Origin of the sequence: Acetivibrio cellulolyticus CD2 (assembly GCF_000179595.2) — a bacterium.
Taxonomy (GTDB): Bacteria; Bacillota; Clostridia; order Acetivibrionales; family Acetivibrionaceae; genus Acetivibrio; species Acetivibrio cellulolyticus.
This window is the reverse complement of record NZ_JH556658.1, coordinates 107,961-165,631: the sequence shown is the minus strand read 5'-3', so window position 1 is coordinate 165,631 and position 57,671 is coordinate 107,961. Positions and strand designations below refer to the sequence as shown.

52 protein-coding genes and 2 tRNA genes (1 of these 54 only partly in view) are annotated in these 57,671 nt (G+C 32.7%); 5 read left to right on the top strand and 49 right to left on the bottom strand.

Annotated features, from left to right (window positions below; all coding sequences use genetic code 11):
- The 7 genes from ACECE_RS0216620 to ACECE_RS0216590 all read right to left on the bottom strand — a co-directional run.
- Positions 1 to 4,627 carry the 5' portion of a DEAD/DEAH box helicase gene (locus tag ACECE_RS0216620; RefSeq protein ID WP_010249291.1) on the bottom strand. The gene continues 1,703 nt to the left of window position 1, outside the view, so 4,627 of the gene's 6,330 nt are visible here — the first part of the coding sequence; its start codon is at positions 4,625 to 4,627; its stop codon lies beyond the left edge, outside the window.
- Between the two features lie 93 nt (positions 4,628 to 4,720).
- Entirely contained in the window at positions 4,721 to 7,783 is a 3,063-nt protein-coding gene (locus ACECE_RS0216615; protein ID WP_010249290.1) for a reverse transcriptase domain-containing protein, read from the bottom strand.
- Between the two features lie 62 nt (positions 7,784 to 7,845).
- Positions 7,846 to 12,558 (bottom strand): Eco57I restriction-modification methylase domain-containing protein, encoded by a 4,713-nt coding sequence (locus ACECE_RS0216610; protein WP_010249289.1) that lies wholly within the window; start codon positions 12,556 to 12,558, stop codon positions 7,846 to 7,848.
- Between the two features lie 4 nt (positions 12,559 to 12,562).
- Positions 12,563 to 15,361, bottom strand: coding sequence for a DEAD/DEAH box helicase (locus ACECE_RS0216605; protein ID WP_040428652.1), 2,799 nt, complete (start codon positions 15,359 to 15,361; stop codon positions 12,563 to 12,565).
- Between the two features lie 452 nt (positions 15,362 to 15,813).
- Positions 15,814 to 17,013 (bottom strand): MFS transporter, encoded by a 1,200-nt coding sequence (locus ACECE_RS0216600; RefSeq protein ID WP_010249287.1) that lies wholly within the window; start codon positions 17,011 to 17,013, stop codon positions 15,814 to 15,816.
- A 99-nt stretch (positions 17,014 to 17,112) separates the two neighbouring features.
- Complete coding sequence (locus tag ACECE_RS0216595) at positions 17,113 to 18,882, bottom strand: hypothetical protein (RefSeq protein WP_010249286.1); 1,770 nt, start codon at positions 18,880 to 18,882, stop codon at positions 17,113 to 17,115.
- Between the two features lie 457 nt (positions 18,883 to 19,339).
- Positions 19,340 to 20,533: a glycoside hydrolase family 5 protein gene (locus ACECE_RS0216590; protein WP_010249285.1), complete on the bottom strand. Its 1,194-nt coding sequence runs from the start codon at positions 20,531 to 20,533 to the stop codon at positions 19,340 to 19,342.
- Positions 20,534 to 20,758: 225 nt separating this feature from the next.
- On the opposite strand from ACECE_RS0216590, the gene ACECE_RS0216585 reads away from it, so the two are divergent.
- Together ACECE_RS0216585 and ACECE_RS0216580 are read left to right on the top strand one after the other, a co-directional pair.
- Positions 20,759 to 20,959: a hypothetical protein gene (locus tag ACECE_RS0216585; RefSeq protein ID WP_010249284.1), complete on the top strand. Its 201-nt coding sequence runs from the start codon at positions 20,759 to 20,761 to the stop codon at positions 20,957 to 20,959.
- Positions 20,960 to 20,971: 12 nt separating this feature from the next.
- Positions 20,972 to 21,259 carry a spore coat protein gene (locus tag ACECE_RS0216580; protein ID WP_010249282.1) on the top strand — a complete coding sequence of 96 codons (288 nt, stop codon included), beginning with the start codon at positions 20,972 to 20,974 and terminating at the stop codon, positions 21,257 to 21,259.
- 231 nt (positions 21,260 to 21,490) lie between these two features.
- On the opposite strand, the gene ACECE_RS30275 is transcribed toward ACECE_RS0216580, so the two are convergent.
- The 12 genes from ACECE_RS30275 to ACECE_RS0216515 form a co-directional block, all read right to left on the bottom strand.
- Positions 21,491 to 22,366: a LysM peptidoglycan-binding domain-containing protein gene (locus ACECE_RS30275; RefSeq protein ID WP_010249281.1), complete on the bottom strand. Its 876-nt coding sequence runs from the start codon at positions 22,364 to 22,366 to the stop codon at positions 21,491 to 21,493.
- A 338-nt stretch (positions 22,367 to 22,704) separates the two neighbouring features.
- Positions 22,705 to 24,741 (bottom strand): methyl-accepting chemotaxis protein, encoded by a 2,037-nt coding sequence (locus ACECE_RS0216570; RefSeq protein ID WP_010249279.1) that lies wholly within the window; start codon positions 24,739 to 24,741, stop codon positions 22,705 to 22,707.
- A 588-nt stretch (positions 24,742 to 25,329) separates the two neighbouring features.
- The gene (locus ACECE_RS0216565; RefSeq protein WP_026073879.1) at positions 25,330 to 25,749 is read right to left on the bottom strand and encodes a hypothetical protein; all 420 of its coding nucleotides are present in this window, start codon (positions 25,747 to 25,749) and stop codon (positions 25,330 to 25,332) included.
- A gap of 224 nt (positions 25,750 to 25,973) precedes the next feature.
- Positions 25,974 to 26,402, bottom strand: coding sequence for an HD domain-containing protein (locus ACECE_RS0216560; protein WP_010249275.1), 429 nt, complete (start codon positions 26,400 to 26,402; stop codon positions 25,974 to 25,976).
- A gap of 53 nt (positions 26,403 to 26,455) precedes the next feature.
- Entirely contained in the window at positions 26,456 to 26,662 is a 207-nt protein-coding gene (locus ACECE_RS0216555; protein ID WP_010249273.1) for a hypothetical protein, read from the bottom strand.
- A 2-nt stretch (positions 26,663 to 26,664) separates the two neighbouring features.
- Positions 26,665 to 28,320: a hypothetical protein gene (locus tag ACECE_RS0216550; RefSeq protein WP_010249271.1), complete on the bottom strand. Its 1,656-nt coding sequence runs from the start codon at positions 28,318 to 28,320 to the stop codon at positions 26,665 to 26,667.
- A 15-nt stretch (positions 28,321 to 28,335) separates the two neighbouring features.
- Positions 28,336 to 29,133: a YfjL-like protein gene (locus ACECE_RS0216545; protein WP_010249269.1), complete on the bottom strand. Its 798-nt coding sequence runs from the start codon at positions 29,131 to 29,133 to the stop codon at positions 28,336 to 28,338.
- A complete protein-coding gene (locus tag ACECE_RS0216540; RefSeq protein ID WP_010249266.1) occupies positions 29,130 to 29,687 on the bottom strand; it encodes a zf-HC2 domain-containing protein in 558 nt (185 codons plus the stop codon). Before ACECE_RS0216540 ends, ACECE_RS0216545 begins: the two co-directional genes overlap by 4 nt.
- Positions 29,684 to 30,172, bottom strand: coding sequence for an RNA polymerase sigma factor (locus ACECE_RS0216535; protein WP_010249264.1), 489 nt, complete (start codon positions 30,170 to 30,172; stop codon positions 29,684 to 29,686). Before ACECE_RS0216535 ends, ACECE_RS0216540 begins: the two co-directional genes overlap by 4 nt.
- 124 nt (positions 30,173 to 30,296) lie before the next feature.
- Entirely contained in the window at positions 30,297 to 31,400 is a 1,104-nt protein-coding gene (locus ACECE_RS0216530; RefSeq protein WP_010249262.1) for a GNAT family N-acetyltransferase, read from the bottom strand.
- Positions 31,401 to 32,857: 1,457 nt separating this feature from the next.
- Positions 32,858 to 33,082, bottom strand: coding sequence for a hypothetical protein (locus tag ACECE_RS0216520; RefSeq protein ID WP_162862566.1), 225 nt, complete (start codon positions 33,080 to 33,082; stop codon positions 32,858 to 32,860).
- Between the two features lie 328 nt (positions 33,083 to 33,410).
- Positions 33,411 to 33,818, bottom strand: coding sequence for a hypothetical protein (locus tag ACECE_RS0216515; protein WP_010249248.1), 408 nt, complete (start codon positions 33,816 to 33,818; stop codon positions 33,411 to 33,413).
- 144 nt (positions 33,819 to 33,962) lie between these two features.
- Here ACECE_RS0216515 and ACECE_RS0216510 point away from each other — a divergent pair, with 144 nt between their 5' ends.
- Complete coding sequence (locus tag ACECE_RS0216510; RefSeq protein WP_010249246.1) at positions 33,963 to 34,568, top strand: hypothetical protein; 606 nt, start codon at positions 33,963 to 33,965, stop codon at positions 34,566 to 34,568.
- A gap of 249 nt (positions 34,569 to 34,817) precedes the next feature.
- On the opposite strand, the gene ACECE_RS0216505 is transcribed toward ACECE_RS0216510, so the two are convergent.
- Positions 34,818 to 34,904, bottom strand: a tRNA-Leu gene (locus ACECE_RS0216505).
- A 163-nt stretch (positions 34,905 to 35,067) separates the two neighbouring features.
- On the opposite strand from ACECE_RS0216505, the gene ACECE_RS0216500 reads away from it, so the two are divergent.
- A tRNA-Lys gene (locus tag ACECE_RS0216500) sits at positions 35,068 to 35,143 on the top strand.
- A gap of 202 nt (positions 35,144 to 35,345) precedes the next feature.
- Here the strand turns inward: ACECE_RS0216500 and ACECE_RS0216495 are convergent.
- The 29 genes from ACECE_RS0216495 to ACECE_RS0216355 all read right to left on the bottom strand — a co-directional run bounded on the left by ACECE_RS0216495 (position 35,346) and on the right by ACECE_RS0216355 (position 57,155).
- Entirely contained in the window at positions 35,346 to 36,479 is a 1,134-nt protein-coding gene (locus tag ACECE_RS0216495; protein WP_010249244.1) for a tyrosine-type recombinase/integrase, read from the bottom strand.
- 5 nt (positions 36,480 to 36,484) lie between these two features.
- Positions 36,485 to 36,706: a helix-turn-helix domain-containing protein gene (locus ACECE_RS0216490; RefSeq protein WP_010249242.1), complete on the bottom strand. Its 222-nt coding sequence runs from the start codon at positions 36,704 to 36,706 to the stop codon at positions 36,485 to 36,487.
- A gap of 99 nt (positions 36,707 to 36,805) precedes the next feature.
- The gene (locus ACECE_RS0216485; protein WP_010249240.1) at positions 36,806 to 36,997 is read right to left on the bottom strand and encodes a hypothetical protein; all 192 of its coding nucleotides are present in this window, start codon (positions 36,995 to 36,997) and stop codon (positions 36,806 to 36,808) included.
- Positions 36,998 to 37,001: 4 nt separating this feature from the next.
- The gene (locus ACECE_RS0216480) at positions 37,002 to 37,307 is read right to left on the bottom strand and encodes a hypothetical protein (protein WP_010249238.1); all 306 of its coding nucleotides are present in this window, start codon (positions 37,305 to 37,307) and stop codon (positions 37,002 to 37,004) included.
- Positions 37,308 to 37,385: 78 nt separating this feature from the next.
- Complete coding sequence (locus tag ACECE_RS0216475; RefSeq protein ID WP_010249237.1) at positions 37,386 to 37,919, bottom strand: hypothetical protein; 534 nt, start codon at positions 37,917 to 37,919, stop codon at positions 37,386 to 37,388.
- Positions 37,920 to 38,259: 340 nt separating this feature from the next.
- The gene (locus ACECE_RS0216470) at positions 38,260 to 38,901 is read right to left on the bottom strand and encodes a hypothetical protein (protein ID WP_010249236.1); all 642 of its coding nucleotides are present in this window, start codon (positions 38,899 to 38,901) and stop codon (positions 38,260 to 38,262) included.
- Between the two features lie 223 nt (positions 38,902 to 39,124).
- The gene (locus ACECE_RS0216465; protein ID WP_010249235.1) at positions 39,125 to 39,910 is read right to left on the bottom strand and encodes an N-acetylmuramoyl-L-alanine amidase family protein; all 786 of its coding nucleotides are present in this window, start codon (positions 39,908 to 39,910) and stop codon (positions 39,125 to 39,127) included.
- A 20-nt stretch (positions 39,911 to 39,930) separates the two neighbouring features.
- Positions 39,931 to 40,392, bottom strand: coding sequence for a hypothetical protein (locus ACECE_RS0216460; protein WP_010249234.1), 462 nt, complete (start codon positions 40,390 to 40,392; stop codon positions 39,931 to 39,933).
- Positions 40,393 to 40,394: 2 nt separating this feature from the next.
- Positions 40,395 to 40,859, bottom strand: coding sequence for a hypothetical protein (locus ACECE_RS0216455; RefSeq protein WP_010249233.1), 465 nt, complete (start codon positions 40,857 to 40,859; stop codon positions 40,395 to 40,397).
- Positions 40,860 to 40,868: 9 nt separating this feature from the next.
- Entirely contained in the window at positions 40,869 to 42,323 is a 1,455-nt protein-coding gene (locus tag ACECE_RS0216450; protein WP_010249232.1) for a hypothetical protein, read from the bottom strand.
- A gap of 1 nt (position 42,324) precedes the next feature.
- Positions 42,325 to 44,289: a tape measure protein gene (locus ACECE_RS0216445; RefSeq protein ID WP_010249231.1), complete on the bottom strand. Its 1,965-nt coding sequence runs from the start codon at positions 44,287 to 44,289 to the stop codon at positions 42,325 to 42,327.
- A gap of 2 nt (positions 44,290 to 44,291) precedes the next feature.
- Positions 44,292 to 44,588: a hypothetical protein gene (locus tag ACECE_RS0216440; RefSeq protein WP_010249230.1), complete on the bottom strand. Its 297-nt coding sequence runs from the start codon at positions 44,586 to 44,588 to the stop codon at positions 44,292 to 44,294.
- A gap of 23 nt (positions 44,589 to 44,611) precedes the next feature.
- Complete coding sequence (locus tag ACECE_RS0216435; protein ID WP_010249228.1) at positions 44,612 to 44,968, bottom strand: hypothetical protein; 357 nt, start codon at positions 44,966 to 44,968, stop codon at positions 44,612 to 44,614.
- A gap of 92 nt (positions 44,969 to 45,060) precedes the next feature.
- The gene (locus ACECE_RS0216430; protein WP_010249226.1) at positions 45,061 to 45,600 is read right to left on the bottom strand and encodes a hypothetical protein; all 540 of its coding nucleotides are present in this window, start codon (positions 45,598 to 45,600) and stop codon (positions 45,061 to 45,063) included.
- 18 nt (positions 45,601 to 45,618) lie between these two features.
- Positions 45,619 to 46,008, bottom strand: coding sequence for a hypothetical protein (locus tag ACECE_RS0216425; protein WP_010249225.1), 390 nt, complete (start codon positions 46,006 to 46,008; stop codon positions 45,619 to 45,621).
- 11 nt (positions 46,009 to 46,019) lie between these two features.
- Positions 46,020 to 46,352 (bottom strand): HK97-gp10 family putative phage morphogenesis protein, encoded by a 333-nt coding sequence (locus ACECE_RS27835; RefSeq protein WP_010249223.1) that lies wholly within the window; start codon positions 46,350 to 46,352, stop codon positions 46,020 to 46,022.
- The gene (locus ACECE_RS0216415; RefSeq protein WP_010249221.1) at positions 46,349 to 46,657 is read right to left on the bottom strand and encodes a hypothetical protein; all 309 of its coding nucleotides are present in this window, start codon (positions 46,655 to 46,657) and stop codon (positions 46,349 to 46,351) included. The genes ACECE_RS27835 and ACECE_RS0216415 overlap by 4 nt, the downstream gene beginning before the upstream one ends.
- Positions 46,647 to 46,964 carry a phage head-tail connector protein gene (locus ACECE_RS0216410; RefSeq protein WP_010249219.1) on the bottom strand — a complete coding sequence of 106 codons (318 nt, stop codon included), beginning with the start codon at positions 46,962 to 46,964 and terminating at the stop codon, positions 46,647 to 46,649. Before ACECE_RS0216410 ends, ACECE_RS0216415 begins: the two co-directional genes overlap by 11 nt.
- Positions 46,965 to 47,054: 90 nt before the next feature.
- Positions 47,055 to 48,146: a sugar-transfer associated ATP-grasp domain-containing protein gene (locus tag ACECE_RS0216405; RefSeq protein WP_010249218.1), complete on the bottom strand. Its 1,092-nt coding sequence runs from the start codon at positions 48,144 to 48,146 to the stop codon at positions 47,055 to 47,057.
- Between the two features lie 70 nt (positions 48,147 to 48,216).
- Positions 48,217 to 49,581 carry a hypothetical protein gene (locus ACECE_RS0216400; protein WP_010249216.1) on the bottom strand — a complete coding sequence of 455 codons (1,365 nt, stop codon included), beginning with the start codon at positions 49,579 to 49,581 and terminating at the stop codon, positions 48,217 to 48,219.
- 14 nt (positions 49,582 to 49,595) lie between these two features.
- Positions 49,596 to 51,071, bottom strand: coding sequence for a hypothetical protein (locus ACECE_RS0216395; RefSeq protein WP_010249215.1), 1,476 nt, complete (start codon positions 51,069 to 51,071; stop codon positions 49,596 to 49,598).
- 21 nt (positions 51,072 to 51,092) lie between these two features.
- Positions 51,093 to 51,368 carry a hypothetical protein gene (locus ACECE_RS0216390; RefSeq protein ID WP_010249213.1) on the bottom strand — a complete coding sequence of 92 codons (276 nt, stop codon included), beginning with the start codon at positions 51,366 to 51,368 and terminating at the stop codon, positions 51,093 to 51,095.
- Entirely contained in the window at positions 51,355 to 51,570 is a 216-nt protein-coding gene (locus ACECE_RS0216385) for a Rho termination factor N-terminal domain-containing protein (protein WP_010249211.1), read from the bottom strand. The genes ACECE_RS0216390 and ACECE_RS0216385 overlap by 14 nt, the downstream gene beginning before the upstream one ends.
- 55 nt (positions 51,571 to 51,625) lie before the next feature.
- Positions 51,626 to 52,735, bottom strand: a complete 1,110-nt coding sequence (locus ACECE_RS0216380) for a P22 phage major capsid protein family protein (protein ID WP_010249209.1) — start codon at positions 52,733 to 52,735, stop codon at positions 51,626 to 51,628.
- Between the two features lie 34 nt (positions 52,736 to 52,769).
- A complete protein-coding gene (locus ACECE_RS27830; RefSeq protein ID WP_010249207.1) occupies positions 52,770 to 53,363 on the bottom strand; it encodes a DUF4355 domain-containing protein in 594 nt (197 codons plus the stop codon).
- An 83-nt stretch (positions 53,364 to 53,446) separates the two neighbouring features.
- Positions 53,447 to 54,328: an NUMOD1 domain-containing DNA-binding protein gene (locus ACECE_RS29510; protein WP_010249204.1), complete on the bottom strand. Its 882-nt coding sequence runs from the start codon at positions 54,326 to 54,328 to the stop codon at positions 53,447 to 53,449.
- A 106-nt stretch (positions 54,329 to 54,434) separates the two neighbouring features.
- Positions 54,435 to 55,310, bottom strand: a complete 876-nt coding sequence (locus ACECE_RS0216365) for a minor capsid protein (RefSeq protein ID WP_010249202.1) — start codon at positions 55,308 to 55,310, stop codon at positions 54,435 to 54,437.
- A complete protein-coding gene (locus tag ACECE_RS0216360) occupies positions 55,303 to 56,601 on the bottom strand; it encodes a phage portal protein (protein WP_010249201.1) in 1,299 nt (432 codons plus the stop codon). The genes ACECE_RS0216365 and ACECE_RS0216360 overlap by 8 nt, the downstream gene beginning before the upstream one ends.
- 17 nt (positions 56,602 to 56,618) lie before the next feature.
- Positions 56,619 to 57,155: a hypothetical protein gene (locus tag ACECE_RS0216355; protein ID WP_010249199.1), complete on the bottom strand. Its 537-nt coding sequence runs from the start codon at positions 57,153 to 57,155 to the stop codon at positions 56,619 to 56,621.
- Between the two features lie 175 nt (positions 57,156 to 57,330).
- Between ACECE_RS0216355 and ACECE_RS27820 the strand changes: the two genes are divergently transcribed.
- Positions 57,331 to 57,671 (top strand): DUF6431 domain-containing protein (locus ACECE_RS27820; protein WP_010249196.1); only part of this gene is annotated, 341 nt, incomplete at its 3' end.

Below are 57,671 nucleotides of genomic sequence, written 5' to 3'. Positions count from 1 at the left end.
CCTGCCTCACCCTTGAAGAATCCATAGTTGTTGCTGGGACAAGTATCCTGAGTGCTTCCGTATTAAACTCCCTGTACAGGAAAAGACACTCTTCAACCGGGTCAGCATTTCCTGATTGAGGCTGTCTGGACTTACAGGTAAATGTATGTTCAGGCTTGCCTTTATCAGTCTGGATTTTCCCGCAGTATTTGCAAAGCTTAAACCCTTTTCTTACATCTTCATTTCCGGCAACAGTAAGTTTTTCGCCGTTTATATCCTTTTCACCGTAATTAATTTCACGAAGAGTCGCTTTTTTTACAAACTCGTATCCGAAAGCAAACTCATCATTATCCATCCTATATGCTTTATAAATATCAGTTTCCTCATTTACATCAACCATAAGCTGCTTACAATAGAACTTTGAACTTCTGTCTTCACTTTCATCACCAATAAAGCTCTTTGAATAATCCATATTGGAATATACCATCTGAACTTTAAGCATTGTGCGAACTTGTCCGGAATCTGACCAAGCAGGACTTCCACATTGCGGGCATGCTGCTGCATCCTTACCGGTTTCTTCAATCTGTGAGTGGGAGCACGAAGGACATAATCGCCATTTTGCAGTCTGTGAAGTTGTTAAATCAACTTGATTTACAGTAAGCTTCCTACCATCAACATAGAAATCATTAAGTGGTGCAAACTCACTTATAGCTGCTGATGCCGAGCGGTTATACTCATATATCATCTTCTCATATTTTCGCTTTTTGTTTTCGGCTTCTTCCTTTTCCTCATTATCTTCTTTTCTATATAAAATAGCCTTTAATATTATTCCCGCTTCAGGGAAGGCATAGTTTGGTAACAACCCCTCATCAGACAGGAAATTAAATACCTCTTTATTGTTCAGGTTTTTTACCACATTGCCAAGGGCATTTTTTTCACTTTTTAACTCTTTAATCTCTTTTTCATATGAACTATCCTTAGGCTTCTTTTCAAGTTCCTTAATAAGTTTGTTTAACTGCTTGATACTTTCCGCCAAGGCATCTCTCTGCTGTTTCAATGATTCAAAAGATTCCAAAACTTTTTTATGCATGGGACTTTCCTTAAACTTATTACCCTGTGCAAAAATACGTATTTCTTCCTTTGCATTATCATCAAGTTCTTCCGAAAACATTTGAAGGAATGTACGAAGCAAACTGGAAAGATTACTCTGTACATATTTAAGAAAATTAAACGGAAAAATATCCTCAGGATGTTCCTTCAATCTGGATATACAAACACTCACGTTTTTCGGAATTGCATTTTCTTTTACACCCTTCTTAACCCAGCAATCCATACAATATGCAACAAATTGTCTTTCCAATACGGCTGAAGCTTTTAGAAAAATTTTAGGTGGTTCTACAGTACCTTCCATCATCTCCATAGGCTCTGCATAAAAGTATAAATCATGAGGTCTTGCATTTGCTACCGATAAAACTAAAGCATTTCCATCCTTTCTGCCTGCACGACCTGCCCTCTGCAGAAATTGTGCCTGCCCGGGAGGAACACTGCAAAGAATAACCGAAGAAAGATCTCCAATATCAATACCCATTTCAAGCGTCGGAGTACAGGATAAAACATTGCTGTCCCATGGCTTTGCATCACTTGAACTACGCTTGAAAATACGTTCAAGCTCCTCTCTGTCATCACGCTCAAGAAGACCAGTATGCTCCTTTGCACTCACCCTAAAAATATCACCTGTGCTGAAAAGCTTACCATAGTAACCTAGTGTAGCCTCATCATTTACAATAAGTGTTCCTGAACAATTATTTCTTGGACATTTAGCTTCCTTCCACATTTCAACATTTTCAACACTTACTGAAATTGACTGTCCGCAGTCATCACAGACAAGTTGCTTCACATTACCGGAAATAAAAACTTTATTTTTATCAAGTGCCCAAACTGAATATTTGTCATTCGAAGGCATAGGTACTACAACACCTGCCTTTATTAGCTCACCAAGTAATATCCTTGCCGTTTCAGCATAAACATCCTTTCCAACAAATATTTCTGTAGCACAATATTCTATCCAATCAGCATATTTGGAATAATACAGCGAATCAAAGTTGTATATCTTCTTTGTTAGTTTTGCTGCCGGCTCATAAATAAACCTAGGTATATTCCTACCAACTTTTGCTCCCGGAAGCCACTTTTCCATATCGTTTGAAAGGAGATAATCTTTACCGTCATTTGTAGTAAAAACATTAAACACTTTATCATTAAATGAACCATAAGATCGCATTATATCTAAAAAACCTATAACCATCTGTCTGAATACCAGTATATCTGTATGTGCAAATGCACCCAATTCATTAATAACTCTTTCTCTAACAGCATCAGCCACCGTTTCAACAGTGTAATTGTCAAACATAATGGTTGAGCAGCCTGATTTTGCAAGCGTTCTCCCAGTTCTGCTCATTAAACCGTATTCAAGCATTATTTCATAGGAAAGCCGATTCTCAATGTCCATAATCAGTTTCTTAGCTTCCTTACTTGAAGAAAGAACGCCTTCACTCTTCATTTCTTCATACGCCCGCATCCAAGTCATATTAGGAGCAATAAATCGGCTTACAAATTCCTCATCACTATATTTTGAATGCCAATAATCAATGAATTTTTTTGAGAATTCATTTAAGCTTAAACCATTACCTCCATCTAATACAAATCTCTGAATCGCACTTCTTATACCAAATTTCCATGTACGTGAGCTGAAAAATCCAGCACGGTGAGCTGCATCTTGAACATTATCGGAAAATGCAAGGGCTTTTTTATCATCGTTAAACTTTGAAGCAAACATCTGTGAAATACTTGCACTTATTGCTGTTGCGCTTCTTAAACCCATAATTGAAAGCCCTATCTGACTTCCACAATGAGGACAGGAAAACCCTCGGTTGCTCCCAGTAGACTTTGGTTTTAGAGGAAACATAACAGGTATATTTTCACTACCACATGCTGAACATTGTTTGGTAGCACCTTCACCAATATCAAGCTGCAGGCAATTTGTACATAATCGAGCCGCTCCCATACCAAATGGTACTGTATCTTCTTCATAAGGATACAGCATAATAACCTTACTATCCTGATTAAAATACAAATTATAAAAGATCTCTAAACTTACAAGTGTAGCATTTCCACGCTCATTGACTATACTGACCCATCCTGTTTCACCGCAATCACGGCAGTTTACGACTGGCAAATACTGCTTTGCCTGTTGCTCATTTAAATCAGATGCCAATGCGTATGTAATTTCATCTTTAGATACTTTTGCAAGAAGTCGTCTCAACTCTCGCATCCATAAATGCACTTGGACTGTCAAGAAAGGACGAGGCTTAACAACTGAATTGATTCGAGCATGAGATATCAAAGCAATTAATGCATCTATGGCTGCAGATGGATCAGAAAGCTTTTTCAACTCAGGATATTTAACAGAAAGCTCTTTACAAAGCTGTGAACTCTGAATATACTTTCCTGCACCGTATTCAATCATTGTTTGCATAAAACTATGGCTCATAAGAGCCTGTCCAATAGCTATTCGAGCCTGATCAGTCTTTATATCAGTAATATCAGATTCAATCCAGGCACTTGCAGCCGCTTCAAGGTATTTTCCCTGATCTCCCTCGGCTATTAAGGTATTTAACTTTTCAATATCCTCATTTGTAGGAAACGTAAAGTCTGTCATTTCATATCCACTGAAGAATTCAAACGCAGACAACCTGTCTTCTGTAATAACTGCATCGTCCTCAAATTCTTCTCCGAATATCTCTTCAGCATAATTTAATATGTTTATAGCACTTTCTTTGTCGCCCATTGTAGCAGAAGTACCAATACAACATAAGAAGCCGGGCTGAATAAACAACCTCGATTTTAACCTTCTTAATAGGCAAGCAAGATCGGTCCCCTGTGCACCGTCAAAAGTATGAAGTTCATCGACTGCTATATACTTTAGAGTATCAGGATTATTGTCCTTCCATAGTGCTGCATCCTTTGGTCTTACCAATAGATAATCAAGCATCTTATAATTTGTCATGAGAATATCCGGCGGAGAAGAAAGCATTGTTTCGTGGTCTGTTATAACTCTGTCCTCACTCATTACTCGGCAAGGAGAATCCTCATGTCCACCAACATACATACCAACACTTACATTGTTTTTTAGTTCTGGGCTGTTATGCACAAGCTCTGTAATACGCTTTGCCTGGTCGGATGCCAGTGCATTCATAGGATAGATTATGAGAGCCTTTATTCCTTTTTCTCCCCGATGCTTATAGCAATATTCAAGTATAGGATATATAAAACATTCCGTCTTACCCGAACCTGTCCCAGTTGCAATAAGCGTAGATCTACCATCCTCTCCTGTCAATCGTTCAAAAGCCTTCTGCTGATGTACATATGGCTTATATGTTGTGCGAATGGACGTAAAGAGTTCAGTCATCTCATCGACAACACGAAATGGGAGACGAACAGAAAAATATGGCTCATGAAATACCGAATCAGGTGTTTCCTTCAGCATCCTTGCAACAGAGCCCTTGAACCCAGGCGTGGTCATAGGAAATGTCGTTTCTATATAATCACTTAATCCTTCCTGCAATTGCTTAACAAGTATAGATGGTAACACGCTGCACCTCCATGATGTTTATTCTAACACCAGCAAATATTCAAATTATTGAAATAAATTAGAAATCGTCATGATTAATTTCTTCTGGAGAAATTAATCATCATCAAATTCAGAAAACAGTACTCCTTTAATCTTTTTCTTTACAACTTCAATATCAAGTTGCGGTGGTGTCGGTTTAAATGTATTGTCATCTTTTTGAAGCTCGTACCCCTTAATTTGAAAATTTCTTAATTTATTTATATCAATTTCGCCAATTAATATTGTTTCGTTTGTTCCACCTTTAGTCTTAATTATATCTTTTATTTCTGTTTTTGCTGGCTGAGTTATTCTGCTATCTCCATATTCTGAAGAATTAACCTGAACACAGTAACAATGCATATCTCTGCTCAATGATTCAATTATATTGCTATAGTAATTTACATCTTTATTACATTCAACCATTGCAAGCATATCAACATATGATGAAAAAATACAACGATCTCTTATAGATGCCAACTCATAACAACAATACGTTGAAAACCAAAGATCATTCCATAAAAACAGATCATACATATCTCCACGTTTAGCTTCAAAACCATACCCCTTTATCTGCCGTTCCTCTTCAGGCGAATAATGAACTTTTGTATGAAATCCTATATACGAAAAGGTATATTCCTCAACATTATAGGGTAATATGGTAGCGGTAATATTATAAATACTTTTTTGCGACTTTATATGTTCAATACCTGTAATAATTGCCATTCCTGCATTTGCACATTTGCGTGCAATCAAAGGTATCCACTCATATGGAACATAAGCCTCTGGCAACACCAAAATATCAGCTTTATGCTTAATAGCTTGATTAATGATTTTAGAGAGCTTATTATATCTAGAAAATGATCTATTTACTTTATCGGTTAAAACTCCTACAAAATCGTCATTACTTACAGCAGCACTTGTCACAGCAATCTTTAACTGTTGTTTCTTTTTATCTCCAACTTTAATTATATGTGCTTTATCTGTACACTTAAGAAATGTTTTTGATTCAAGAGTAGATAAAAAGCTCAATTCATCATTAATAATTGTATTATGCTTATAATTCATATCAACATATTTTCTTTTCATTTTATCAATTAATTCTGAATTTTCAACTAACGAATTACTCATAACTTTACCAAATGTCAAGCATAATGATATATCCTGAGGTGTAATCATATATGGGTAATACTTATATTTTGCTTTTTCTAACATTAAATCACTCGCAAGTCTATATGTATCAAGAAAACATAAGTTATAGTATTTATCATCAAGAAAAATCTCATCCTCAATTACTGTATCAATTAATAATGGCATCAAATGCTTGTCTATCATTCGCGTACAACAATAGTTTTTACGACATTTATTTATATATTTAGCAGAATACGTATCTTCGAATATAGCTACAACTTCCACAACTTCTTTCTTTATTTTTTTACCCCAACAAAGTGATAAGGATCTAACAACTGCAGAAAATAAGAAATCACTAAGTGTATCACTTATTGAACATTCTGTTTCGCTGATTTCTTCGCTAAAATTAATCTTATTAATAACACCTTTAATCGTTTGTACAAATTTTATAAATGAATCAATTTTATTGTTCTCAATAAAGAATTGAAGTACTTTTTCCCAAACAAAGTAATTTTCAGTAATTGTTTTACTATCAAAAATCTTATTTATATCCTTAACAAATTTTGACTCTTTCTTATCAGTAATTAAGCTGCCAATTCTCAAATATTTCCCTAAAAACTTTGAAAGGGCAAATTTATCAACAATTATCCCCTCAATCCCTCTGAATTTATTTATAGTTTCAGAATTTTTAACATCATAAATTTCACTATAGTCATCATCATAAAAAACAGCCCCATCTTCTGGTAAAAATCTAAATTCACTTTTGTTTTCTCTAATTGTATTTCTAAAACATGTTATTAAAGCATCAGATTCTTTGTAATTAAAATAAAATACTTTTACCTTATTATTTTGCAGGGTGATTTTTGGATTTAGTTTATCACTAAATATCTTCTTATTAACCTCATAGATAACATCCTCTTTTTTTCCCTGCTTATTCTTTTCTGTAGGTAAAATTTTAAGAAGGGACATATTATTTTTGCAATCGTTACCAATGTTGTTTTTACAGTTACATAGATAGTATTCTAAAATTCTATCTTTTCTATCCTTATCATCATTTGAATCCTGTTTCAAAAGACTAATAACAGGACTATTCTTTTCAATCTTCTCAACAATAATTATATCATCAACATATCTTCCGTAATAAACAGGATTCCATTTGTTGATTATTTCTTTGTCGAATTTATCCAGATACCAGTTAGACAATATATTAGATGGCAAAAAACCAATAGGCAAAAAGATTCTTCCCTTTTTAAATTTTTTACTATACTTTTCTATACATCTGAATACAAACATATTAATTCTTTTTTCCAACTCAAAGCCAGTATCAGTGTCATGACCACCATGTTTCTCACAATAATCATTATAAAAATTCTTAAACTCCTTTTCAGAAAAATCAACCGAGTGATAAAAATCTTTAAAATCCATTGTAATTATCAAAATATCTTGTCCTTTGTTTAGATAATCTTGAGCCAACTTAAGCCCAATATCACGCCAAGTCTCATACTGATTGTAGTAAGGCTTAAATAGATATGGAGAAAAAGTCAAATTTTCATCCACTTCAAGCTTCTCTTTTTTTACTCTCGGTTTTAATCTATTACCATAAGAATTTTTATATAGGTTTTCGTCAATATCTATACCAAAATATAAAATCCAGAGTACTCCTAATAATTGACCCTCAACGTCCATATCAAAAAAGTATTGTGCTCTTTCAATTTCAACAGAATCACTATAATCGTTTCTTATAAGATTTTCATTTGAATCATCCTTTACTTTTTTAGGGAACGCCAACACTTCTATTGTTTTTAATAGTTCATTTTCAAACTCGGTCCACTCACTTTCACTTGCAGTTAACTTAACAGCAAGTCTATGCAATTTTTCTTTAAATTTTTCACAATCATCACCTTCATACATTACAATTCTATTTCTCAAAACAAGTTGTGTTTTATCAAAATAAATGCTTGCCTTAAGCTTTTTGTAAGCACGTTCTAGAATGTTGAATAAATCTGACATTTGTGACCCCCCCGGAATATTAAAAAACACCTTATCTCATTAGTTAGAAAAACAAATTCGCATTAATTGCTTTCATTTTTAAATTTCTTTTCAAAAAAAGCCCATGCAGTTTCATAATCCTGCTCACGGTCGCAACGATCAAAAGGTGCAATGTATTCTATTGTACGCTCTACAGGACCACTAGGCACAGTGTCATCGATGATGGTATGGGTAAATGTACCACTTTTTGCATCCCTGATTTCATTCCACGCAGTTCGGGAGAATCCAACGTTGGTAAGACTACGGTTGTTGGTAAATGCAATTCGACCATTACTGTCGTACCATGTATCTGACTCGTAGGACTGTAATACAAAAAACTGATTTCGATATATTGTTTTTAACTGGTCAAGAGTTATACCTAGCTCCATTGCTGTAAGAACATCAATCTCTATAAGAGCTTGGCGACGTTCATAATCAGTACGAAATGGAGTATCCCATGTCCATTCTTGAGTAAGAGAACTAAAACGTTCACGCTTTAGCCTAGGATCAGATTTAGACCAAGATGTATAAACGTAGTTTGGTTCCCAACATCGTTTCCATAGTTCAGAATAATTATTTGTAAGTGAATTCAACATTAATATACGACAAAGAACTTGTGGTAAATTTCTAATGAACGGTAAACCAACAACAGTTGAAATACGGAAATTACTCATTCCTGTAACCTTTATAAAAAAATCATAAGGTATTGATGCAAAAGTTCCCGCAACCGACACTAAATCTTTCATATTAGAAAAAGCTAATCCAAACAACCCATTAATGTGAGAAGTATTTCTTGGAATTATAGCAGAAATTAGCGTTCGTTCTCCATTCATATATAGCATTGTTCGTGAAATAAGTTTAAATTCATTGTGATATTTTACACCCCAAGGTGTATTCTGTACTTTTAATGAGTAGTCATCAATTGTACAGCCAAGAGAATAATTACACCTTTGGTAATAATTAGACTCCATTTGTGTTAAGTCAATACTATCATAGTCACTATTTAACTTACATAGTCTACGAGAAGCTTTAAAAAATGGATTTGCTACACCAATATGAGGACCTGAATAAATAGCATCCATTCCACTTTCAGGAAAGTGAACATTTCTAGTTATCATACAATCCTTTTGTGCTTTCGTTTCGTCCCACATAACAGTAGAAAACAAATTGTTTTTTATTTGTTCTATTTTCGTCTTATATTCATTAAAACGCAGTAGAACATCAACATACTGTTTAGCATGAAGAGCTGGAAGCCTTGCTTGACTCCAATTATCACTTGCATCAAATAATTTTGCAAAGAGCTGTAATTCCTTTTTACCAACATGAACAATCCGATCAGGATGACCTTTTATATTCCAATTATTATTATCATCTTTTATTCCAGGAACTTCTCCCTTTATTGAATCATCATAGCATTGGTCAATAGTAGACACATCAAAAAGATTCGTAATAGTGTCAAATGTTGTACATGGCTTATTACAATACACGTTTAAACTAAAAACTGTGTGATGATCCACTTCTGAAAATAGCTTTAACTCGTTAGTAAATTGGAAATGCTTACGTAGTAGTGGGTATATCTCCTCTCTCAATACACCTCCATTTGGATCATCGTATACGCTATCTGGATGAATAAAAGAAGACAGACCAGATTTTCCACAAAACTGCCATGCTTGTGGTAAAAAGCACTTAAATAGATTAGTTTGTTGCCCTTTCAAATTTCGGTAATTTTGTATAGCATTTAAAAAATTCTGTGTACCAGTTGTAGTTTCATATTCAGAAAAATATAATTCATGAGTAATCTTTGTAGAGAGAGCTCCGTTACGTTGATGAGTGATCTGTGTTGCTGTAAAATCTTTGACTGCAAAAAATGGATGTCTATCAGACAATACCGCCTGCTCATTCCACTCCAACCTAATCCATGGTGGATTACCAATAACTAAATCAAACCCACCCCGTTTCTCAAATAAATCAGCAAATTCAAGTTCCCAATGAAAGAACTTATTCTTCTCGGCAATTTCCTTTGCAAGTTGCAAACGGGGTTCATTTTTACAAAGCTGTCGAAGGTCAACCTTACTCAAATCATCATATTTGCCGATAATATCCTGTGCCATTTCCTCTATTTGCGTTGGGAATAAAGATATTTGACCAAATGCTACTTTCGCATTAACTGACATAATACCACCTTCAAGAATAAGCGATAAATCAAAAATGAATTCGCTCCTTGTCGGTAGAAGGTCAACCTTATCAATAGGCCAAAACCAAAGGGCACACCAATAGTCCATAGCAAATTTAAGTCTTGCATATGGTCCTGCATTTTCCATTTCCTCTGACTTATAAAGTTTCTGATAAATCCAGTCCTTCTCTCGAATAGTTGTACGAGAGTCTTTTATTAAATCTTCATGTCCATAAACAGTAAGTTTGTCGGCTGTTTTTTCTTCTACCTCACGCCTTAGTTCCACTTGTTTTTCCCAAAGGGTATCTACTATTTTTGAAATCCGAAGTAATGATTCTAAGTCACTTTCCTCATATGGCTTAGTAAACTTTTTATTCCAAGCTGCAAGCTTCTTTATTTCCTCTGGAGCGAGCTCTCTTATAACCTTATCTGTATAGTTTGCCATGCCGGGGTCACCCATAAGGAAATGATAAATCTGCTTTTTAGGCATTCGTTTATCACCGGGCATGATTCTCTCAGGTGCATTATTAAACCACTTTGCAGCATTCTGGGTTGTAACAAGTGATTCTATTCGATAGCACTGTCTTCTTGCACCAATTAAAGAGTTGCCATTAACAAGCTGTGTATTAAACCATGGAACAAAACCATCCTTATAAATCGTATTAAGCCACAGAGAAACTTCTGCAAGCTCTACTGCTATAGGGTTTAAATCTATACCATATACATTGCGGTCTGCAATATACATTTTAACCCGCTGTATTTCTTGATTCCTATTTTCATAAGATATGTTGTCGCCTAGTTCTTTCTGCTTTTTATCTATATATGCCTCTGCCATTTGATTGATAGCTTCGTTTAAGAAGGCAGCACTTCCCATAGCAGGCTCACAAATAGTAAGTTCAAGTATTTCATCAGCTGTTTTGTCTTCTAGAAGTTCTTTTAAGGCATACTTAACCAGGCATTTTGTTAACACTTCAGGAGTATAGTATGACGCAGACTTTTCACGTTCCCGACCTGCCAACCTGTAAATAAATGTACCCTTTTCATATTTTCGAAGCTTGCTTTTATTTTCACCTGATTGATAACGTACCCTTTCTTCCTCCGTATAGTTGTGCAGCTCACTTTCAGGTACAAAATATCCAACATCAAGTTCATCAAAATCATCTCGTTCACGTTTTACTTCAAACAGTGTTTCTTCTGCTATAAATCCTCTATAAGAAAGAAGTGCTTCATATACCGCTCCCATCTGATTTATACCAAGGTTAGAATAGGATATTCTTCCCCTGCGATCTCCCCTTCTGCCTGTAGAACGTGTAACACTCATGAGATCAATAATCTCGAGCATGACACAGTTGCGGAGCTTTGCTTCTGTAATCATTTTTGTATACTCTGGATCAAATATGTGAGCTTTTAATGGCTCAATAACAAATACATCATGAAGTGATTCCGAGCCGGATAGTTTCTTTAATTCTTCTTCAGAATGAGGATATCCGTTATAAATCAAATCATACAGTTTTGATAATGTTTCATGTAGATAATATCCTTCGCCCACTTCGTCAATTTCCTGGCGGATATTTTCAGTAATATCACGCAGGCTTTCAATGGAATACCCCTTAACATAAGCTTGTGTCTTCATTGGAGCATATCCAAGTTCAGGACGGGATTCTATAAACAACATGAAAAGCATACGATACATATACCGCAAGCATTCCAAAGTCAGCTGTCCTGCATCAACAGGATCATTTTCCAGATCACGGTTCAAGCGGTGCTTCATATCATACAAAACTTCGTTGCCAAGAAGCTCTATACTTGAACGAAGTGCATATTTTAGATCCTGGGACACCCCAGCTGAATGCTTGTGTGAATTATCACTAAGCTTGTCAAGAAGCGATGTACCTTCATAAGGACATAAACTATTTTTATGCAGCAATACTGCCATAGCCTGCAAAGTGCTCTCTTCTCTCCGGCTAAAAATTTCTTCAAGATCAAATTCAAGATATCTTTTTTCGTTCCACTTGTTTCTGTCAATAAGAGCAATACCGTTTAAACCTATTACAACTATCCACCTTGGCGGTTCTGATAATGAGAATAAAATCTTTGTCGCAAATTCTTCACAATGGATATTAGTTTTACCGCTCTCAAAAATGCTTTCTCCCACATCAAAGCAATAGCTTTGCATGAGACTTGAATCGCTTTCGGGAGAATGAGCAAGCATTACCCATAAAAGCGGAGCACCGTTTGCCTTTTTTATTTCCAGATAAACCGGTATTTTTATCCCATCCTCTGTATTAATACAAAATGGTTCTGCATTTGGAAACCCCAATGATTCAAGACAAATGTCTGCCAGATCTTTAATCATGGGTAGTATCTGCGAATCATTTTTTGTCCTTTTAGACTTATCATAAATTGTATAATATAACTTTGCACAATCCCGGAGCAATGACCATGGTGTACGGAGTTCTTCCGACTCCTTCGACGCATTTTTCCATGCTGTTATTGTTTCGGCGGCATTCTCTTCAAATACAGAAGCAAAGTAATGGTTGGTATAATATTCGTTATAATTATTTATACCTGTCAAATCCATCATATATTTACACCCCCATTAATACTGCTACTACACGCAAGTATGGATTATCTTCAATTTCCAGTGTATCATGCACCCAATCTATATATGTATTAAATAGTGCATCTACTCTGCGTTCTTCTTCACCTTTTTTCCGTTCACTTTCAAATAATGAAAGCTGATAAGTTTTATGTTTATCCTTTAAACCTTCTAGTTTTTCAAGCTCTTCATATATTAATGGATCAATATTGTCCTGATATTCCTTGAAATAGCGTTTAAGAACTTTTTGGGCTTCTTCAACCACAACATTCATGGCCTCTCCAACAATACCCTTTGCTGATTCAGGAAGATTATTTCTATTCGGAACATCATTCCTTCCGAAACCAGTCTTTAAAATTACTTGTTCTATTGTCATTTCTTCAACAAATTTACCATTCTCAAACTTTAATCCAAACCACTCATCTACAACCGGTGTTGATTTTCTGTTTGGTATAGTTCCTGCAATAATATAAATTACTTCTCTTTCACTTAATTTTTCAGGAATACCTACAAGTGGTGCTTCTCCTCTACCAAATAACAAGCTAGCTTTATCGTCTATCCAGTTAAAAACAGGGTGAATAGGCCATAAAAACTGTGTTGCCGGCCATGCAGTTTCACTCATATTATTCTGCATACTACGTTTCATTTCATTCATACAGAAATTTTTATCAGGGCTTAATCTCAAATAGTCTGTCTGAGGCATTGCATCTTCAGGAATCAATACAGCCAGTCTGCGTCTCAGTTCCGGCGTTACTTTTATTTCAACACCTTCCACTGTAGCGAGATTCTGTACAGGGTTTTTATCTTCCTTTGAAAAGTAATTCATAGCACTTCGAATATAATTTACATCAGAAAAGAGAGTCTCGTCTTCATGAACTTCAGTCCTAATTGTATTATCAACGGCACTCTGCATCAACAGCTCAAACGGGTTAAATTCATCAGCACTGTTGTCAATTTGTGCAGAAAATGTATCTGCATCAATGTTGTTTTCAAGTGCTTGGGCAATAAGCATTTCTTCCTCTTCAACATTAAATTTGCCAAGCAATAATGTTGGATCACCGATATTCTTATACGCCTGCTCCTCTTTTTTAACAAGAATCTCTATAACCCTCATATCTCCCTTTACTTTATAATTTTTACTATTTATAGTCATATAGCGGATATCAGGCTTTTCATGTTGTCCATAACGATCAATACGGCCATTTCTCTGCTGAAATACCATAAGCGACCATGGAATATCAAAATGTATCAATCTATGGGACAGATAGTGCAAATTAATACCTTGTGAAGCAACATCCGAGGCAACAAGTATTCGTACAGGAGCCTCAACTCTGCCAAAGTCTTCAACCACCTTCTGTTGCTCACTATCACTCATCCCGCCGTATATTTCCTGAATTGCATCTTCTTTTAAATTTAAATCTTTTCGAAGCTGTGCAACAAGATATCTCATTGTCTCAATACGTTCTGTAAAAATAACAACTCTATCATCAGGCTTTGTTGGACTCCAGTTATAGTCTTTACTTTTCAGCAAATCAAAAAGTTTTTGATATCTTGAAAATTTATTTGCATCAACCTTTAGAAGGGCATCACGAAGGCCTTCGAGTTGAGCAATATCTTTTATGTCATTATTATCATACTTTTTCCCTAGTTTTTTCAATCTCTCTTCAATACTCTTTATACAAGCAGCAGGACTTGAAAACATAGCCTTTTCCAAGCTCGTCTTAAAAAGCTGACCTGCTATTTGATGTTTTCCTGTATCCATTTCAAGTTGCATCTGTGCGAACAGATCAAAAGCATACTCCTCAGCATCTGTTGCAGTACAATTTTCAATACTCACACTTCGCTCTTTAAATGCTCCTCTGACCTGATCTTTTACATCCTTTTTGAATCTTCTGATGCAAAGTCCCTTGATATCTTCCTTTTTATAATCATGGGGATTTGCAATTGCTGTAGGATCAAGCATATTCATGAGTGATGCAAAGCTTTCACTGCGACCATCATGGGGTGTGGCTGAAAGCATTATTAATGTGTCTGAACGTTCCGCTAACAGCTTTGCCAATCTTGAACGCTGTGCTTGACGGCTGCCGCGTTCCGCAACATTGTGTGCTTCATCTATAACAATAATGTCCCACCAGGAATTCTCAAGGTGAGTCCTGTATTCTATATCCCTTTTCAGTGTATCTATTGAAACTATTGTCTTGTCATAATAAAAGAACGGGTTGTAATTTGCTGGTAACTGTGATCGGATTTTTTGTATCTTGTTTGAGTCAAGGCGTACAAGAGGAATTGTAAACCTATTCCACATTTCCTTTTGAAACTGTGTCATCATGCTTTTTACTGTGACAACAAGTATTCTTTTCCCTTTTCCTCTTGCAATAAGCTCAGACATGAGTATTCCTGCTTCAAGTGTTTTTCCAAGACCAACAGTATCAGCAATAAGAATACGCTGACGTGGACGTTTTAATGAAATTTGTGCAGGCTCAAGCTGGAAGTTCATTAAATCCATCGCTGCACGATTACCAATATGTAATGCGGTATCAGTAGGTATCTTCTGGCGCCACTGGCTTTCTATATATAACCTTGATCTTCTGTAAAAAGGTGAGTCATCTACTACTAGCTTTATCTTTGCCGGATCTACTTGCTCTATTTTTTCGAGATCAGTTAAAAACACCGTTTCATAGTCCTTTACTAATCTTGATATTCCAATGCAGCTAATTGATTTTCTTCCTAGTGTATTGGTATCAACCTTCTTTATCATCCATTCTTCATCACGAATTATTACTCTCATTCCTGGAGAAAACTCCGTCAAACCATCCACCTCTTTTGTTTGTGCAAATTCGTTTACTTTACGATATACTCCTCATAACTAATCTATTGAAAAATAAGATTTTTATTATACACAATTCCATTGCTTCCCAATCTTAAATCTTTCTATAATTATACTACTTTAATTTACAAAAAAACAATACATAACGAGCGACTTCACCGAACTTCTTATATTGGATGAAGCAAGTATTAGATGAACAAAAAAGAATGTATCCAATGATTTCAATCTTTGAAAAAGCGGAATTTATAATATGAACCTATGTGATCACACCAATATGACTTAATGTTTTTGCAAATTAATATAATCTTTAATCTCCTGCGCTTTCCCCAACATTTCAACGCAAGTAATTTTCAAGTTCTTCTTTTTAACTTTATCATAAAGCTCAAGAGTCAACTCCAGAGGTATTCAATCATTTAGCTTTCAGCTTCAATTTTACCAACAAGATGTCTCTCTTCCACTCTTGAAGTTACTGCAAAAATAAGTACAAATATACCAAGTCCGATTAACACAACATTTGCAGAAGTCTTATCAATAATCAGTCCAACAACGGGAAACAACAGCATCTTGCAAAGGCTAATGAGCATCGATACACAAGATATTACAGTTGCACGGTTTTCGGAAGGAATATACTTGTTTATGTAGTTTATAGTCAAAGTTCTTCGAGTCATACATATGCTTATAACAGTCAGAATAACAATAATAGCTACCCAAACTGATTTTAGAAACCCACCTATAAGTAGCATGGCTCCAATTATAATCGAACCCCAAAATATCAACCTTTTTCTGGACTTTAGAATTTTTTCCAGGTTAGAATAGTTGTTAAGCAAAAGAATTTCCAGCCCTGTAAATACAGCATTAACAATACCAAAATAAGCAACATTAACGCCTAAATCCTTTAACATAATCTGATAAAGCCATAACATCAGAAAACCTACTGTAGTTATGACAATTCCATCCAATGCAATGGTTTTTATGGCTTTATGATTATAGAAAAAAAGTAACCCGCTTTTTATTGTGCCAAAATAACTCCGTTGAACTTTTTCCTTATTGCTGCATACAGGTTCTTTCATAAAAGACAAAAGAATTAGTGCAACACCCAAAGGAATAAACATCAAAAACATTGGATAGCTTAATCCAAGTTTTCCTGCAATAAAACTACCTAACGGTGCTGCCACCATAATCCCCGCAATACCAAAGCTTTCAGCCTTGCCTAATACTTTCATTGATTCTTCTTCCCTGCCTTGTGCCTTTACTGTATCATATATAAATGACTCTTCGGCTCCCGATATAAGCGAAAATCCAAGCGCTACCACCAATTCCCCAAGCATATACATATAGAAATTAGGCACTGACACATAGATAACAAATCCTATCATCTGAATTCCTAACCCCAATTGAAGCGACGCCTTTCTGCTCAAATAGTCTGCAATTCCGCCTGTAGGTATCTCAAAAATCAGCATACAAAGCATACACCATGATTCAAGAAACATAAACTGAAATATAGACAGCTTTGCCCACGACGTAAAAAAGGGAATCAATATCGCTGAAAACATATGAAACCAGGCAAAAAATTTATACAGATATATTAACCGGATTGTTTTTGTATCCTTCATAGTTTTTAGTCCTCCCTAGCTGTGTATTTAAACATTATTCCATTTCACTTCAAGCCTTATTTGTTCAAATAATCCATGTGGAAAATTCCAAATAGTATTTCAGTAATTCCTTATCAATTTCAGCAGTTCCGACTTTTCCTTACAATCCTCACAGTCGTTTAAGAAGTATTCAAGTGACCCTTTCATATTTTCTTTTCCATTTATATTACTTTCGTCACCAATTGATTCAACTATTTCTGTGAGTTGTTTGTATTTCTCTGTAAGTATTAGGGTAGACTTCTCAGTTATCTTTTTACTTTCGGGAGGTATTTCTGTTATTCCCATCTCATCTGGAACGTATTCGGATACAAAGACAGACTTTTCATCATCCCATTTGAACACAACCTTCTTTGTACCCTCTACTTTTATATGTCCATATTCATCAGCATTTTCAAGATTAAGTAAATAATACTTTGTAACACTATAATCTACTGTGAGATTGGCATCATCACCGTTTGTCAATTTAATGCTTTTTGCCTTTAAGGTATAACCCCCATAAGGTGGTTGAGAAAAAACATCGTAAGGAAAACTTATAACAAGTTTTTTACCTTGATCATTCAGTATATACCAATCCTCAAAATATCTGGCTTCACCAGTACCATAACCCCTGCATCTTTTGCCGGCAATAAATATTTTATCTCCAACCTTTTCCATACGGTACTCAGTCCCAGCCTGTCTGCCTCCGAAATCTATATAGTCAACAAACTTCTCCGCTTTAAAGAACAAAAGCCTCAAGTCAAATCCATTATAGAATTCTAACACTTCGTAAGGTTCACCCTTATTATCCAAATTTAGCTTACGTGTTTCCAATTCTTGAGGTTCTCTTCCATGCCAGCTTTCGATACCAAGGTTTTTACTGATGTATTCCATGTAATATGGTCTCTTTTCATTATATAATACCTCAACTTCATCCGGCTTCAAAGCTTTTAATACTTTATTTTCATTAAAAACATTGTCAAAGCCATTTACAAATTGCTCTTGTGCTTTTATATCAATTATCATTTTTTCGGTAAACAGCTGATAATTCCCCGGTTTTTCAGATAGCTCTATCAAGGTAACATACGGTGCAGAAATAATTTCATTATACTCATTTCCGGATTCAACACTTACATAACCATCAGGATATTCAATAATTATTGCTCTGTACTTTTTCAGCATATCCAGCCTTTGCTTCTCTATTGTGTCATAGTTAAATACCCTTTTACCCTCCACAATTTCAAATTTTTGACCAGAGAAATTCAATTTTACAAAATCAAGTAATTTGGTTTGTACTTCGTATTGGTTGATCTTACTGCTTCCCATATCGCTTAGCTCTACTCTGGACGATTCTTCAGGCATAGTAAGTTCTGCAGGAACTTCAATATGCTGGGGGTCTAAAACAGTGCCTTCAAAAAATTTTCCAATGTGTCTACCTATCCATTCATCTGCCTCGTAAATTCCCTTTTCGACGACGGTATCCCCAAGTCTTACTTTCCTACTAACACTGATCGCTCTTTCAGCCAAACTAATTTTAAGAGCCGACTCCCCGTTAATAAAGATTTCTGCCTCATGGGTCATCCCCCATTGTTCATCGGTTTTTTTATACTTCATTCCGGCAAGCAAGCCGCAAAACTCCCTGATAATGCCTTCTTTTATAAGGATTGTCTCATCCTTGGTACTTAAATTTTTAATTTTTATACTGGATATTTCAATATCTTCAAGTATTATTACATCATCTTGAGAATTGGCTGTCATAGTAGGCTCCACTTTGCTATCTGTTTGTTTTGTATTTCTATCACAGGCTGTAAACAGCATAAGGCCAATTAGTGCTGCCAGAAATATTCTTTTCATGTCATTCACCTCACTAATAGAATTACACCCAGATTGTATATACCTTTTAGAGTACCAATTTTTTTATAACGAAAGTTATTTTTTCATCATGCATGGAAGCTTAGCTTGAAAGCTGAAGTCCATAATCTTTCAAATCACCTATCCAAATAACAATTATTGTTTTGCCCCAACCTTCAACAACATACCCTTCAGGTGCAAATAGATGCAACCTGTAAATCTATAATACCATAATTAACAATAATTGAAAAAAATATTATCTAGATTATTTTGAATTGCAAAGGAAACAAGGTCAACTATAGCTGCCCTATATGACACAGAATCAGGAATATTTGAACCTGAGACTACTACTGTTATGTGGGGAATTTCAAGGTCGAAAGGTTAATCAACATAGTATTTATCACAAAATTATAGTTAATCTCACAAATATTATTAGCGCTATAGGACAAAAAAGTTACTCTCAATCCTTCTTACTCAAAAATTCAATAATATCTTTATTGAGCACTTCTTCAATACCTGTATCCGTATTTGCATTATAATACATTTTACTGATTGCAAAACTATAAACACTTTTATCCTTAAAGTCCTCAAATGAGCGATAGGCAAATAATGCAGTATGAATTCCGTTCTCATTGCATAACTGATAGACATCTGAAATCCATTGCAAAGCTCCTGAATCTTTTGTCCAATCATTGCAACCAAATTCGCCCAGAAACAAAGGATATTCCTTTAAAAAGTGCTCAGATATAAACTCATTATAAGCGTTTTTAAGATGCTTTTGATTATAAAGATCGCTTGGATAACATACTTTTTTTGCAGAAACAAAAGCCCCATTGTGAGTATAGGTTAGCGGATCATAAAAGTGAAAGGAGTACATAATATTTTCCTCCTCAACCTTCACCCATGTTGGTCGCGTCCAACTCTTGTCATCTCCTTCAATTCCTACTGCAGCTTCCACAATCAATAAATGATTCGGATCCACCTCTCGAATCTTATTAATAGTTTTTTGCATAAGATTAGCATATTCTTGTTTGCCATCTACCGGTAAAGCAGGTTCGTTCATCAAGTCATACCCTGCAACAATAGTTTCATTTTTATATTTTTCAGCAATTTCCTTCCAAGTTGAAACAAAAGCATTTTGGACATCCGAATTTGTCCATATAGGCCAAGTACCTTGACTTTGAGTGCCAAATGCCCCGTAAGGACAATGAAAATCCAAGATCAAATAAATATTTCGTTTTTTTGCCCATTCAATATTCTTGTCTAACCAATCCCATCCTTCTTTATTTATATTCTTTTTCAATGGATCAGTATACAAATCACGCCAATTAATGAAAAAGCGAATCGCATTGAATCCATATGACTTTACCATATCATAATCTTTCCCACTATGGTGAAGTGTAAAAATTGGCGTTCCATCCTCTAACTTTGCCTCTGAAAACCAAGTAAGGTTGTCAAAATTAACTGCTTTTATTGAAATCAATTCATTATTTTGAATAAGCAGTTTTCCATCTCGATGAACATACTTTTCATAAGAACTAATTATTTCATTTTTTTGATCATCATTGTAATTAGATTTGATTGCATCATGACAAGAAGTTAATGTAAATAGTATAAATAATAGGTTTAAGCATAATATATATTTCGACTTCAATCAAATATGTCTCCTTTTACACAGAGAAGTTGCCTTTTTTAATTTACATGCTTATTATATATACTTTTATTGCCTCTATCAACCCACCAGAAATATTAATAGCAAAATATACTTTGCAGACAAAAGCGTACAAAATTCTAAAAACATTAGAATTTGAAATAATGATTATTTTCTTAAATTTTGCAAATCCTATTATATGAATATTATCATAAGGAGGAACGAGATATGAACCAGTTAACTACTAGAGAACTGCTATACTTGGAAGATATCTGCAAGTTATTTGAATCAACAATGAAAAACTGCAACTTTGCATCCAACAGTGCAGTTGATCCTGAATTCAAATCATTTATGCAATCCATGGTTACAGAACATAATCAATGGATTACAGCAACCGCATCAATAGTAAATAAGAACAATCTACAATAAAGGAGGAATACTATGCAAAATCAACCACAGGAAAAAGAATGGGCAGGCTCTATTTTATATTTATTAAAACTTGAAGCTACAGCTTTATGTACAGCAACAATTGAAAGTGCAAATGATACTGTAAGAAATCATGTTACCGGATTATTGAACAAATCACTGCAAAATCAAAAGTCGCTTTTTGATTTAATGAATAAAAAGGGATGGTACAAAGTAGAAGCAGCACCACAGGAACAATATTCAAGAATACAACAGAGTTTTACTACCATGCAATCCCAAATGCAATCTTTTCAGCAAAGCTAAGTAAAATCTGGTTGTAAGCTACTTTCAGCTTTTTGAATTATTTCTGCAAGCTTAAGAAATTACGTTAATTTAACGTTTTCAGAGTATAACACAAAATATACATAGAACTGCCATTTAGGTGGTTCCATGTATATTTTGCCTTGATGCTTTAATGAGGTTATATATAAACATCCTCTCGCCATTTAAGAGTTTGCATTCTTTATAAATACTAACTTGTAATACTAAAAAAGATTACTGGGCTGCAGGAGTAATAACTACATCAGTTCCAACAATCGTGTATGCCTTTCCTTCATATCCAGGATAACCCCAATTCTTTTCAGCTATATAGACTCTTCCTGGCGTTAATGAAATTTCGCCACTAGTAGGAGCAAGTAACTTAAATTTTTCAAGATTTGCCCCTTCCCATGAAAAATTATACAAATCATCTTCGGCTATACCTATGTATACTATCCCCTTGGGTTGAGCTAGAGTAAATCGTACAAAAACTGCCTCCTGATTATTATCATTGAGGACAGCCATGTATTCTCTCTGCATCCCAGGTTCTTGACTAATAACCTCATAATATTTACCTATTGTAAAGTAATTATTAGGACTTTGTTGACTCCAATATACCCCTGAGAATTTGTAATACCCCTCAACAGTTCCTTCAAATTTTACTAATGTCTTATTGCATAATGCAACTTGCTCCTGAAGATCTTTAATCTGGCTTTGCTGCTGGTAAACAGTATTTTGTAATGTGTAGTAGTCTGTTGTAACAGTCAATAATTGATTTGCTTCATCCCAAGAAACATTTGCACCTACTTTTGAAAACTCCGCAATTGGTACATAAATATATGGGTATTGTGCATTTGGTGGTTTGTAATTCAATACAGGATATTGCCCTGTATTGATATTCGTACCATTTACCAATATTGGCTGATTAGCTATCTGTAAAGTAGCTTGGGCTACAGGAATATAGATTTGTTGTCCTATATAAAGTCTATTAGGGTTTAATCCTGGATTTACTGTCAGTATCGCTTGGTATGTTGTGTTATATTTGGCAGCTATTTTATATAGAGTATCACCAGATTGAATTGTATAACTTATAGTTCCAATTGGACATGCCATCTCATTCATCTCCTCAACATAATGTGCTGTTTTATAATATGCTTAATCAATGTGCGATGACATTATAATTTAGTCCACCCTTTCCCCAAGGGATTATTTACCGTCACTCGATAAGTCCAGTGGTCAAGAGAATAAAAGTAAAAAACCCTGTAACTGTTTTTGTTACAAGGTTCTTAAGTTTGGTTCTTAAGTTTGGTGCTAAAGGTCGGACTCGAACCGACATGGTATCTATACCGCGCTATTCTTCTTTTAAAAGGTTTGACGAGAACCCCTAAAACATAAACAGCCTTGTGTTAATATTAAAATGATTTAATGATAGAAAGTATACCACATATATCTTATGAGAATCGATTCACAATTCCGCTGATTGCAACTGCGTTTTCTTTATTTTGACCAACAATAACCGTCATTTCCTCTGTTGTTACTTCCGTTTGATGCGCTTTATCCAAAATATCCTGACTGTTCACTGTTTTAGAACCCGGAACATCTGATACTGACTGAATCTGTGTCTGAATTGTATCGACTGTATCAACAAACGTTGATGATGCACCTGCAATATCTGCAATAATGTCCTGAATATCCTGGATTGACTGATGATAATCCTTCGTTGCTTTTGCAAACTCTACAAACTGTGCCTGTACATCCTTTTCCAGGAACAAAATAACCTGATCAAAACATGCTTGAATATTTGCAATATTATTTCTTGTTTCATTACAAATTGCTTGAATCTGAGTTGCTGTCTCAGATGAGCTCTTGGCCAAATTGCCAATTTCTCCGGCAACAACAGCAAATCCTCTTCCCGCTTCACCGGCTCTTGCCGCCTCAATCGAAGCATTTAATGAAAGGAGATTGGTCTGGCTTGTAATATTTAGAATCTTTGACGCCATCTCATCAATACGCATTAATGATTGTAAGTCACCCAATGCATGTTTTATTGATTTTTGATTTTCTTCCATTTGCTCACTGATTGTTATCATTGAGCTATTTGCAAGTTTCTGCATTTGATCAACTTTTTCAAGTAACTCACCACTATGCTTATTACCCTGACTAATTCTTTCTTCTACCGCTGATACTACATGCGCAATTTCTGCAACCTCATGAGCTACTTTTGAAACAGCTGCATTTACTTCTTCTGTATGTTCTGCGAATAATGTTGTCGCCTTTGAGTTATCTGATACGCATTCTACCAACACTCCCGAAGAATCTTGCATAGCAACTGCTGATTCACTTAATGAAGAAGAACAATTGCTAAGGGTATATACAATTTCTCCCAACGACTCATACAAAGAATTCATTGCAGTAGCAATCTGCCCGATTTCACTCTTCGTACCAATCCATGGCTCCAATTTTTTATTTTTCTGTAATTTTAAGTTTCCAAGTTGTTTGATAGAATCCTCAACATATCGCAAAGGCTTCATGCTCAATCTAATCATTACAAATGCCAATGCACTGATTACTACAACGAATAAGAGACAAATTGTAGCAAGGACTTTCGTATTCTTTCTGGTATCACTATAAATATTCTTTTCACTATCGAAGGATACAACTGCCCAACCATGTTCGCTGATATATTGGTACCTGGCAACACAAGCACCTTCTTTTTCATCCATATATGAAAGCTCTCCGCTACCACCATTTTTTTTAATTGCTTCAATAACATTTAATAACATCGGATTTTTGATATCCGTAGCCATCAAAGTCTTATCATCGGCAAAGATATATTTTCTGCTCACAACATTAATCATATAATATCCGGTTGTCTCTTCTTTACTTTTCAATTTATTTAAAAGATTTTTTAAACCTTCCGCAAACGGACCACCGCCTACATAACCTAAAATTGTAGTTCCATCTGTGTCAAATACAGGGTAGTACATCGACAAAGCAAGCTGTCCGTGTGCCGGTGAAACAATGATTCCTGCATTATATAGTCCATTTTTCAACATTGCATCTTGTAATTGTTTTAAGCGATCTGCTTCTTTCCTCCATGTACGTCCAACATTAGAGGCGTCAGAATGTACAATACAATGCGTATTCCACTCTCCGATATAAATACCTTCCCAATTATCAAGTCCTGCATAGTAGTTTTCAGTATATGTCTGCGCAATTGCTTGCTTTTCGGCATTATGTACATCTTTTAATAATTCCCGTACTGCAGGTGCCTTACTATAAGCAATTAATAACTCTTCTTGGTTGTTTACATACTCATCAATAAGACTTGTCTGTGCCAAAAGATTTGTTTCCATTTGATTGCGTTCTGACTGTTTCATCATGTTGTTAATTGTTTTGTTTGCCATAACATAGAGCAGGCTGATGCAAACAATGACAATTATCGTTATTCCCAACGTGATTGTTCTGCTTAATTTCCAGTTTTTCATTCTTTCCTATACCCCTTCCTATCTAGGAATTTTACGTATTAAGCACAATTATTATAAAATTTAATACGTGTCTTTTATAATATCGACAAAACATTCAAAAATAAAAAGCATATACCGACACCTATACAACCGGATAAAGAACTATAGAAGGATATTGAGTTAGCAAATTTTTCCTGCCTTTTCAAGATTGATTGATTCATTTAATCCGCTCCATTTCTTTAAATATAGAATTTTCAGTGAGGTATGAATATATCATAATAAGAAATTTATTTTTTATTTATATGAATATAGTTATATATTGGCAGTTTCTAATTTAATCTATATGGTTATGAAAAAAAATACTTTTTGGCGGGTTCACCTTTGGTTACGGTCTAAAACCTCTTTATTTGCAAGTCATCCAAAATATCCTTTTATTTGGCTCAACCTCCCTTCCAGAAGACCAAATGCCAGTAGTTTGTGATGTGACAAAACATTTCTAGGCATAAAACTACTCCCTTCTTAGTAAACAGTTTTATTATTTTAACTATCTACCTAGAAGGGAGCATATCAACATCGTATTGGGGATTTTTTATTACTTAAAACAGCTTCCTAAAACCGATGAAACACTGCACCTACATAGCCATAATTATTTATATTATCTGAAGACCATACGTCTATGCTAAATTCACCTGTAGTACTATTGAGCGTATTTCTATCTAACGTTATTTTCCAACGATTAGCTGACACTTTTGTTCCATATACTTCAGTTCTTACTGATTTACCATTTTGCGAGGTTACAAGAACAAACTTACTAAACATCACACCAGAAATATCACTATATGCATCAAAGTAGCATTCTACACTAGTCGCTGTTGAATTCCCTGTTGAAAGGGTTCCGTAAGTATATTTTCTGTCGTAATAGAAGGTTTTTGATACAGTTGTTTCATTATTTGCATAATCTGTAGCAGTAATGTATACAGTTAATGTTTTTTCAGTATTTACAAAGTTCAACAATCCTATATCAGCCATACATCCACCAATATTTTTATTAGAAGGATTATAAGGTGTTATAATGACATCCTTGATAGGTTGGGTTTGTGTAGAGTTTCTAAAAATATATTTTATAGCTGGAACTTCGTGTCCAGAAAATTTCAAATTATCATCAGAAATTATTATATCACTACTTTAGGATGAAAGAAAAAAACGAATCTACATTGTTACAGTCTCAGGGTTTCATATAATTCGGTGTCTAATTATTTACCTTCATTTAAAATTGATAAAGCTAGTTCATACTTTTTTAATAACCTTTGTTTCAAATCATTTGGAAGCTTTTCCATCCTTCTTACGTCTGTATTATCCTCTAAATCAGCTAACTTTACTACTTTTGCTAGATTATTTTTTGAAATATTCCGTATGTAGTCATAATAATTACTATCTTTCTTATGAGTTAATAAATCAATTGCTTTAATAATTTCATCACTCACCCCAAGGCTTTCTATTTCCTCTAATGAAGTAGAAGTGTCTTCAACTACATCGTGTAATAAAGCAACTATTTTTTCTTCATCACGTTTCACTTTTTCCGCTACCCGCATTACATGCTCAATGTATGGAGCTCCACTTTTGTCAACCTGTCCTTTATGTTTATCCATAGCAAATTTTAATGCAATTTCAATTGATATCAAGTCTATGCCCCCCCATCTAAAAGATCTCTCATGCACAAAAGATTATCTATATGCTACTTTCTAGACCTTTCCTCAATAATCTTTAGAGCATGTTCAAAAGAGATTTCATCAAAATCTGTATCTCCACCTATAAATTTTCTAATTAAGTTTCTATCTTCTATCCAATTTCCATCCTTATCCAAATATTCTATTATGGCACCTGTTCGCCTCATTAAACCATCGCCAATATCAAATTTATAATATCTTGTTCTGTTTATCATGATTAATCTCCTTTCAAGCCCGAAATATCTTTAACTCCATCCGGCATGGTAACTTTAGACTGATTTTCAATCATAATCTTATTAGCCTCAGTAATTTCCTCAATACTGGCAGTCTCACTTCTAGCAATTTCATAGTACTTATGGTTTAAAACTTCTTTAGTATAATATGATGCACTGGTATGAAACTGCAATTCCATTTTTACTCCGTCAGGTGTAGTTAAACTTACATTTATACCTTGATATATTTCTTCTCCCCAAAAATTTTTAACTTTATTTATCTTATACCCTTGTTCCTCCAATTGTTTTAGTGACTGCTCAACCAATCGTGTATAATTTGATTCATCTGCAACTAACGTGTATCTTAAGCTATCACCAATACCAGAAGCCGCTTCCTCAAGAGTAATCCCTTTTGCATGTGAATCAGAAAGTATTTTTCTACATAAACTTTCATTACTTTTTTGTCTATAATCAAGTCCTTCTAAATGTGCGCCATCAATTTCTAATGATTTCATTGCTTTTGTAATTTCTGGCTCAACGTACTTTGCCTTATTAAGAACACCAGTTGATAGTTCGTTCGCTATTTTTGTCTCAGCCGCCATATCTGCAATTTCTCTACTTACAATACCTAACTTCTTATAGTCACTCGGCTTTATCCCAAGCTCTTCTAACTCCCTAATATGCTCAGGATCAATTCCCTTTTTAATCGCTTTCAAAGCATCATCACCATATTTACCGAAGCATTCCATAATCTCGGCAATTTCCTTCGGCGACTTGCCGGCTGTGAGCTTTCTTAATTTTATCTTGGTTAAAAGTCTTTCAATTTTACCAAGCCCAGTTAATGCATCCTCTGCTTTGCTTGCTTTAGATGCTACTTTTGCTTCTCCTCCACCAATAAACAGTGATGCTATAAAAAGAGCTATATGTCCAGTTACTTGTCCCCTCTTATAAGGGTCATCTTCTAGTTCTTTACTATAATTATCTACCTCTTCAATAATTAATTCAAGAACTTCACCTCTGTTTTTCACTAAATATTCCATTGTATTTTTCAGTTCTATAGCCTTTGTAATATATTTGTCAGGATTAATAATTATATCCTTAATACCGTTACCTATCCTTAAGCTTAACAAATTCGGATTAAATTTCGCCGCTAATGCTAATATTCCAACAACCATGTCAACTACTTCATCAACGCCTCCTTCTAGGATACCTATATTCCTCTGTATCCTATCCTTTATAAATCTGTAGACCATATTTTTCTCGTTTATGTCTGTTAGATCTTCAAATCCATCAAAGCATTCATCTGCTTTTTCATTTAAATATTTGAACATCTCCTCCATTTTAGTATCTACCATATTTGTAAGATAGTCGACTGTCTCATCAACATTTTTTAGAATGTCAAAGTTTGCTCCCCAATCAATTAATTTCTTTGCATACTCTTTTACCCTATCAACTGCCTGGTCCTCGAATAGAGATTTTCCTACATCCCAAAAATCTGATATTTCTCTGCTTATAGTTTTTGTCTTATTCTCAATACTATTTAATAGAACATTAACGATTTTTTCTGAATCTTCATAATCTTTTGACGCACCTTTAATAAAAGATGCAAATTTGTTAAGGTTATTGCAGTTGTTTTCCAGTTCTTTTATGAGACTACACATACAATTGTCTATTCCTTATTTCTTAATATCTTTTCGTTTTGTGATATACACAGATATTCCTGTGTCACGTATTTCATCTTCTTTACTAACACCACGTTTCAGTTCTTTGTTTTGAGCATCTTCCAAAATTTCTTCAAGTTTTCCGCTTTCAATATCAGAAGGAGTAACATTATCAATCATTATTAATAACTCTTCGTCATCATCTGAAAATATACTATACGATTTAAATATGCACCCATTATCAATTAATTTTTTATGTGAAGCTTCAAAAATACCAGCGATATTTTTTAGGGAAGCATCTTTCAAATCCACTCTAATAGTAACTTTCATATCAACTAATGCTGCTTTGTCTAAAGGCATATCCAGCTTAATATCTTTATTTGCCTCCCATTTTTCAAACTGAACAATAGAATTGTTATTTTCAAGTCCTTTTACTTTTGACAATATAGGAATAACTATTTTTGAGTACTCATCTTCCAACCTGCTAAGAGTATTGTATTTACCTAAAACACTGTCATAACTATCATATCGAACTTTTCCGTTTCTACAAAACACTTCAAAATGAGTATCTATACTGGTATTGGATTTTACTTCTGAATAATATTCACTATCTTTAAAGTTATATTTAGCTTCTCCTATTGTAAGTTCTAGTGATGGATACTTTTTAGTCACATAACTTGTAATTGCTTTTTTAGCAAAAGCTGAAGATATTGGATTTCCCAAAAGAGAATTAGCAACTGATAATATGAACCCGATCAAACATATTGCTGCTATTAATGCAGCTATTCTTAACCCCAGTTTGTTTTTTTTCATTTTGTTCCCTCTTTTCCCAATGCAAATTTTATTAAGAATGTAATTAATACTCCTAATAATGTAAGCATTAAGTATATTGAACTTAAAAACAGCGGCATAAAAATCAGCTCAATTGAAGGTCCATTTGCTAAGACACCCCCAGAAATTTGTTGGACGATCAAGTAAATACAAGTCAAAGCAAAGATGCACGCCGGAACAATATACCATTTTCTTTTTAATGTTAAGTATCCACAAGCTCCAACTATTGGCATAATCAAAATATTATAAAACATTCCCATTGAATCTGAAAGATAAACTCCCATCAAAGCTCCAAACACTATAAAAAGAAAACCTGTAAATAACATACTTTTTCTTATGGATTTGATAATTTTTTTATCATCAATTGCTTTATTTGAAATGGGATTTGCATTTTCAAACTCCGCTCTGCAACTTGCACAAATTTTTATATGCTCAAAAACAAAAGCTTTACTGTCTTCGCTGGCAGCTTCATCACGTACAAGCGGTATTAAATCAAGGTAAATATCACACGAAATATTTCTGTTTTCTGTACTCACATCAATCCCTCCTCTTCCAACACAGTTTTAAGCCACTTTTTCACTCTAAAATCAATTACCCTGGCAGAATTCTCAGACAAACCAATCTTTTCGGAAATTTCACTATAAGAAAAACCAGCTATCCGCATATTTACAACACTTTGCGTTCGTTCATCCTTTGTGGCAAGAAGTTCATAAATTCTATTTACTGCTTGTATATTTATTAGAGTCTCCTCTACTCCATCTAAAATATAAATTCCCAGAAGTTCTTCATATTCCACTTCAGGTTTTAACCCCCGCAAATGCTGCAGCCATAAGTTCCTTGCAATTCCAAAAAGCCAGGTTTTTATTGATGAATTCCCCTTAAAAGCAGGCAACGAGTGAATTGCTTTTAGGAAAGTCTCGGAAAGCAAATCTTCCGAAAGTGTGGGATTATGTGTTAGTGAGATTAAATAGCTATAGACATCCTTCTTATAATTCATATATAGTTTCTCAATTATAAACACTTAATCCCCCCTTTCATCAAATTAGTCACAAAAAAAGCTGTTTTGTTACAAACTTTTATAATTATTTTGCAATAACATTATCGCTTGGATTATACATTAATGCTATGGTACTGGAAAAAGTATACTAGGAAGATGCAATTATCTTTTCAACAAAATCAGTCCATTCATTTTTTATGAAATTTGAACACATTCCAATTGATTGCAAGAATTTAATAGCATTTAACAAATTCTGAAATCCATCTTTTTCAGTTAGTAAATTCTGGTGCTGGGCATCTTTACCTGATTCTTTCATGTTTAAAATAGTTTTTATTACTTTATCAATATTATTGGCTTTTACATAAGCGTATAACTGTTCTCCTAGTAGTCTTGGCTCAAATTTTGATGCTTTTTCAAAATACTCTCCCCATCCATTCCACTCTATTTCTGATAGATCTAATAAATTTTCAACTGGAGGATATGAAGTGAAAGCTATATATTCATTAAGCAGTGAAAATCCAATTTTTTGGGCTATTGTATTGGAACCTTTATTAATATCTACACAGTGCCAACCAATTGACTTAATCCCCCGTTCAAAACAGTCATTAATATTTGCCAATACAACAGTTTTACCAAAACCCATTTTTCTATATCTCTCATCAGTATATACACCGATTTCCACTCTACCTTCATGATAGCAATCCACCATTGACCAACTCACAATGGTGTTTTCTTTTCGAATATAGTAGATACCTCCATACTTCATAAAGTTTTGGTCAGAACACCAAATGGAAATAATATCAAGCAACTTGTTTGAATTTATGTACGATTTTTCTTTCAGATTATCAGGTATTGCTTTCTCTAAAACATATCCGTCAGGTAGTTTAATTGGAGAACACTGATAATCATCTGTGTTGAGAGTATAATTTCGTCTATAATATTTTCGTATAAACCTGTTCTTATGGACATCAGGAATTATTTTTGACCACTCAGAAGTATCAGGAGTTAGTTGATCCCAGAAATCAATATCATCTATATCTTTTAATGCTGAATTAAACTCGCTATCAGATGTAGTTCCAACTAATAAGTTGCATTCGCTGGCTATAATTAATGCTGCTGTTGGGCAATTTTCATCATTTACATAAATACTGCCCGGCATTATTCCACTTATAACAGAAAATACAGACAATTCATTTTTTGTCTTTATCAAATCAGTTACTTTATAGTAATCTCTTTGCATCAATTTATACATAATCATTCCTCTTTCCTAATAATTTTTAGTATTAAAAGTTTACAGCATAAGAAATACATTAAGATGGTTTTACTTTTTTGCAATATCAGGGTACACAAAAAAGACCAACAAGGCTATACCTGCGGTCTAATATTTATATCAGGGGAAATGTGTATATCAAACAAACCCCTCATATTTATAAATGAGCAGCAACATCCTTAATAGATTGCAGACACAATGCTGTCTGCCGCTATTAAACTAGAATAGAATCACCTTTAATGTTATAGTCTGGCGTTTCATGCCACTCACTCCCTTCGAGTTGGAATACTTCTAATATATCATAAAATAGATAGAATTGGAAGATTTGTATTTACTATTATAGAACACATCATAAAACACCTGCTTCAATTATTGAGAATTCTGCTTTATCACAATTAATCTCAACCATTGCACCATTCTGGCTGTCACACTTCCAATTTTAAATCGTAGTATAATCCCTAGTAAGAATAATGTGACTTTAGTCACCCATGTTAATGACCACTGACATCTTAAATCCGATGATAAAAATATGTAAAATAAAATCATAGGAATTTTGAAAAACCTTTTATCAATAAGATTTGGAAAGAAGGAATTTGTGTGAATAGGAATTTAAAGATTGGCTTATGCATTTTGACAAGTATAATTCTGCCATTTGTATTATTTATATATGTTGGACTTGTATACGCAATAGGTAATGCTTTTATGAGCGTAGACTTTCATACTAATACTAGTTTTTTTGATACGCATTATGATGGTTTATTTTCCGAGCGAGTAATATTGTACATATTGCGAACCATATCTCTAATATCTTATACAATTGAATACCTTGGAGAATATTTTTATTACTACAGCTTTACTATTCCAATGATTTACATAATAGTAGTAATGATGACTATTCTATTATATATACTAACTCAAACTTCGCATATAAAAAGCAGCTTAACCAATAATTTGTGATCCATACAATAATTTTACTCTATGTATCTATATAATGTTATTGCTTATAACTCCACCAGTTATATAACCTAGCATTTTTGCAACATCATCAGCTTTTGCTAATTGCTTGTAATATGATCACCTCAATTATTTCACGATATTACCTACGTTGCTTACTATTTGGATCTTTTATAGCTATTGCAACATCTTTACTTAAAGCATTTGTACATTTATTGGCAGTATTTATTTTGCCCTTGCCAAAAGGATAACATAATCTAAATTATATAATACCAGTAAATGCTGGAAGCCTTCGCAACAACCCTTGCGCATATATTTATTTTTCAATGTGCTGATATATCTTGTTTATAAAGTTTCTGCGTAAGTTCTATAAAATAAAGTAAAAATAAGTTATGATTGAGATTACCAATATTACGTTTGCAAATGATATTTTTATATTAGCATACAGAATTCTTGATGTTACAAAAAATAGTGCGTTAGTAAAATTACTCAAAAACAAAAAAAATTAATGCTCCATTATCACTTCCATCAATAGCTTTAGTTGATATAAAATTTCTCTGTGATGCAAATATTGTCACCGCTGATGTAAACGCAGCTATTGCAACTATTAATGCTAATTTTCTCCCTATAGGTTTATCCGCAGTTTTAGGTCCGATATAGGCATTGTTACAGATTATACGAACTAAATAATAAGTCATACATGATAACATAATTGACAAATAACATGGAAAACATGAAAGAGGTTTTTTCAGAAAGGAGTCGTTAATATTTGGTATCGATTTGAAATTTGCTCATTGTTTGACTGTCTTTTAAAAAATCCCAAAATATGGACCGAGTTTTTAAGGTGGTCTTTGGAGCAAACTTGCAGGATTTCTTTTTCAGAAAAGAATCTCATAACTTCGTATCTTAATACGAAGCATACAATGCACTGTGTGGAACTGATAGTGACCGCTGTTAGTTCCACAGTGTGCACTTTATATCGTAATAAATAAGATTTCATCTATCAGCAATGCAAGTCTAGGATCGAATTTTAGAAGCTTACACGAGGTCTTCCAATTTAACAGTCTTCTTGATATCTACTTTGCTTTCTACCTTGGATATATCTGTAGGAATTCCACGTAGTAATAGTAACTGTTTATTAAGGTCTAAGATATTATTAACGATCTTATCCTTTGTTGGAGCTTTACATAATTTAGAATCTTCCATGAGTATATCCCGAAGACCTTCTAATTGATTAATCATCTTTAGCTTGAATGCAGCTATATCTTCCACCGCAGACTTGTTGAGTAGATTCAAATGTTCTTCCTTCTTACCGTTCCAATTGTCCTTCTCAGACCATCTAATAAGTGTTAATTTATTAATTCCCATTTCAGTTTCAATCGTCCTAAAATCCTTACCACTCAACCACATTGATAACGCAAGTGCTTTATCTTCATTGGAGTACATACATCACCTTCCAAATTATTCTTGGTATAGTACTGGTTACATTTATATTATATCATCGAACAAAAGTTCTTGCATATCACCACTCACATATTGCAGAAATTTGCATATTATGGTATTGAGATTATGTAAAACGGAGGAATGAATATGTATTGTCCATATATACAAGCAAGGGTTATGACTTATAAGCCTGTAACCGCTTATACCGCAACACAACCGATTTACGTCAATGACGTTGATATAAATACAGGTCTGTACCCTGTACTGAACTTCAAACCAGAAGGTGCGACATATCCATATATTTATGTACCCATTGCTGAATTTGCAAGGGTTGGTGCAAAGGTAGTTTGGGATGATGCTAATCAGTTATTAACAGTAGAAACCGATTATTACAAAATGAAGACCTTATTACAAATTGCTGGAAGATGGGAAAGTCCAAACAATACACCTGAAACGCCAAGCGAAGAGGAAGCATTCTATCGCTGCTTTACAATTATTCGTCCTACAGGTATTAATACCTTTGAAATTGATATTGAAGCAGCATATAGACCTCCCTTTGGTGCTACTCATATGGGTTCAATGTCTGGTAAAGGACAAATTATGGATTCCAAAATAGAGTTTATTGTTGATGAGAATATGAGAGGAGAAATAAAGTTGCAGAATGAAAAGCTATTCATTAATTATATAGGAGATACATCATATTATGCAGGCTTGAATGTTGGATTTGCAAAAGAATTTGTACGTAATGTTTAGTATAATTTCTCAATATATTAATGCATTACAACATGATATAATAAGATTATCGGTACACTGGATTCAATTTCAGCTAACTTGAAACTTAGATTCAGGTGTAACTGGACTTTGATTCATTCGATAAAGAGAAAGTCAGTATTCAATAACCTTTAAAACATTTCTTATACCACTGGACTCATTCTTTGAACAGCGTATTTTCGGACAAAATGAAAGAGTACCAAAACTTTAAAAGTCTTGATACTCTTTATTTGGTGCCGAAGGTCGGACTCGAACCGACACGATATCGCTACCGCTGGATTTTGAGTCCAGTGCGTCTGCCAGTTTCACCACTTCGGCCTATCGCTTGATTATAATAACACATACATTAACACAAATCAATACTTTTTATTAAAAATATTTTGGTAAATTTTCTGGTAAATTTTCTTTTAAAAAATTTTAATTTTAGTGTTGACAATAATCAATTTTGCTTTTATAATGAGTAAGTGTTCAAGAGAGATACGCGCTATTAGCTCAGTTGGTAGAGCAACTGACTCTTAATCAGTGGGCCCTGGGTTCGAATCCCCGATGGCGCACCAAACTTGAAAAGAAAAGTCCTTGAAACCAGAGTGTTTTGAGGATTTTTTCTTTTTTATAACAGCAAACCGATTGTAAGATACTGGATTTGTTTCTCGTCTAATCTTATCTAATTTCAATTAAAATCATCGTAATTGTAGTATTTATTGTAGTATAAAATATAACCTTGAAGTCGTTGATTTTAGGACGTTTCACGATGACTTTTTATTCATTATTGCTACATTGTTCAAGCATATCTATTGCTTGTTTTTTTGTATTAGGCATTACATGGGTATAAGTATCTAATGTAAATGATACGCTAGCATGGCCAAGCAACTCAGATATAGTCTTTGGTGGTACTCCTGCTTCAAAAAGTCTTGTTGCAAACGTATGGCGCATTGTGTGAACGTTACACATCTCTACTTTCGCTTTTTTTACTATCCTTTGAAATGTTCTTGAATAGTTTCGAGGAGTCAAATGGGTTCCTAACTTTGAACAAAATACAATATTACTATTTGCTTGTTGTTTAATTTTAAGCTTTCTTAATAAGCTTATACACCTTTTTGTTAAGGGTATAGTTCTTATACTATACTTTGTCTTGCTAGTATTTTCTTGCACTATAAGTTTAAAACCATCTTCTTTTTCTCTATCTCGAACACTTACAAGATTTTTGTTTACTGTTAGTTCTGCTTTATCAAAGTCAATATTATCCCAAGTTAAAGCAAGTAATTCTGACATTCTCAAACCTGTATCAAGGTTTACAATATAAGCTATGTAATGACTATAATCTTTTGCAGCTTGTTCAAAAGCTTTTTGATCTTCTGCGCTAAAAGCTTTAATATCTTTTTTAATAATCTCAGGCAACTCAACAAAATTAGCAGGATTTTTAGAAATATATCCTTCGGTTATTGCTTTATTTAAGGCAGATTTTAAAACTATATTGACTTTATGAATGCTATTTGATGAATAACCTTCTTCATATCTTTTATTATACATTTCCTGAATATCTTTTGTTTTTAACTTTTGCATCGGTAAGTCACCAATATGAGGAATTATAGTTATTCTTGATAAGGATTCATATGAATCATATGTTTTGGGTTTTAACTTATTCTTTTTATAAGTTTTTAGCCAATAATTAATCCATTCTGAAACAGTAATTTTATCAGGTTCAACATAGTCACCTATTTTAATATCATGCTTTATGCAATCCATTTTTGTAACAACTTCCTTTTTGGTTTTTCCATAAACAGCTTTTCTTATTAGTTTACCTGATTTATCCCTACCAATTGTTATGCTTCCCATCCATTTGCCGTCTTTTCTTTGATATATACTGCCTTCTCCATTACATCTTTTAGACATATATTTCACGCTCCTATTTTTTCATATTTTTTAGGGTTTTTTAACCATTCCACAAATGCAGGTTTAGGAACTATAATCCTTTTACCTATTTGCACTGAAGGAAAATTTTCAGAATGACACAAATCATAAGCATTCTGTTTTCCAATACCTAAAATGCGTGAAATATCGCTAACTGTAAGGGAAAGTGGTAATTCTTCAATACTTGTTATTTTATTTTCAAGGTTCATACTACCCCTCCATTTTATAGAACTTTCTATTTTTTATCAACAAAAATTGCAAAACAAAAAGGACATAAGATATTCTCCTATGTCCTTCAGTGATCTAATTCAGGCTTTACTTTGATTTTCTTTTGCTATACTATTTCCAAAATAAGCTCCTACTATTAAATTAACCATTCCGGTAAATGAAACAAATTCAGTAGGTACTTTATCTATTCTTATATAAAGTAAATAGCCTACAAATACTACATAGGCTATAACCATAAAAATTGATATAAACTTTTTAGTACTAAATTTCATATTATTAACCTCCATTCCCTAAATAGACAGCTATTCCAGTTATAATAGGTGCAATAACTACCCATATTTTAAATATAAGACTCCAAATGTTCTTATTGTTTGATTTTTTTATATCAAGATCTGAATCAATAAACTTATTGATAAGCTTATTCTGGTTATTATTGACCTCAGACACCATCAATTTCAAGTCAGATTGCCCTTTTTCTATACTGAGAAGATTATACTTCATTTCAATTTGTGTTTTTTCTAAACTTCTTAATCTATCTTCATGATCCTTTAATTGCTCCTGCACAACGCTTAAATCATCCACATTCTCATCTCCCTTCAAACATTTTTACAAAATAAAAAACACAGGCTATTAAACCTGTGCTTTATTTATAATTAATCACTATTTAGTTGTTTTAATTCTATTTAAGTATTCCTTAGTATTAAGCTTGTGATAAATCAGAATTTTAATTTCATTTTCTGTTTTTAAATCTTTATTATGTATTAAACCGCAATTAATACATTTAAGAATATAACCATCATAAATCATTTGACATTTACAATGTGGGCAAAAAACTCTAACTTCAGTAATATCATACTTTCCACCATAATCTTCAAAATAATTCCATTTATAAATTAAACTATCAAAAACATCTTCCCTATACTGTAAAAAACTTTTAGCTTTAAAAATTGAGTCTTGATATGCAATGTACACCTTTAATACAACAAATAAAATTAATAAAACCACCAGAATAATCCAGACCGGAATACCAAATGTCAAGAACTTCAATATAAATGATGGTATTAATTTTATAAATGCAAATATATATTTACCAAAAAACACCAATAGTGCTCCAGATAAAACTGCAGTAGATATAATTACAACCAATGTTTTTTCAAGTACTCCAGAAAATAAATTCTTAAGATATTTTATCATAAGCATTCTCCACAATTTACATATTGTTTATAATTAATAATAATTATACCATAAATAATGTAAATATAAAGAACATCTCATTCCTATAAAATACTCTTATACAAACAAAAATAAAACACAAGTTTTCGCCTGTGTTTTAGAAACATTGTGTTTATATGTTATTTTTGATATAATAGACATGAAAAAGACCTCTATTTTTCAAGAGGTCTTCATAGCATTCACATAATTGTGGCTGGCTTTACTCTTTCGATACCCTTCCACCCATATAATTTTGAGTAAGCTGGATTTACGTTCTCACTACCCTTCTTACAATTAAATTATACCATACTGGTTGCAAATGTCAACACTTTTTTATTAGTTTAACAATAATAGTATCTTCATTATTTTGAATTAAAACACTATATTCATCTTTAAATATTTGGAACATATTTTTTAAATCTAATATAGAAATTTGTGAAAAATTACTTTTTCTACTGATTAACTCAATATTTTGATCATCTATATTATTTAAAGTAAATATATTATTTGTTAAATTTACCAATGGTAACTTAATCTGTTTTATATAATTGAAAGTTAAATTGTATTGTTTATAGTATTTTTCATATTCTTTTTCTTCTTTATCAGTAGATAAATCAATGTATTTATTTACCATATCATTTAATTCTTTGATTTCATCAAAAGTTAGAATTAATAACAAATCATTTTTTGCGTCAACCCACCTTTTTGATATATCCCTTTTATGTAATATTTGCATTTTATCAATTCTTGCAATTGAATTAGTGGATTTTACATGATATCCAAAACCCTTCTCTTTTGCTTTTTTCATTTTTTCTTTGGTGTATGTAGTTAATGGAACAACAATAAAGATTTCATCTTCTTTTAATGTTCTAATAATTATAGCAGGATGTTCCCCAAAAAATTCTGATTGTGAACTTCCAGCAAACTTTACACTATACATACCACCATTAATTATCTTTTGCATTTTTTTCTCCCTCACAAAACAAATACTTCCACCATTATACCATATATATCGACAATAATAGTAAAATTATGTAGAAATATTTTTAAATTAGGAAGAAAACTTATATACTCATATATCTTATTATATTCAACATATATAAATAAAAATACAAAAAATAGAAGTGGCTTGTAGAGCCACTTTCAAGACTTAAAAACAGCATAAAACTACAATTTTATCTTAATTTTTAGACCTTTTCTAAATATCTGGCAGTTTTAACAATCAAAGATTCAAGCCACTGAAAGTTAACTTCTTTCTTTTGGATAGCTGTTGACCAATATTGAGGACTATTTACAATAACATCCCCTTCAATTTTCTTAGTTGATAGTATCTGTAATGCCTTTTCAAGTTCATCATTAATATTATCTTCTTTTTTTACTGCAATATGGTATGCAATTCCATAAAATTCACATATCACTTTTGCTTGAGCTTTTGCAATTGCTAATCTTTTATTAGTGTCTTTTAAAATAGCTTCATCTTGTAAATTATCATGAAATCCATTTTCAATCAAAATAACATGTTTTACACCGCCATCTTGAGCAGAATCAATAACTCCATAATAATCTTCATCAGCATAATTTGTACTTTCACGTTTACAAGCTAACCCTTTAGTTCCCATAACTAAAGCAACTGCATTAGCTATATCTTTAGCTAATTTATCATCATTTAAATCAACTGAAGTATAAACATCTACACCTCTTCTAGCAGTATTATTAGGCAATCCAGTAGCATTAGAATGTTCAGATATAAACATATCTGCTCCCCATGAAGCAGCAATATTTCCTCTTTCACGAACTCCAAGAGTCATATCTTTATCTCTAGTAAGTTTTACTTCAAATGCTCCTGTAGAAATTAATTCATCTCTTAGCTTTAAAGATATATCTAAAACACCATCTGCTTCAATATATCCTGTTTTACCTTTATTTGCTCTATCTTTTCCACCATGACCTGCATCAATACAAACTTTAATCATTTAAACCACATCCTTTTTTGTTAAATAAATCTTGACTTAATTTTTGCTTGTTCTCGAACAGCTGATACTTCAGCTGATGTAATTTTTGTCATTCCAGCTGTACAAGTTACATTATAAATTTGAAAACCTGTAGTTAAATGAGCTGGTGTTGGTATAACTAATGATCTAATTACAGTACCTGATGTTGGTGCAGTAAATGTAAAATCTCCACCTGCAAATACAATTCTATATCCTTGGTAATATCCAACTCCTGCACCTACTGTAAGTGTCATATTATCATGATATGTAATTAAAAAATCAGTAGCTAGATTTGCAATTCCATCATTCATAATATCAGCCCATCGTGCTGCTATTGCAATTTCACTATCTAACTCTTTAATTTTATTTTCAATATTATTTAAGTTTGTAGCATTAATAGCAGGAATACCACCACCTGGTGTTTCATTTATCCATACTGTTTTGTTATAATCACCAATTGCCATCCTTAACCCCTCCCTATTTTGTCAATTCGTTTAAAATTTAATTCTTCTGAATTTGTTTTAACTTTACTCCAAAGAATCCTAGAAATTAAAGTACCTGTATCTTTTACAATTGTAGCAGTAATTCCACCAAATATTCCAATTTCTTGTATATTTCCAACTGCTTCATTGTTAAGTACAACAAAATCAGTTATAAGTTCACCAATATAACCTGTAGCTTGTGAGCTTATAGGAGTTCGAAATATTTCATTCCCTAATTTTGTATCACTTGTTGTAATAGCTGTATTTGATGTACCTAATGCTAGATACTTAATTTCTAGATTTGGAGTTATACCTTGTAATGTTCCCATTAATTGGTTTAATACATTGTCCATTACTTTATTTTTAACAATTTCAGTTTTTACATTGCCTGTTTTTATATCTTTTGTTTCTATAATAAAAGTACCAGACCAATTCATTTCTTCTTTCATGTTATCCTCCTAATCGTATATATTTTGTGTTGTGGCTATTCTATTAGGATATAAATTATCTGATGGATATAATGTTTCTGAAGGATATAAAACATTAAATATCTTAACTTCAACCTGTCCATTATATTTTTCATTTTCGTTAAATGTATGAAGTGTAATGATAACTTCATTTTCTGATATATTAAAAGTTTTATTGTTATTAATAAGTTTTTTAAAAAATTGTTCCCAACCTCCAATTGAAGCACCATCAAGAGCAGTAACTTGATACTCTATTTTGTCAGCATCCCAACCAGATATATTAACACTCTCAATCAAGAAATTATCCTTAATATTAAATAAAGGTTTAACAACTTCTAAAAGCTGTCCAGCTTCAAGACCTCCAATAGTAGTTATAAATGAAATAGTATCTGATATTTCACCATATTTTTGGATTAATCCATTTCCATATTCTAATGCTTGTTTTGTTGTTTGAATAGTGGCTTCATTTGTGATATTCTCATATATTCCAGATGTACCAGTCTCTTTTATTTTTCTATCATCAATACCTGTTGCATTTTCAATCTTTACAAACAAGTTCCTTAATCCAACATATGTTATTTCAAGTATATCTATAGAAGTTAATGGTGTTTCTGAAGTATCTTGGGTAATTGTATTAGAATTATAAGCAAAATACCATTTCTTTCCTGTATCCAATCCATTAATACCTACATCACTATCAGAAACTTGTACTGAATTAATAAATATAATTGGTTTTTTTGCTAATGGGAAACGAGTTGTAAATGTTCTTGATTCTCCATCTGGTTTTGGGGATGGTTTTTCTTTAGTTTGTACTGCTGTTTCACCTTGTGATCCTCTTATATATTGTTTATTTCTATAATTATCCATAGTACTATTTTTCTCAAAACCATCGTGAGGTATTAAATTATTAAGGGTAAATGGTGCTGCGTTAGTTTCCCTTGAAAAGAAGTGTAATCTTTTATCATTGTCTATCTTCCAGTTGAATCCTGTAATATCTTTTAAATAGTCAAGAGCTGCACTACATTGGATATAGTTAAAGACTGCTTTTGTAATTGTTGAGCCATTTTGAATTATTCCAGCTGTAATACCTTCGTCAGCTAAAATAGGTAAAATATAATCTTTTACAATATCACCAGCTGTTTTGTTTTCTGCGACTTGTGCTATTAATCGTTTATCTGCAATAGCAGAGTTATCAACTATTTGAATATCATAGTTAATTTCTCTAACAATCTCATCAGTCTCATATGCTCTTACACTATATATAATTCCTGCAAATATTTTATCTGTGTTATTATATACAACTACACTATCACCTTCAGATATTTCTGGAAGATTTCCGATATTAACTACTGTCATACTCATTGTTGTTCTTTGATTTAGTTTGCTTGATATATTCCAATTAGGTGAGACTGTTACCAGCTCACCCGCAATATAAAAACTTCTCATTTTATACCCCCAATACTTTTAAACGTCTCACAAGTTTATCACCCAAAATGTCAATATCCCTATCACTCATTATTTTGGTATCATAAAAATTAAGTGTAATTCCTCCAGCTGAATTTCCATTTAAAGGTGTAACTTTAGCTCCTTTTGGCAAATCCAACAATTCAGCTCCTGATTCTCCGACTATAACACGTCCTGCTTCTGTAATTGTTCCACCTTTTGCTAACATAGGAACTTCAGTAATTTGAGGTAAACCAATAGAACCCCCACCAACTGTTCCGAGTCCGGGAATATCAACAGAAGGGATTTTAATTTTTATTTTATTAATTTTTCTGATAACAGAATTTAGAGTTGAGATCACTTTGTTAATACTATTTTTGATTGAAGTTACAACTCCGTCAAATATACCGCCAACAGTGTTTTTAATGCCTGTAAATACATTACTAAAATTATTCTTGATTGCATCCAAAGCCAACTTAACAACTGATTTAAAGTATTCAGTTCCTTTAGAAAATACACTCTTCAAATCTTCAAACACCTTACCAGCTGTTTCTTTTATAGCATTTAATGCCCCCTGCCAATCGCCTTTTAAAAGTGCTGTGAATACCTTGATTATTCCTGTTATGATATCAATTTGTGTTTTGAAAATACTTGCAACAAATTCCCACGCTGCTTTAGCTATATTCTGAAGGTCTTGACCGTACGTTTTCCAGAGGTATGATACTACATTGATGAATGTTGTAATTAGTGTTTTAATATACTCTGTACCAACTCTAAACAATTCTTTCACACTATTTACTGTAGCTTGATTTTCTGCAAGCCAATTTTTCATATATGTTACAATACCGTTAATTATATTTACAACGGTTGTTTTAATAGATTCCCATGCTTGATTAACAGTGTTCCTAAAATCTTCATTTGTCTTATATGCTGTAACAAATATTGCTATTAATCCAGCTATTGCTGCAATTGTAATACCAATTGGCCCCGTTAAGGCTGTTATAACCCCACCTAATACAGGTAAGGCTGAACTTAATACTCCAACTAGTGATATTATCTTACCTACAACTATTAATAATGGCCCGATTCCAGCAACTACACCAGCAACTATTAATACAGTATTTTGCATTTCAGGAGATAGATTTTGAAACTTAGATGTAACATTCCCTACAAAATCAATAACTTTAGGTAATACTTCATTAAATTTATCAAAAATCGGTTTAGTAACTTCACCTATTAACACTGAAAAGTTATCTTTCAATGTAGATATTCTACCTGACAGAGTTTTTGAACCTTCGTCCATACCCTTGTAGAAAGTTCCACCTTTAGATGTCGCAGAAACCAAAGCATCTTCAACTTCTTTATATGTAATATTTCCGGCAGACATTCTTTTTCGTACTTCTTCAGTTGTTTCTCCAGTTTTTTTCACAATTTCGTTAAGTGGATTCCATCCTTGACCAATTAACTGATTTAAATCTCCACCTTGCAATTTCCCAAGAGAATTGATTTGCCCCATAGTTCTAGTTAGGGATGACATTTTTTCATTGTTACCTAAACTAACATCACCAAGTCGAGTCATTACACCAAGTACATTTTCTTCTGTATAACCAAAACTTAACATTGTTTTAGTGTAATCAGCTAATTGTGTACTTTCAAATGGTGTTTGTGCTCCTAGTTTTACTAATTTATCAGTCATTGCTACAGCTTTTTCTTGAGATCCAAGCATTACCTTAAAACTAGTCTGAAGATCTTGCATGGTAGAATTATATTTAAGTCCAAAAGTAGCTAAACCAGCTATTGGTGCTGTAATTGCAAGCGACATTTTTGTACCAGCTTTTGTAAATCCTTCACCAACTTTTTTCATTTTATCAGCTAAATTGCTTGATTTCTTATCAAGATTAGAAATTGTACTTTCAGCTTCTTTACCACCATTAAGTGCTATAGATCCAAATATTTCGAATAACTGCATAATTAATTAACACCTCCCTTCTGTTGGCAGTGTAATTGTTTTACTTTTTCCATCTCTTCAAGGATTTGTTCATTAGTTTTATTATTTTTTGGGTTTTGAGATTTTGATTTGATATCTTTTAGAAACTTTTCAAAAGTAATATATTTTTGTCCATTACTTTGCATTATTTGATAGTCTATTAACCACTTATCCCATGCACATTTTTCAAATTCTTTCTCTTTACATTTCGAATATTGTTTATATCCCTGTTGCCAGTTAGACTTTAAAATATAATCTATATTTGAATACCTTGAAAGCAATGAATCAATTACATCTTCTTCAATTAATTCATTGCCTGTTTGAAAAAATCTATTAAATCTTCATTTTTATTAGCTTCTATTAATTTAGTATAGAACTCTTTTAGATCATTGAATTTCCACTTTTGTATTGTTTCTATATTAGTACTACATAGATTTCCGATGAATTTCATAATTTCTAATTCTGCATCTCCTGCTTCAGAAAATAAAGATATAATTATTTCTAATCCTTTTTCTCTTGATATTTTGTCAACTTCTTCTTCTGCCATGTTTTTTGTATCTACTGAACCTACAAACTGTTTTAGAATACCTTTTATATTAACTTTTTTAGTTATTTTCGCAAATTGAAATAAATCTGAAAACTGTAATTCTCTTACTTCCATGATTAATCATCCTTTCTATTATTAAAAAAGAGTGATAGAAAAACTCTATCACCCCTTTTAAGTAGCTTTTATAATATTTTTTATATTATTTTTTAAGCAAGAGTTGTTACTTGCTCAATTTTGTAAATTGGAGAAGAAAGATTTGTTGGATCATAATGAGCTGAAAACTGAAGTTCTATTGAAGCTTCTTCTTTATCATTCATTTCAATATTCAATCCGTTGTCTGCCATAGCATTATACAAAGTAATTACTTTGTATTCTCCCTTCATATTTAACCCTACAGCAGTTATATTTGCAAGATAATCAGCAGATGCTATTTCACCAGTTCCATTTGTAATTGCTTTTGTTGTACCATCCATATTAGAACCAGCTAAAGCAAGTTTTATGTTTTCTTGTGATAAATCCATAACATTTGCTGTAATACTAGCATTTTCGGATATGATTCTTCTCATACCTTTTGTCTTACCTCTTTGTCCATCATATTCTATATCTTTAAATTCCTGTTCAACAACAAATACTATTCCTTCTCTACAAGGAGCTAATACACGTTCATCTGTTAATCCATAATTAATATATATAACACCAGCATCAAGAACAACATTTTCAAGCTGTTTCGTTGTTAAATTTCCCATATTTTCACCTATTCCCTTCTAATTTATATAGTAAACTTGCAAAACATAATTAAGTTTCACTCTAAAAAGTGATTCATCAGGTTCGGGGATATTATTTCTCCAAACAGAATCACGATAAATACTAATTTGTAAGTTGTTATTCAATTCTTTATATCTATTCAATTTTTGGTCTATAGCCGATACTATCCCTTCAAGTTCAATAATTTTATCAGATGATGAACTAGACCAACAATTAATTTCAAGTGTTAAATCTTGTCTGTGTTGAAATGGTTCTATTATGTTAGGTATGGTTACAATTGCCATTGGAAGAGATGCTTTATTAACATTTATATTAATGAATTGTTTTTGATTTGCTAATTTCGGTATTTGCTTGAGTTTGCTAGTTATAACTTTGTATATTTCTAACATATCACCATCCCCTATTTAAATTCAGTTTGAAATTTTTCACCTACTATTTTTTTGATTTCTGCAATATTTTCCATTACTCCATCTTTTATGAAAGGTTGTGCTTTCTGTGTTGATGTTCCTTCATGTACGTAAACAGCATATTCACAGTTACTTCCAATATCAACTCTTTTATCTGATTCATCTACTTGATTTGATATAGACCTTCTTAATGTACCAGTATCAACAGGAGTTCGAAGTTTTGCTTCAGCTTCAACTAACATACCAACAGCTTCAAGTGCTAATTTCTGAGCATTTGTAAGTGCATTCAAGACATTATCTTTATTGGATTTATATTTAAAACTCATGTTCTCACCCCATCAACCAGAAGATCAAGATAATCATCCCACTCAAAGATTTTTACAACCTTGTATTTCTTATTTTTATATTGAATAATAGTACCAGTGTCTACATTAGCATCTATATCACAAAACACTCTATATTCAACTGTGTCTTCATATCCAAATATTTTGTTAGCTAATTCTTTGGTTATTGGTTGAACATCACATTGTATTGTTTTTAATACAGTTTCTCCACCATTGTGCCATAGACCATAATCATCACTATAACCATCAGAAAAGCTTAATATATCAATCTTTTTATCATAAAACATTAGAACCACACACCTTTACAAATGGTAGAGGCAAAGAAATTTTGATTGATTCTGGTATTCCACTAGTACTATCAGCTAAAGTTGCAGCTCTTCCACCTTGAGTCCATTGTTTATAACCGTTATGATCTTTATTTTTATATAAAAATAGTGCTAAATCCACTATCTGATTTGAATATGTAATTTCCTGTTCTACTGTCATATCAATATTAAGATAATTCCTTATTGAATTTTTTGACTTGTCAATAAAGAAATTTAATACTGTATCTTCAACAGTAATTCCTATTAATTGTTTTAATAATTCTAACATCTATATATCACCTCTATCATTTATAAAATAAAGGACAGAGATTTAATTTTCTCTGTCCTTCAGAATTTCTTTTATGTGTCCTTATGCGAACTAACATAATAATTCTTCAACCTCTGATCTTATTCCTCTTTTTGTTGTTAACTGCCTTAGTACAAACTGAGCAGCACTGTTTCCCTCTACCATAACCCAACCGTTTTCTGTAAGAGCTAAATCCCATCCAACATATCTTTGCTCTGGAATTACATTTGCCAATTCCTTTACAGTTTCAATTAGTTCCTGCCATTTAGGCACTTGAAATCCAACAATTTGTTTGCCAGTATCGGGATGGCTAACGAATTTCGTATTACTATTCTCAGTAAATCCATAGCTACATACAATACCTGTTTCAGAATCTATGCATGCCAAAATCCCACCTGAGCCAGCGTTATCAACTACACTTTCTCCTCTGCCCATTCGCAAAATCGTTGTAATAATATGTACTTTCCCGTTTCTCAATACTGTCGCACAACGCACAGTATTTATTGACTTCGGATGAAATTCAGCCATAGGTGAATCCTGTTTAATTAATTCTTCAATTACAACTTTTCCATCTTTAAGTAATTCATGAAGCAATTCTTTTTTGTCACCTTTGTATTCATCGATATTATATATTTTGACTCCTGTTCCTTTTGAAGAGTTGTGTTTTTTCATAATAAAAGAACGATGTTTTTCTACAAAGTTACAAAAAGCATTGTAATCATCTTTATTACAAATTAACATTACATCTCTATTGTAAAATTTTGAAAAGTGCTTATATGTTGTTTCTTTATTTTGGAATATAGTCCATACACCATCAGTAGACCAATTACTATTTAATTTGCGGCATATACTCTCTTTTTCGATGTTTGTAACAAATTCATGTCTGCCAGCTTCGGACAATCTTTCAAATTCATAAAGAAAAAATTCATCTGGAGGGCAATTATAAAAAATACGTGTATTTAAAACATCTTTTATCAGATGTCTCATATATCTTTTATTCTCCCTTTTTTCTTTAGGAACAAAGCAATCAATAGCTCTTTCAACTTCTTTGGATATATTACGTTTTAAGATGTTTCTTGCAATTGGTCTAAAAATAATAAAATTTTTCCCTATATAAGTGATTATATAAGTGATGATTTTTTCAAGCTTAGATTTTACATTCACAAAAAATCTCCCCTTTTCAAAAATATGTTACTGACGCATTATAACATATTTTTGAAAATTAGAAAATATTTTAAGTGAATGTTACAACCATCGAGTCACTTGGCACAATCCCAAACTCAGTTTGAAAGTATACCTTAACGCCATAGATGCCCTCACTATTAGTATCGGTGTAATTTGTAACCGCTTGCCCTGCTGTAACTTCTTGGGGTGTTAATTTTTGCAACCACCTTACAGATGACCACGCATTATAATCCATACCCCAAGCAAGACTCCACGTCCAGTAGTTACCATTAATTGATAACGGAGTACAGTTAACACCTGCGAAATTAACTGTTATATCTCCACCATTTGCCACTGTATTAGAAGCAAGCGAAGCTGTATAAGAGTATACAATCCACTCAACCTTTGCAGAACTTGAGCCATCTTTCATAATGCAATAGGCTTCATAATTCCCCTCTGTAGTATTTGGATAAGAGTATATAACATAATAACTACTGTCGATTTGTGATGGGGTTATCGTGCTAACTTGTATAGTTCCTACCACCACACCATCTTTCTTGATTATTAATGTTTCAGCATTAATGAAATCCATAATGTTAATCTCAGTAGGTTCAATAGTCTTAAGATAATTAGCTTTGTTTCCAAAATCAGTCATTAGGACTTCATTATAAATATAAGGATCTTTTGGGTTTGGCTCTCCGGGTATTTGTACAAAAGGTAACGATTCGTATTCTTCAGAAGTTATGTTATATCTGCAAATTAACATACTTTCTGATTCCAAATGCGCCAGAAACTCAATCCAAGTAAAGATTCTACGTCTTACTACAATAGGAGCCGCATCTGTTATTTCAACCTTTATAATTGCGCCAGTTTTTTTTGACCTTAATATACCTGTGATTACTTCTGTATGTCCTGAATCCCCCTCAGGAGTCACAAGAAAGTCCATCATCTTAATGGTTAAAGAGTCATTAATAAGGGTAACTCCATCCATTGTGCTCATGAACCTTGTTACTGGTCGCATGTCAAAAATCCCCAGTGACTGACATGTAAAACTACTACAAACCGTACCATAAAACAACGTAGCATTTGTGTTTGGTGTTACATTATAGCATGTTCTTGTATATAGGACACTCGCTGGGTTTTTCACAGCGGTGAAAAAAGTTTCCCAACTTATATTATGTCCTACAAACTTATCATGATGTTTAACAGACGAGTAGGGTAAACCTTGATAAAGTCTACCTTCTACGACTGTTCTATCTCCTCCATCTATAGTTTTGAGTGGAGTCCATGGTACTCTATACATCTGTTCGTTCCTTAACCATGCATACCTCATTTTGTGATCGTCTGGCAAATCCCACACTGATTCATCGGGTTCGGTATTAAGCTTGTTATTGATGCTTTTTATAGCATTTAGATAGGTATTAATTATTTCCATTTGCACCTACCTCCTTACGTAGTTTGAATATCTAAATAAGCGTTCAACTTTGCTAATGTAGCTGTCGCAAAGTCGTCAGTGGTAAGCGTTCCTTCGCCAGAAAAATGTCTACCAGAATACTTTTCTAGCATGTACTTCATGTCAGTCGCTCTCAATCCTATAGCCTTTGAACCTAAGTCTTGAGTTAGATTAATTACAACTATTGCAGATACTTCCATTGTGTATAATTGTCCTGTCTTTCTTCCGATATTCAAACTAATACCATCAGCTGGACTTGTCACAAAAGTATATACGTAAGTCCATTCATTAAGTGTCATCGCATCCCATTCAGCATCTTCGCAAAGTCTTCCAAGTATTGCATCTCCTACAATATTGTTAATGTTAACACGAGGATATCCTCCTGTTTCTTTTCTTGTAGGTTTCACCCACATCGCTACAAAAAAGATATCATTTAATGCACCAGACACGTTCTGAACTATACCTGTAGGATTAACGCCAGTCGCAGCCAATGACATCGAATTTCCTACAATACCACCGTTAGAAACAACAGTAACATTTGCATCAACGCTATATTCCATCGAAGTCCAATCACTTTTCCCATTTGCAAAGTTGCTATTAAGACACCTATTTGTTATAGCTTTTGATGTTCCTACACTCACACCGCTTTCAATCTTATCACTAAGTCTCAACAACATATAATCTTCTGTAGTTATAACCGCAGAAGTTTTGAAATACTTCTTTTCGAATTTAGCACCAAGAAGATTATTAAAATCACTAATGGTAATCTCAGAAGCCTTTGCTCCAAATCCTTGTGTTATATCAGTAACAATAATTCCTGTTACTTCCATAGTCCACACTTGCTCAGTGCCTCTACCGATAGCCAACTGAATACCATTTGAAGGACAAGTTACATAAGCTGATAGATGTGTCCATTCATTAAGCGGTAACCCTGTCCAAATGGCGTCATCTATAAGTCTTGTTATAAGTGTTCCTGCTCCTGTATTTATGAGTATTCTTGGGAAATTGTCAGTTTCTTTTCTTGTAGGTTTCACCCACATAGAAACATAGATAGTATTTCCTTGTGGAACTCCAGCAATATTCTGTGTAATTCCTGCCCTACTTCCTGCGGTAGAATACAATACTGCCTTGTATGCTCCTAAGAATTCGTCGGATGCTATTGTTACTCTTTCTTCCGCTGTATTTGCCATTGTTTCCCATGATGTCTTTCCAGCAGCAAAATCGGAGTTAAGACATAAGTTTGTCACAGTTGATGTTTCAACACCAGTACTAACTTCTTTCCAGTTTGTATTGGTCGTGCCTCCAACTAACTCGTATTTTTTGTTGTCAGAAAGCACTTTTACTTCCATGCCAATTTTCCTTTGACTAGTAGGTATGGCATCTCTTGCAGTTATATCCGATACTATTTTGTTCGTTATATCTGCCTTTATTGTATCAACTTTTTTTTTCAAAGTTGGATATTTTATTTTCATTTAATCACCTCTTTCATGACATTATCTTTCATTGTCAAAACCAATTACTACAAAATCAGCAGTATTAGCACTTGATTTAAAATAAATCGTTTCTACATTTTTTATGTCTTCTTTTTCAAAGTTATATTCTGCACCAGCCAAAACAGTTAAACATGTTTTTGGGTTAAAAACAGATTCATCAAATTGAATTAAAACATCATTTGTTTCACTTCTATTAATAATAGATGATATATATTTCACACTTATATAATCAGATTGCAACGTTGTAGTTGCAGTTAAATTTCTATTTACTATCATTATTAATCCCTCCTAAAGCTTCAATAATTTCTTGTTTTTTCATACCATGAGTATTAATACCTTTTTCACTTGCTATTTTTTTTAATTCTGTATAATCTATATCACTATAATTTTCTTTTTTATATTCAGTTTTACATTCAGATACATGAATAAAATATATTTTTTCACTAGTAAATTCTGAATTACATTTTTCACAAAACATATAAACACCTCTCATATAAATAAAAAGGGGATTTCTCCCCTTGTTTATTCTGTTATTATCCAATCATTCTTGCAGCTAATTCAGGAGTTAAAGTTTTAGTTCCATATAATATATCAAATGATATAGTATTAACTTTACTAGTCATAGAATACCCCATAGTTACCCTTACAGGTAATCCATTGAATGTAGCAATATAACCATCTGCACCACCCATAGGAAGTGCCATTGGTCTTGTTACTAATGCAAAAGCATTTTTATGAAAACCAAGACTAGCAACATGAGAACCAACAATAGTAACTGCTTTTGCACTTACAGCAGATTTCAATGCAGGATATATATCAACTGTTATACTATTTGAAGCAGCAGTTTTATCCGCAGTTACAACATATTGACCTTCAACATCAGCTATTGTAATAATATCACCTTTTTTAAGTGTACCACTACAAGCAGTAGCAGCTATAGTTACAGATGTAGCACCAGCAGAAGCTGAAGCAATTGCAAGTGTTCCAGAACTTGCAGCCAATGTTCCTTTTGTATGTGATCTTATATTCTGATCCATAAAAGTATCAAATCCAAGTATTCTTCCCATATTTGCATTTCTTAAAGCATCTGTAGAACCTGACTTCTCAGCATTAGCAATTGCATCTAATACTACTAATGAAGCTTGTGCTTCTTCATCCATTACCATTCTTCTCATTGCGGTTGGACATTTATTAGCATTTAATACTTTACCAACTTGTGCAATATTACTTAAAGCATTAGGAGTTGTTCCAGCAGTTCCGTTATAATAAGGAATATCTTGATATAAGCTAGTTAGTTTATAATCAATTTTTTCAGCAAGTGCCAACATAGCACCATCTAAAACTTGTGTTCCAAAATCTGCAATATTTAAAGACATTTCTTTAGATGTTACTTCTACAGATACATCAGATATAGTATCAAGTTTAACATCTACAGAACTTTCATTTATTCCTTGAACACTAATTGAATCAGTAAAATCATTAGCTGTAAATGTTGCTGGTTTTCTAATTGTTACTGTATCTCCCTTATTACTAAACTCATCTGCAAAATCTGTATGTACTAATCCAGCCATTACTAGATTATTGTTTAATCTCATTACTGCTTCTTTTGCTATTTCATTAACTGTTAAAATTGTATTTGCCATAATTAATCACTTAACCTTTCTTATACTTATGTTATTATTTTTTATTCTTTTCTTGCCAATATTTGGCATATTCATCCATATTCATATCTACTACATTTTTATTATGTTCATTACCAGATTTAGGCGGTTTATAATCACCTTTAAGTCTTTCATTTACAACAGTTTCAACATGTTTGTTAAAAACAGTTTCTAATTTTTCAATATTTTTAGTTGTTGTTTCTTCATTTTCCCCAAGAAAATATTCTAATAAATCTTTCGGTAACTTCTTTTCGTCTGCAATTACTAAAGACTTATTTAATAATGCTTGTCTTGTTTCAGCTTTTTCTTTTTGATTCAAGCGTTCTTCAAGTTCTCTTATTTTCTTTTGTTCCTGTGTCTCCTGTGGATTTGCCTTTGTAACAGCTTCATCAATCAATTTTTGCAGATTGTTTTTTTTCCAAGATTCTAATGATTTAGATGTATGAACATCCTTTTCACTATCTAGCCATGATTTTGCATCTTTATTTTCATATATATACTTTTTCATCCCTTCAACGGAATATGGATTCAACCCCTGAAGATATGTTTTAATTTCTTCTGATTGTCCTTCTTCACTATTAAGCCATGCTTGTAATTCTTTTAAATTCATTATATTGCTCCCTTCTGCCCTTCTAACATTTTAATGATTATAAAATCCTAGAAACGCAATGAAAATTTATTATTTTAAAAATTTTAACTTGCTTGTTGTTTATAATAATCTTTAGCATATTTCCATTTGTATCCACCTGCTTGAGTATATCTTCGTTTACAACAGCTTAATATACTTTGATTACAAATATTGGTTTGATTTGATGCTTCTTTTATACTTGAATACTCTTTGATAAATGAATTATCTAGATTTAATTGAATAACTAATTTACCAGTTTTAGGTTTATATTTTGATATATTACCATTTTCATAATCAGATTTAAAACACCATAAAAATCCAGATAACGTTGTAATTTTTACACGATTACAACAATTTGATAAATCTGCCGAATTAATTCCTAATTGTCTATTAACATCTGCTATACTAGGATATTCAGCTATAAAAGTTCCTTCTTTAGATAATTGAATAACTGGTTTAGAATTAGAATTATAATTACCTTTTTTACCGTACATTGGATTTTTTTCGCCAGTTCTTAATTTAGCTTTTTCAGATATTTTCTTTCTAGCTTCTTTAGATAATTTCATACCTGTATTTGCTTCTGATATTTTTCTTTTCCATTCATTTATTTCTTCTTCTGTTTTTCCGGCAAAAGTATTTCCATTACTACCACCATCAGCAATATTGTAAAAATCATTAGATTTAACAGCGTTATAATTATTTATCCATTGGATTTCCTTTTGATTTAATTCTTCTTCAGAAAATGCTATATCTATAATATCTCTTACAAAGTTCTCTTTACTGTATTTTTTAATAGAATTTTTAAGATGCACTCCACTACCTAAATAGTTTTGCCAACCTCCATTTGTATTTATAAATCTTCTTTTGCCAATATATCTCTTTCCATTAACCAAATTAGTAGTAATATAAATAAACCCATAAGGATTTTTTATTGTTTTTTCTTTCAATACATCTGACCTCACTTTCATTACAATAAAAAAAGGCTATAACAAAATAGTCCTTTAATTAGTGAGGCATTAGGAACTTACCCTAATATACATTACCTCAATATATTTACTTGATTTCACGACTTTTTAACCAATTTTCATAATTACTATAATCAATCTCTTCTTTTGTCATATTATCTTTTCGTACCGATGGACTCCAACCATCTATTACAGGAATAATACAAGATCTACAATTTGGATGTTGAGGTGGATGAGGATATTTACCATTTGCTTCAAATATTTGACCATCTAAACTTGCACATATATCACTAGTTTTATTATCCAAGGTAGCAACATACATTACTTTTTTCACAACAGCACTATTATTATATATTTCAGTTTGTGCATCACTTATAACTCTAGCAAGTTCAGTATTTATAAGCCTTTTAGATTCATAAGCACTACTTCCAAAAGTATTTTTAATATCTTTTACCAACTTATCAACACTTTTTCCTTGAATGATTCCACGTTCAATATTTAGTTTTAGCCTATTAACAAGTAGATTTTTATTTTTCCATATCCTATCAGAAAATAATTCATCTTTATACTCTGTCATTACAGCTTTTTCAACAATTTTAGGATTTAAAAGAGTAAAATTAAGAGTTGTTTTAATACCTTTATCCAAAACAAAAAGTGTTTGATAGTAACTACTTTTATATACATCTTTTAATATATCTGTAGTAGTATCTAAATCAATATTGCCTAAATATTTAGATTGCTTGATAATTTCTTTCTCTAAACCTTTCAAAATATTAATTCTTTGTTGTTTAGAAACTGATAATACACCATCAACAGCATATTTACTGAATATTAACCCTATTTCTTTTCTTATATCATCAAGAGAACGTTTATAGGCTTGTAATAGCTTTTTTGATTTAGTGTTTGCAAGTGATTCCATATCAGTATGAATCTTTAGGATCTCTTTTTCTAATTCCTTACTCATTTAAATCACCTGACTGACCATCAATATTATCTAAATCAATCATTTCTTTTTCATCTTTAAGCCTTTTCATTTCTTCATCAACATTATCGATGAAAGAAAATTGAGCGATACCAGTTCTTGTTGATATTTTATCTCCTGCTTGGCTTAATATCTGAGCAGTCATTAAATCGTCTTGTGGTATCATTGGTGTGAATTTAGCCTTAACATCTAAGTAATTGTATGTTTTACCTTGTTTAATTTCTAAATACTTAAACAAGAATTTTAGTCTGCTCTTTATGCAATTAGCCATAGCAGAACAATTTAACTTAACTTTTTGCTCTAAAGAGATTAATCTTGTTCTTAGTGCCAAACTTGAGGTGTTGGACTGAAGCTTCTCATTAGAATTAATATGACTACTCAATTCAAACATATTTTCTTTTAAAGTTGTCAAAGTGTTCTGAATGAAAGAATCATTAATATTCTTAATTAGCCAAGAAACTTTTGCTTCATTAGAAGGTATTTGAAATGCACCTAATGTTTTTGCTTTTTCAAGTTCTGATTCTTCAATTTTGCAACCACAAAAAGTTAAATATGCGTTTCTAAAATCAGAGATTTCATTAGAAATGTCTGACAAGTTTGTTTCATATGAATCTTGTAACCCTTTAAGGTCAGAATACAAAGTATCATATTCAATCTCTTCTGACAATTCACAAACTGAAGCAGGTACACAACCCCAATTAATACTTCTTATAGTTTCATCTTTATAATTTGCAGTATTACCACTAACTTCGTAATGGATAATTCTATCTGGTAAATGTAAATCCATATACTGTTTAGTATCAAACTTTTTATAATAAAAGTGCATGAGCAATTCAACATTACCATAATCATCAACTAAAGCATAAGAATTAAGTGGAGTAAGTATTTTTGATGAAAACTTTCCATCATTATCAATGTAATATAGCTCATAGCAGTGTCCACCGAATTTTAACATGTTTTTCATTACATTCTGGTCATGTATTTCACTCCAATGAGCTAAATTATCAGTAACTTGTTTAATTATATCTTCATCAGATGTTTTTGATATATATGTAATTTTGTTTCCAACTGCATAAGATACTTCTTCTTTGATAAATTTTTTAATAAAGTTATTGTTAACTTTATTATTTGCCCTGCTATTAATTATCTGATATCCAATGAGTGCATCAGTTTCACCCTTGTAATAACTATCCATTTTCTTGTATTTCGAGAGATTTAGATTATAATCCAATATACATTTCTGTATTAGTTCTTTTAATTCTTCTTGTATCACTTTTTCACCTTCCTTTCCTATAATCCAAGTTTTGATCTATCAAAAGCAGTAGCAAATTTAACTGTTTCAATAGTTTCAATTCTATTTGCAAATTCAGAGGTTATATCTGGTGCATCATCATGAGCGGAATATGCACAACCTTGAAAATCCATTATTTGTTGAATGAAATCTTCATCTTCAGAGTTGAAAATAATCCTTCCATTGTTAACGTCACCAACAATAGTTTGGATCTTGTCATCTTTATTTTTGTTCTGGTGTTCGTTAATCCAGGTTATATTTCTATCTCTCAGTTCAGTGTCTTTAGTTATTAACTCCTGAAGTTTTATTACATCGGCTCCAGCATAAGTGTTTTTCTCAATATACACCACTTGGATATCTTCAAATTGTCTTAATAAATCCAAAACATGTTCAATATAATCCTCATATTCAAATCTGAAAATTTCACCTTTACGAACATACTTAAAGTCATTATCTGCTAAGCTTCCTACGCAGAAAGCATAATAGTCTTTCTTTTTACCTTTATTTCTTGTTCCGGCAGGATCACAACAAAGCATTGTTTTTGTGTGTTTCTGCCCGAGTTAAATGTCATGGAACTGCTCAGGTTGCGTGACCGTTTACAGATATGTTAATATCTTTCCGAAGAGAGTTTTAGGAGGGATATGGAAAGAACTTTGAGTTTTTACGTTAAATGCACCACCATTTAACCTCAAAGTTCCAACACACTGTAAAATGATAATAGCATATATTGGCCGAAATGTTAAGGACTATCGTAAAAATTTTTTGTTGTATCTGGAGAAAACAAAGTTCTTCTGCCCTGTATGTGGTAATAATACAGAATTTCATGATCGCTACGACAGACATGTACATATAGATGATAAAATTGAATGGATAGTAATTCAGCGTGTAATATGTGTTGGATGTGGTAAAACTCATGCAATACTTCCGGATTTTATCAGACCCTACAAGCATTACTCTACAGCAGATATTGAGTTCGTACTCCGGGATGTTGAGGAAGGAACTACATATGAACAGGTGGAGGCAACAGCAAGTATCTCAACAGTGAAAAGATG

Coding starts and splice junctions, on each gene's coding strand:
- ACECE_RS0216595 (WP_010249286.1), bottom strand. CDS start 18,882: ATGAAAAGAATATTTCTGGCAGCACTAATTGGCCTTATGCTGTTTACA.
- ACECE_RS0216430 (WP_010249226.1), bottom strand. CDS start 45,600: ATGGGAAATTTAACAACGAAACAGCTTGAAAATGTTGTTCTTGATGCT.
- ACECE_RS0216605 (WP_040428652.1), bottom strand. CDS start 15,361: ATGAGAGTAATAATTCGTGATGAAGAATGGATGATAAAGAAGGTTGAT.
- ACECE_RS0216385 (WP_010249211.1), bottom strand. CDS start 51,570: ATGTTTTGTGAAAAATGTAATTCAGAATTTACTAGTGAAAAAATATAT.
- ACECE_RS0216565 (WP_026073879.1), bottom strand. CDS start 25,749: ATGGCTGATATAGGATTGTTGAACTTTGTAAATACTGAAAAAACATTA.
- ACECE_RS0216550 (WP_010249271.1), bottom strand. CDS start 28,320: ATGTGTAGTCTCATAAAAGAACTGGAAAACAACTGCAATAACCTTAAC.
- ACECE_RS0216520 (WP_162862566.1), bottom strand. CDS start 33,082: ATGTTATCATGTATGACTTATTATTTAGTTCGTATAATCTGTAACAAT.
- ACECE_RS0216435 (WP_010249228.1), bottom strand. CDS start 44,968: ATGGAAGTAAGAGAATTACAGTTTTCAGATTTATTTCAATTTGCGAAA.
- ACECE_RS0216485 (WP_010249240.1), bottom strand. CDS start 36,997: ATGAAATTTAGTACTAAAAAGTTTATATCAATTTTTATGGTTATAGCC.
- ACECE_RS0216610 (WP_010249289.1), bottom strand. CDS start 12,558: ATGATGGATTTGACAGGTATAAATAATTATAACGAATATTATACCAAC.
- ACECE_RS0216545 (WP_010249269.1), bottom strand. CDS start 29,133: ATGAAAAAAAACAAACTGGGGTTAAGAATAGCTGCATTAATAGCAGCA.
- ACECE_RS0216355 (WP_010249199.1), bottom strand. CDS start 57,155: ATGCTTTGTTGTGATCCTGCCGGAACAAGAAATAAAGGTAAAAAGAAA.
- ACECE_RS0216460 (WP_010249234.1), bottom strand. CDS start 40,392: ATGGCAATTGGTGATTATAACAAAACAGTATGGATAAATGAAACACCA.
- ACECE_RS0216580 (WP_010249282.1), top strand. CDS start 20,972: ATGCAAAATCAACCACAGGAAAAAGAATGGGCAGGCTCTATTTTATAT.
- ACECE_RS0216475 (WP_010249237.1), bottom strand. CDS start 37,919: ATGATAAAATATCTTAAGAATTTATTTTCTGGAGTACTTGAAAAAACA.
- ACECE_RS0216615 (WP_010249290.1), bottom strand. CDS start 7,783: ATGTCAGATTTATTCAACATTCTAGAACGTGCTTACAAAAAGCTTAAG.
- ACECE_RS0216445 (WP_010249231.1), bottom strand. CDS start 44,289: ATGCAGTTATTCGAAATATTTGGATCTATAGCACTTAATGGTGGTAAA.
- ACECE_RS0216465 (WP_010249235.1), bottom strand. CDS start 39,910: ATGATTAAAGTTTGTATTGATGCAGGTCATGGTGGAAAAGATAGAGCA.
- ACECE_RS30275 (WP_010249281.1), bottom strand. CDS start 22,366: ATGGCATGTCCAATTGGAACTATAAGTTATACAATTCAATCTGGTGAT.
- ACECE_RS0216415 (WP_010249221.1), bottom strand. CDS start 46,657: ATGTTTTATGATAAAAAGATTGATATATTAAGCTTTTCTGATGGTTAT.
- ACECE_RS0216515 (WP_010249248.1), bottom strand. CDS start 33,818: ATGTACTCCAATGAAGATAAAGCACTTGCGTTATCAATGTGGTTGAGT.
- ACECE_RS0216495 (WP_010249244.1), bottom strand. CDS start 36,479: ATGTCTAAAAGATGTAATGGAGAAGGCAGTATATATCAAAGAAAAGAC.
- ACECE_RS0216450 (WP_010249232.1), bottom strand. CDS start 42,323: ATGAGAAGTTTTTATATTGCGGGTGAGCTGGTAACAGTCTCACCTAAT.
- ACECE_RS0216365 (WP_010249202.1), bottom strand. CDS start 55,310: ATGAGTAAGGAATTAGAAAAAGAGATCCTAAAGATTCATACTGATATG.
- ACECE_RS0216600 (WP_010249287.1), bottom strand. CDS start 17,013: ATGAAGGATACAAAAACAATCCGGTTAATATATCTGTATAAATTTTTT.
- ACECE_RS0216555 (WP_010249273.1), bottom strand. CDS start 26,662: ATGATAAACAGAACAAGATATTATAAATTTGATATTGGCGATGGTTTA.
- ACECE_RS0216390 (WP_010249213.1), bottom strand. CDS start 51,368: ATGATAGTAAATAGAAATTTAACTGCAACTACAACGTTGCAATCTGAT.
- ACECE_RS0216395 (WP_010249215.1), bottom strand. CDS start 51,071: ATGAAAATAAAATATCCAACTTTGAAAAAAAAAGTTGATACAATAAAG.
- ACECE_RS0216455 (WP_010249233.1), bottom strand. CDS start 40,859: ATGAAAGAAGAAATGAATTGGTCTGGTACTTTTATTATAGAAACAAAA.
- ACECE_RS0216510 (WP_010249246.1), top strand. CDS start 33,963: ATGTATTGTCCATATATACAAGCAAGGGTTATGACTTATAAGCCTGTA.
- ACECE_RS0216425 (WP_010249225.1), bottom strand. CDS start 46,008: ATGTTAGAAATATACAAAGTTATAACTAGCAAACTCAAGCAAATACCG.
- ACECE_RS0216380 (WP_010249209.1), bottom strand. CDS start 52,735: ATGGCAAATACAATTTTAACAGTTAATGAAATAGCAAAAGAAGCAGTA.
- ACECE_RS0216585 (WP_010249284.1), top strand. CDS start 20,759: ATGAACCAGTTAACTACTAGAGAACTGCTATACTTGGAAGATATCTGC.
- ACECE_RS0216530 (WP_010249262.1), bottom strand. CDS start 31,400: ATGTATAAATTGATGCAAAGAGATTACTATAAAGTAACTGATTTGATA.
- ACECE_RS0216400 (WP_010249216.1), bottom strand. CDS start 49,581: ATGGAAATAATTAATACCTATCTAAATGCTATAAAAAGCATCAATAAC.
- ACECE_RS27835 (WP_010249223.1), bottom strand. CDS start 46,352: ATGAGTTTTAAATATAAATCCAATAAAGATAATGTCTTGAATGCACTT.
- ACECE_RS0216570 (WP_010249279.1), bottom strand. CDS start 24,741: ATGAAAAACTGGAAATTAAGCAGAACAATCACGTTGGGAATAACGATA.
- ACECE_RS0216410 (WP_010249219.1), bottom strand. CDS start 46,964: ATGTTAGAATTATTAAAACAATTAATAGGAATTACTGTTGAAGATACA.
- ACECE_RS27830 (WP_010249207.1), bottom strand. CDS start 53,363: ATGAATTTAAAAGAATTACAAGCATGGCTTAATAGTGAAGAAGGACAA.
- ACECE_RS0216470 (WP_010249236.1), bottom strand. CDS start 38,901: ATGCAAAAGATAATTAATGGTGGTATGTATAGTGTAAAGTTTGCTGGA.
- ACECE_RS0216490 (WP_010249242.1), bottom strand. CDS start 36,706: ATGAACCTTGAAAATAAAATAACAAGTATTGAAGAATTACCACTTTCC.